Origin of the sequence: Xanthomonas fragariae (genome assembly GCF_017603965.1) — a bacterium.
GTDB classification, from domain to species: Bacteria; Pseudomonadota; Gammaproteobacteria; order Xanthomonadales; family Xanthomonadaceae; genus Xanthomonas; species Xanthomonas fragariae_A.
In genome coordinates, this window is the sequence record NZ_CP071955.1 from 3,508,144 (window position 1) to 3,562,500 (window position 54,357).

Genomic DNA, 54,357 nt, shown 5'->3' on the forward strand with positions numbered 1-54,357 from the left:
TAGCCAAACTGACGCTTGATCACCCGAAACGGGTGTTCCACCTTCGCACGCAAGCTGGCCTTGGTGTGCTCCCAGCGTTCGGCCCACTTCAATTCGCGCTTGCTCTTGATTTGCTTCAGTTTCGAGGGCTTTTACGCGATCAGCTTGCGCTTGTTCTTCATCTCTTCGCGCTTCTCCAACCCGGTGTCGCCGCTGTCGCCGCACACCGTGTCCTCCTTACCGTGCAGCAGCTTGTGCGCCTGCGTGATGTCTGCCACGTTGGCCGCCGTGCATTCCACGTGGTGCACCAGGCCGGAGGCATCGTCCACGCCGATGTGCGCCTTCATCCCGAAGAAATACTGATTGCCCTTCCTGGTCTGGTGCATTCCAGGGTCGCGCTCACCTTCCTTGTTCTTGGTCGAACTGGGCGCGGCAATGATCGTGGCGTCCACGATCGTGCCGCCTCGCAGGCTCTGCCCCTTGCGCGACAAGTGCGCGTTGACCCGATTGAACAGCTTGCGCGCCAGATCGTGCTGTTCCAGCAGGTGACGGAAGTTGAGAATCGTGGTCTCGTCCGGCACATCGTCCAACCCGCCGATCTTGGCGAAACGGCGCATCGACACCGTGTCGTACAGGGCCTCTTCCGCAGACGGATCGCTTAGCGCGTACCACTGCTGCAAAAAATGGATGCGCAGCATCGTCTCCAGTGGATATGGCTGTCGCCCCGGCTGGCCTGACGTCGGATAATGCGGCGCGATCAGGGACAGCAGGTCCTTCCACGGCACCACCTGATCCATCTCGCACAAGAACACCTCGCGCCGTGTCCGCTTGCGTTTGCCGTTGTACTCCGCGTCGCCGAAAGACAGTTGCATCGTTATCGTTCCGTTGGCTCTATGCGATTGTCGCAGGATCAGGGGGAGTTGTTCAGAGCACCCCCCCCCCCCCCCCTTAATCCTACTGTGTTATTAAATCCGCAGATGCGGAGGCATCCCGTCAAGTAGTGCCGCTGCGATGTCCATGGCGATTGTCCAGCGCAGCGTCGCGATCGAGTCGCTCGCGTGGCGCTGGGCGCGCGATTGCCTTGCCGCGCGGTCGGTAATTCTCGGGTAAGGGAGATTCCGCGCATTCCGAGGGTTTTTTTTGATGCGCCCCGCGCAAGCGTTCAGCAACCAGGTACCCATAGGCAGCGATGCATAACCTCGCGTGATGATGGAAGCCCCGCCAGCCACGGCCTTCGTAGTGATCCAGGCCAAATTCCTGTTTCAGATCGTGATAATCGCGTTCAATCCGCCAGCGCGCCTTGACCGTCCTTACCAGATCCTTGCGCGGCGTGTTTACCGGCAGGTTGGACAGAAAGTATCGGGTCGGCCTGTCTTGGCCTTTGGGCCATTCGATCAACAGCCATTCCTCCTGACGCAAGCGATCACCTTGTGCTGCACGTACGCGTACGGCGGCGAAACGTCCCGACAACGGTGCGTTGCCGCCTTCCCGCCACGCGACTGTCCTGAAGGCGCGGGAGGGTAACGACAGCGCCAGCGCTTGCACCGACTGTGGCTGATGGTCGGCTGTACGACGATGGCGAACCGGAGGTCGGCCTTGGCCTTTCCACGCCGCCGGCGATTCGGGCCTTTGTCCGGGCGGCCAGACTTTCACGCTCGACACGATTCCCACCGCATAGTTCAGTTCCAGGCAAGCCAGCGCGTCACGCCAGGCCGTATTGCTGCCATAGGCTGCATCGGCCAACACCGTGCCGCGCGCCACTCCCGTGGCATGGGCTGCTTTCATCTGCGCCAGTGCGATCTGCGGTTTGGTCGCGAACTCAATCTCGTGGGGAATTCCCGCTTTTCCCCGGCGTGCTGCATCGCTGGCCCAGTCTTCGGCAGATACAGCCTGAAAGCGATCGGAATGCTCGCTGCCGGCGTCGCCAACGATACGCTCACGGCCACCTGGCAATTGTCCTGCTTGCCGATCTCGCCGCAGTACTATCAGGCCACACCGACCGAATGCCTGCCCTTCTTGCGAAAACCCGTGTCGTCCACGATCCAGTACACCTCGTCTTTCAAATCCAGCAGCGACGAAACGTACTGACGAACCCGCTCCAACATGGCCGCATCGGACCACTCTGATTTGGCCACGAAGTGGTGCAAGGCTTGATGGCGAGCCCTGGTTCGAAGCGGATCCAGATGAGCAGCCAGGGGCTCAACACTCTTGCGCTCCAAAGGCAGCATCAACGCACTGCAATAGCCTCGCAGGACCGCAGTGCGGTCAGCATGACCGAGCGCAGCGGAGAGTTCATCGAGATAAGCGGAGAAACGCGCTTTGTTGCTGACTGCGGCCATCACGATCCCGCCGTGGGAGAGACTGCTTGCAGGATAACCTATTTATGACACAGTAGGATTAGGGGACGCGCGCTGGCACCGTTTGTCGCGGGACTGCTTGGGCCTTGACGTCATCGGTATCACCACGATGCGTAATGCAGAGCATCAGAACCTCCAGAAGCGATCAAAAGCATCGCATCTTGACGTCTGTTTTGGTGGGGCAGATTCAAGCTGACCGATAAAATCCAAGGTCACATGCTCTTGCGATTCCCAAATCCCGATTTTCGAATCCCAGCTCCACAACTACTTCGCACCCAACTGATCCAACACAAACGCATATGACTCGGCCAGTTCGCGATAGCGACGGAAACGGCCGGATTTGCCGCCGTGGCCGGCTTCCATATTGGTGCGGAAGACGATCGGCTGCGTGCCGGTATTGTCGTCACGCAGTTTGGCGACCCACTTGGCCGGCTCCCAGTACTGCACCTGCGAATCCCACAAACCAGTGCCGACGAACAGGGCCGGATAGGCCTGCTTGCGTACGTTGTCGTACGGGGAATACGACAGCATGTAGTCGTAGTAATCGTTTTTTTCAGGGTTGCCCCACTCATCGTATTCGTTGGTGGTGAGGGGAATACTGGCGTCGAGCATGGTGGTGACCACATCGACGAACGGCACCTGCGCCAGCATCACACGGTAATCCTGCGGGGCCATATTGGCCACCGCACCCATCAACAGACCGCCAGCGCTGCCGCCGGATGCAGCGACACGATCCTTGGCGGCGTAGCCTTGCGCTACCAAGCCACGGGTGACATCGATAAAGTCGTTGAAGGTGTTCTTCTTGTGCAGCAGTTTGCCGTCGTCGTACCACTGACGGCCCATTTCCTGGCCGCCGCGGATATGTGCGATGGCGTACACCACGCCACGGTCCAGCAGGCTGATCGCCGGCAGATTGAAGGCCGGGTCCATCGATACACCATAACTGCCGTATGCGTACTGGAACAACGCTGCAGTGCCATCCTTTTCGAAGCCTTTCTTATAGACCAACGACACCGGCACCTCGACGCCATCGCGCGCAGTGATCCACACGCGCTCAGTCACGTAATTGCCGGCATCGTAACCAATCACCGGTTGCTGCTTGAGCAGCTTGCGCTCGCCGGTCTGCGTGTTGAGCTCGTACGTGGTGGCCGGCGTGGTCAACGAGGTGTAGCTATAACGCAGCCACGCGGTGTGAGGCTCGGAGTTGACCGACAGGCCCATCGAATACGCGGGTTCATCTGCCTTGACATATTCATGACTGCCATCGCGCTTGAGCAGGCGCACACGTTCCAGACCGCCGGAGCGCTCTTCGATTGCAGTAAACCCGTCGAATAGCTCGAAATTTTCGATATAGACGTTGTCCTCGTGCGCTACCCAGTCGATCCACTGCTTGCGCGTGGTCGCGTTGGTGGGCGCGGTCACCAGCTTGAAGTTCTTGGCGCCATCGGCATTGGTGCGGATCACCCAACGGCCGTCGAAGTGCTCTGGGTGATATTCGACATCGCGTTCACGCTTGGCCAGCACCGTGAAACGCTCGGGCTTGTCGGCCGGCGCGTAGCGCGATTCGGAAGAGACCGTGCTTTCCACACCGATGACGATGTACTTATCGTCGCGAGTGCGGCCGATACCCATGTAGAAGCTGTCGTCCTTTTCCTCGTACACGAGCACATCGTCTTTGGACGGGGTGCCGAGCACATGCTTTTTCACGCGCACGGTAAGCAACGTTTCCGCGTCGTTCTCGACGTAGAACAGCGTCTTGTTGTCGTCGGCCCAGACCACGTTCGGCGACACGCCTTCGACGGTGTCCGGGTAGATTTGGCCAGTCTCCAGATTCTTGAAACGAATCGTGTATTGCCGGCGCCCGACGGCGTCATCGGCCCAGGCGAGGATGCGATTGTCCTGACTGACTTCGGCATCGCCGACGCTGAAATAGCCCTTGCTCTGCGCCATCTGGTTGACGTCGAGCAGAATTTCTTCCGGCGCCTCCATGCTGCCCTTGCGCCGTGCCTGGATCGGATAGTCCTTGCCGGTTTCAAAACGCGTGTAGTACCAATAGCCACGTTTGCGATACGGCACACTGGCATCGTCCTGCTTGATGCGCCCGACGATCTCGGTATACAGCGTTTCTTCAAGCGGCTTGAGCGGCGCCATCAGCGCGTCTGTGTAGGCATTTTCGGCGTTGAGGTAGGCCAGCATTGCCTTGTCCTCGCGCTTGTCGTCGCGCAGCCAGTAGTAATCGTCGTTACGAGTTGCACCGAACGGGGCCTTGACCACATGCGGATGCTTGGCCACATCCGGCGGCGACGGGAGGGCTGCGAAGGCGGAAGGAACAGATGTGGTCATCAGGGTGGAGATCAGAAGTGTGAGAACATGCTTCATCAAATTGGGTTCCGTTGTATGAACGCAATGCCATCCCAGCGCCCGAGTGTGCAATAGCTTATCGCAGGGCGTCATGTGTCCTAGGTCGTGCTGGTCTATGATCGAATCGATGGACTTCCCATCTCCGCACGCCTCCGGCTACAGCCGCCGCAGCCAGGACATCGCCCCGTTCCATGTGATGTCGCTGCTGGCCCGCGCCAACGCGCTCGAACAGGCAGGCCACGACGTGATCCACCTGGAAATTGGCGAACCCGATTTCACTACCGCCGCGCCGATCGTCGCCGCCGGACAGGCAGCGTTGGCGGCCGGCCACACCCGCTACACCGCCTCACGCGGCCTTCCCACGTTGCGCGCTGCCATCGCCGGCTTCTATGCGCAGCGCTATGGCTGCGACATCGATCCGGAACGGATCCTGGTCACGCCAGGTGGATCCGGTGCGCTGTTGCTGGCCAGCAGTTTATTGGTCGACCCTGACAAGCATTGGTTGCTCGCCGACCCCGGCTATCCATGCAACCGACACTTCCTGCGTCTGGTCGAAGGCGCCGCGCAACTGGTGCCGGTCGACCCAGACACCGACTACCAGTTGACCCCGGCGCTGGTGGACGCGTGCTGGAATGCTGCTAGCGTCGGCGCGCTGGTCGCCTCGCCGGCAAACCCTACCGGCAGCGTGCTTTCGCGCGATCAATTGGCCGCGTTGTCGCAGGCATTGCAAGCGCGCGGTGGCCACTTTGTGGTGGACGAGATTTACCACGGCCTGACCTACGGCCTGGATGCGCATAGCGCACTGGAAGTAGACGACAGCGCCTTCGTGTTGAACAGTTTTTCCAAATACTTCGGCATGACCGGCTGGCGCCTGGGCTGGCTGATCGCCCCGCCCAACGCAGTGCCCGAGTTGGAAAAGTTGGCGCAAAATCTCTACATCAGCGCCTCCACGATCGCCCAGCACGCCGCATTAGCCTGTTTTACGCCAGAAAGCATCGCCATCTTCGAAGCGCGCCGCGCCGAGTTCCAGCAACGCCGTGATTACCTGTTGCCGGCCTTGCGCGCATTAGGCTTCAAAATCGCGGCCGAACCGCAAGGCGCGTTCTATCTCTACGCCGACATCAGCGCATTTTCCGATGATGCCCAGGCCTTCTGCGCGCACTTCCTGGAAACCGAACATGTCGCCTTCACCCCTGGCATCGACTTCGGCCACCACCGCGCAAACCAACATGTCCGCGTCGCGTATACGCAACGTCTGCCGCGTCTTGAACAAGCGGTGGAGCGCATTGCGCGTGGGTTGCGGCACATCGGAACAGAGGAACCAGCCGCGCGCACGCCATCCATCTGACAGTGCGGCCTGCGTGCCTACTTTACTGACATGCTTTGGCCCACGTCACTGTGTGCCGTAGCCGCCGACTCGATGCGCCCATCGGACCGTTTGCCAAGCAGCGCCTGCAACCGCAGCCAATTTCCCTCGCGCGGCCAGCCGGAGAAATTGGAAACCATCTTTCCGTCGTGCATCAGATAAAAGGTCGGTGTACCCCAATTGTCGATCATTGACCAATCCGCAGTGTGGCGTGCCAGTACGATGGATTGATCCGTATGCGTCTTATTCCAAGTTTCAAGTAACTCATAATCAAGACGCAGCCCAACAGGAGCCAGCCATACAAGGGCGACGCCACGCAAGAGCGGATGATGCCTCAGATCGTCCATGGCTCTCACTGAAAACCTGCAGTGCGGATGGACGAGCACGACCAGTGTGTCTCCGCGCAACGGCATCTGGATTTCGCGCAGCCGCCTCTTGCCTTGATCAATGGCATAGGCATTGGGCCTAACCGTGGGCCTCGCCCCGACCACATCGGGTACCGGTTCAAATTCAATGCCGGGATGGCCACGTGCCAGTTGGTCTGCGTCCGCAAAGCGACGAAACTGGACAAGCGTCTGATGATAGCGCTTCAGCACATCAGGCCCGGCAGCGTCGCCAAATGCTTCCATGACCTCGATCATTTGCTGCAAATAGCGCTCGTCGTCAGTGTAATAGGCAAGGCGCTGGCTTGCCCGCGATAATGTTTCCAAGCCCGCCGCGGGGACGTCGGCAAGGCGTGGAGATTCGACCACCGGCGCAAACGCAGCGTTATAGGCGTCCACTAAGCGTTGCAGGCGATCCTCGCGTGGCAGGCTCAGGGTCGCCTCGTCCAGCGCCACTAGGTGATCGTAAGCGTCATTCAACACCTCAACCGAGGGTTGTGCCCACGCCACAGAGCTAATGAACAGTACTATCGAGACAAAAAACCAGCGGAACCGACAATAGCCAATCGACATGGCATTGCTCCCCTGTGTGTTGGACATTGGCGAAGCGCCAGACCCCACTTCGATGGGATCTGGCGGAAGCCGGGACTGAACACCTAGCAATTGGCACCGATACAAATCTTCCCCATTGACTGACCACAGGTAGCCTTAGCTACGCATGCATAATCAGGATAATCTGGATCTTTGCTAGCATCCGGCCTGTATTCACCACTGATTGCATTTACCGGCTCCCGAGAATCGACGGACGACATGATCGCCTTGCTAAACCCATCTGACTGCCTCAACCCAGGAATAAGCGTGACTGTTGACTGCTGGCCGAACAGCGATAGGACCTTATATGCCTCAAGCGCAGTCAGCTCCATTTCCAAATCTTGATAGGAATAACTTGCCAAGCCGCTCTCTGAAAAAACAAGGCTATTCAGAAATCGCTCTCTATTTGAAGGAGACAAATACTTCAGGGGCGATTGAGCCGGCATAACTTTTAGATATTCCTGCAGTTCCGCTCGAGAGCGTATTGGAGCGACTTCCTGTTCCAATAGCCGCCGATCCATGGATGTACCTAAAGCGTTATTGGACAAACTTACATTTTGAGCAATGACACCTGAAGCGATGAAAAAAAAAGCATGCACCCACTGCTATATTCAGGACTTTCATAATAGCTCCTATTAAGGAATTTTTATTTTGCAACACTCCCCTCTTTTGCAGCATTCTTCTCTGGAGATAGAGGGAGGGCGGACTCGCGACGCCACACAGCGACGCGTCCCCTTATTTTTTACACCCAAAATACAAAGGACGCAATCAATCTTGAGTTCGCATATTTTTGAATATTTTGATAGCGGGGAAAGCCAGCCTTATCCCCGCATAGTGGGCATGGAGGCATCAATCCGCCAGCCGCTCCCACAGGAAGCTGTAGGCCAGCGCTGCCATGTGCGCCGCCTGCGCATTGTTGGCTGCGCCGCCGTGGCCGCCTTCGATGTTCTCGTAGTAGGTCACGTCCTTGCCGGCTTCGATCATCTTGGCCGCCATCTTGCGCGCGTGGCCGGGATGCACGCGGTCGTCGCGCGTGGAGGTCAGGAAGATCACCGGTGGGTAGGCCTTCTTCGGATCGAATAGGTGGTATGGCGAGAAGGTCTGGATGAATTTCCAATCGTCAGTATCCGGATTGCCGTATTCGGCCATCCAGGAGGCGCCGGCCAACATATAGTTGTAGCGCTTCATGTCCAGCAGCGGCACCTGCACCACCACCGCGCCGAACAGCTCCGGATACTGGGTGAGCATGTTGCCGGTCATCAGACCGCCGTTGCTGCCACCCTGCACGCCCAGATGCTTGGTCGAGGTGATCTTGCGTGCAACCAGATCCTTGGCCACCGCAGCCATGTCTTCGTAGGCCTTGTGGCGGTTCTGCTTGAGTGCGGCCTGGTGCCAGCGCGGGCCGTATTCGCCACCGCCGCGGATGTTGGCCACCACATAGACGCCGCCCTTTTCCAGCCAGGCGCGGCCCAATCCGCCGGAGTAATTCGGGGTCAACGAGATTTCGAAACCGCCGTAGCCATACAGCAGGGTCGGCGCACTGCCATCGAGTTCCAGATTCTTGGGGCGCACCAGGAAATACGGCACGCGGGTGCCGTCCTTGCTGGTGGCAAAATGCTGCTCGATGATGTCCTTGCCGGCATCGAAAAACGCCGGCATGGTCTTGAGCGGTTGCGGCGCAGTCCCCACGTCCACCCACGACAAGGTGGTCGGGGTCAGATAGTCGGTGACGGTCAACCACAGCGCGTCGCTGTCGTTGCTGTCCACCGCGCTGACATCGACGGTGCCGAACGCCGGCGCACCGACGAAGGCGCTTTTTTTCCAGCCATCCTGCGATGGCGTGATCACGCTCAGGCGGTTCTTGACGTCTTCCAGCACATTCAACACCAGGTGCGAACGCGTCCACGCTACGCTCGCCAGCGAGGTGCTGTCGATGGGCTCGAACAGCACCTCGAAGCTGCGCTTGCCGGCTATGAAGTCGTCGAACCGCGTGGCCAGCAGCGAGCCGGCTTTATAGGTCTTGCCGCCCACCTTCCATGGCTCGCGCAGTTCCAGGGTCAGCCATTGCCGCTTGACCGACTTGCTGGCCGAATTGGGCACATCCACTTTGACCAACTTGCCGTCGGCGCCCTTCAGATACAGCTCGTCGTTGTAGAAGGCCAGCGTGCGGCTGACAAAATCGCGCTCGAATCCGGGCGTGTCGTCGTGCATCGCGACGACGTACGTGTCGGTCGGCTCGCCTTCGTAGACCACGCTGGCGGCACTCAGCGGCGTACCGCGCTTCCACTGCTTGGCGATGCGCGGATAGCCGGAGCTGGTCATCGTGCCGTCACCAAAATCGGTGAACACGTAGACGGTGTCCTGGTAGATCCAGCCAAGCCCGCCCTTGGACTCGGGACGGAAGAAGCCGTCTTTGACCCATTGTTTGCCGACCAGATCGAACTCACGCGTGACATCGGCATCGGCACCGCCGCGCGATAACGCAATCAGACAGCGCTGATAGTCGGGGCGCAGACAATCGGCACCGTGCCAGACCCAGTTTTCGCCTTCGGCCTTGTTAAGCGCATCCAGGTCCAGCAGCGTTTCCCACTTGGGCGAGGGCTTGCGGTATTCGTCCAGCGTGGTACGTCGCCACAGGCCGCGCTCGTGCTGTTTGTCCTTCCAGAAGTTGTAGTAGTACTCGCCGATCTTCTGCACGCTGGGAATCTTTGCGTCCGAATCCAGCACCTGGCGAATGCTGGTTTCCATCTGCTCGAACGCCGGCGTGGTGGCCAGCCGTGCTTCGGCCTTGGCGTTCTGGGCCTTGACCCAGTCCAGTGGCTTGGCGCCGGTGACATCTTCCAGCCAGGCGTAGGGATCGTTGGACACAGCGGTTTCCTCTGCAGAGACGGCGCCAGCGGTGATCAGGCCGGTAAGCAGGCAGATCGAGGCGAACTTGGGCATGAATGTTTCCGGGAAAACGAATGCGCGGAACGTAGCACAGCGCTTTGCCCGCTCAACCCTGCCGAAGGTCAGGCCACCTGCGCCTGTGCCGCCGTGTGCGAGATGTTGCGCCGGCGTTGCGCCTGCGGTCCGCGTCGGCGTGGCGCACTGCGGCGCACGCTTGGCCGCACCTGGGCCGGCAACGCAAAGCGGTGCAGGCTCCACCATGCCAGCATCGGCATGCCGACCAGCCACAGCGGCAGCCAGCCGATCCACTCGCTGTGGCCGCGCGCGCCCGGCCACACCAGCACCAGGGCCAGGCCGGTTAGGGCGATCTGTCGGACCGGGCGCAGCAGGCGCGGGTCGGGACGTTCGGAACGACGGGAAGGACGATGCGACATGGCGGCACTCCGTGACAGGTAGGATCGCAACAGGCCGGCACAATTGCCTGTGTCCATCTCACCGGCTGCGACCTGGGCATGGTCGATAGGCACCGACCCGTGCAAGCGGCGCCGCTGGTTGTGCATGACGCATTGCCGACGCCATACCCGACCGTTGACGCGAACTTGCCCCCTGCATGCGGTAGTGTGCTGTTCCAACTGCCTCTTTGTGATGTTGCGATGCGCCTGACCGTTACGATCGCCCTCGCTTTGCTGCTCGTGCTCGGCCTACCCGTGGCACACGCCAAAGACACGCCCACCAATGAGCCGGCGGTTGACCTGTCCAAGATCATGGGCACCTGGTACGTAATTGCGCGCATGCCCAACCCGGTCGAGCGCGGCCACGTCACCAGCCGCGACGAATACACCCTGGTCGAAGACGGCAAGGTCGCGGTGCGCTATCTGTATCGCGACGGTTTCGACGAACCGGAAAAGGAAGTCAACGCGCGCGCCTCTGTAGATGCCGACAGCGGCAATCGCGATTGGCGGGTGTGGTTCTACAAAGTGATCCCGGCCAAGCAACGCATCCTGGAAATCGCGCCAGATGGCTCCTGGATGCTGATCTCCTACCCGGGCCGCGACCTGGCCTGGATCTTTTCGCGCAAGCCGGACATGAGCCGCGACCAGTACCGCCTGCTGGTCAACAAGATGCGCGATGACTATTCCATCTACACCGATAAGCTCAAGCGCGTGCCGCAGCTGCGCGAGCAGGTGGGCCGCCTGGGGTTTGAAGTGCCGAACAAGCGTTAGGCGGCAATGGACAGGTCGTGGCGACGGGGAGAGTGAAACATGAGCGCGTTTGAGTGGATTGTCGTGGTCCTGCTTGTTCTCATCTTGTTCAAGCCTAGTGGCAAGCCTTTCCGACTTGAGGGTACTACCTTAAACTTGATGCAGCAGTTACGAGAGCCGGTTGATTGCCATCGAGACACACCTCGCGGAGATTGACGCATCAACCAAGTCGGCCAGCGACGACATAGGCGCCATGCGCATCGCTCAACTTCCGGACTATCCTCCCGATGGCCTTTGAGTTGCCGCCTAACAATTCATTCAAGCCGAAGTTGCTTCGCAACTTAGCTTAATTGAGGCATTAAGCGTGATTGACCGTATCCCCACGCACAACGACCCAACTGTCGGCCAGGCTCAGTCGTAATTGCTAAGTGCCAACGACAACAGCGCCTTGGCCTGCTCGCGCAACGAAACCGGTTCGACAATTTCCGCATCAGAGCCGTAATGCAGCACATCCATGAGCAATTCGCGTGAGTTGCTGTACGGCAATTTGAGCTCATAACGGCCATCGGGCAGAAAGCGCCCCTGTTGTTTGGAATGCCAGTGCTCGTCGGCGACCCAGCGCGCGGCCTTGGCGCTGAACACGATGGTTGCCCAGCCCTTCGGCGCACCCGAAAAAATGCCGTAGCTGGCGGCGAGTTGTTCGTCCAGTTCGCTATCTGGCACATCACGTGGCGCCGCATCGAGCAGGCGCGCGTGATTGATGCGATCCACCGCAAAGCTGCGCACGCCGTCGCGACCGTGATCCCACGCGTCCAGATACCAGTTGTCGCGGTAGTGGGTGATGCGCTGCGGAGACACGGTGCGCTTGGTCGATTCGTCGGTGGAGCGCGCGCGGTAGTCGAAGCGCAATTGCTTGCGCTCCAGCACCCCGGAAGCCACGGTGCGGAAGCTGGCTTCGTCCAGCTTGCGGCCCCGGTGCGGAATCACCCGTACCCGGTCCACCGGCCACTGCGATACGCCGGCCTGGGCGGCCAGCAACCCTTCGATACGTTGCTGCAGCGGCGCCAGCATCGAGGACAACACTCCGCCGCCGGTGCGCGCGAGCAGTTGCTGCGAAGCCAGCAGCGCGTGCAGTTCTTCCGAGCTCAGCCACAGGCCGGGCAGTTCGAAGCGGTCGCTTTCACCGGACAGATAACGGAAGCCCGATTCGCCATCGCCTTCTATCGGCGCCATCAGTGCATCGCGCAGAAATGCCAGATCGCGATAAACGGTTGCGCGAGAACATCTCAGATCATCCTGCAGCCGCGCCACCGTGACCGGGTAGCGAGCCGACTTGAGCAGGCGATGCAGGGAGTTGATGCGTTCGTAGCGGTCCATATGTCGATTATGTCCGAAGTCCTTGCGCGGCGGGGTGAGCGCGGCTGTGCGCCAGTCGCAGGAGCGTAGCCACCGGTGTCGGGGCTGCGCCTGCCTTGCAGCTCGCTCGCATTCACCACGCGTCCGTTGCCGCTCGCACGCACCTGAACACGTCATTCGGCTGCGATCTGCGCCCATCGCCCGAACCCTCAATGAAGCGCGACGTTCACTTGATCATGACGCGGCCGCACAGTCCGTTATCATGAAATCGCTTCCACGCTCTCTAACCGCCCTGCCCTCCAAAGCGAGCCGCCCATGTTCCGCCGTACCCTGTCGTCTGCCCTGCTGCCACTGTTGTTGATCACGCCCACCGTCTGGGCCCAGGCAGTGGCATCGGCGCCGGTGGATCCGGCCGCAGCGCTGATGCCCTCGCCCTGGGGCGGCAGCAGCGGGGAATTCGGCTACGCCGCGGCGCACGGCAATAGCACCACCGACAGCCTCAACGGCCGCATCCGTCTGCGCTATACCGACGGCGACTGGATCCACAGCCTGGACGCCACTGCACTGCGTTCGAGTTCGGAATACACCAACACCGACGACGACGGCAGTACCGAACGCAAGCGCCAGACCACCGCCGAGCGTTACACCGGCAGCGCTGGCAGCGCATTGCAGTTGGGCGAACACCGCCAGCTCACCGCCACCGGCCGCTACGAAATGGATGATTTCGCCACCTATGACCATCTGGCCACCTTCGGTATCGGTTACGGCACGCGCCTGATCGACGCCGATCGTTTTTATCTGGATGCACAGGTGGGCCCGGGTGTCCGCCGCGCACACAACCGCAAGGAAGACCGCAACGAAACCGGCCTGATCGGACGCGGCCTGTTCGACCTCAAGTACACCGTCACCGACAACACCGATCTGATCAACACGCTGCTGGTGGAGTCGGGCGGATACAACACCTATGCGCAGAACGATTTCGGCGTGCAAGTCAGCATGAACTCGCACTTCGCGCTGAAGGCTGCATGGCAGATGCGCCACAACAGTGAGGTGAGCGATGGCGACAACAAGACCGATACGCTGACCACGGTCAACCTGGTTTATAAGTTCAAGTAAAAATTAGCGGTTGTAGGAGCGACCTTGGCCGCGAGAGGTTTTACTGGTGAAGCCTCTCGCGGCCAGGGCCGCTTCTACGAGGATTAGGCACGACGCGTTTGCAACCTCGAGCCGGTGAGGCTAAGAGCGGCTTGCGCATCGGTTGAGGTGTCGGTGACGTTACAGCTCTGCCAGCAACTGTGCGGCGCCTTTGTCGAACAAGCCTTGCGCGACGCGGCGGCCCAGTTCTTCGGCGTCGTCGGGGCTGCCGCATGCGTCTGCATGAATCAACCGCCCGTCGCTGGCGTCGCCGACCATGCCCTGCAGGAACAGGCCCTTGCCTTCCCAGCGCGCGAACGCAGCTACCGGCACGTGACAGCTTCCATGCAGCGCGCGATTCATGGCCCGCTCGGCTTCCACGCAGACGCGGGTGCGGCCTGCGTCCAGCACCGCCAACAGACCATGGATACGCGCATCGTCACCGCGGCATTCCACCGCCACCGCGCCCTGTGCGGGTGCAGGCAACCACTCTGGCGCGTCCAGTCGCGCGGCAATGCGCGCATCCAGACCCAGCCGCTGCAAGCCGGCACAGGCCAGCACGATGGCGTCGTAACCCCCGTTGTCGAGTTTGGCCAGGCGGGTGTTGACGTTGCCGCGCAGGTCGACCAATTCCAGGTCCGGGCGCGCGGCGCGCAACTGCGCCTGGCGACGCAACGAGGAGGTGCCCACACGTGCGCCCAGCGGCAGTGCCTGCAAGGTGGCGTAGAGATTGGACACCAGCGCGTCGGCCGGGTCGCCGCGGCCCAGGATGGCCGGCAGCACGAACGGCTCCTCAATTTCCATTGGCACGTCCTTGAGCGAATGCACCGCGCAGTCGGCTTCGCCACGCAGCATCGCCAGCTCCAGTTCCTTCAGGAACAGGCCCTTGCCGCCGATGGCAGCCAGCGAACGGTCCAGCACGTCATCGCCACGGGTGCTCATCGGCACCAGCACGACCTCCAGGTCGGGATGATGCTGGCGCAAGGCGGCGGCGACGTGTTCGCTCTGCCAAAGGGCGAGCGGGCTCTTACGGGTGGCGATGCGGAGCGCGGTCATCCCGCCATTATCGCGGAGCAGACCCGTAACTCCTACCTAGGGCGTGTTGTGCGTTTTGGGATGAGTGCATGACACCCTTTAGCGTAATTGCTCGCGCAGGCTGGCAACACAGCGACGGCTCACTTCCAGGGTCTGCGGCACGTTGCGCAGCACCGCATGCACCTGGCCGTCGCCGCTGCGGCGCAGTTCCACCAGTTCGTCGCGGGCGACCAGGCAATTGCGGTGGATGCGCAGTAGGCGGTCGGCGAACTCGTCTTCCAAGGATTTGAGCGACTCTTCGATCAGGTCCTCGCCACGGGCGTGGTGGACGATGACGTATTTCTCTTCGGCCTGCAGGTAGCGGATGTCCTGGATGGCGATCAGCCTCAAGCTACCGCGCAGGCGTGCGCAAAGATGCGTGCGTAACGGCGCAGGCGCGGCGCTGGGCGCGCGTCCGGCCAGGAAGGTGGCTACCTTTTCCATTGCGGCAGCCAGACGTTCCGGGCGCACCGGTTTCATCAGGTAATCCAGCGCGGCGGCGTCGAACGCCGACAGCGCGTGCTGGTCGTAGGCGGTGCAGAACACCACTGCAGGCTGTGGCTGGCTTTGCCGCAACAAGCGCGCGGTTTCCAGGCCGTCGACGCCGGGCATGGCGATGTCCAGCAGCACCAGATCCGGGTGCAGGTGTTCGCACTGCTGCAGCACTTGTTGGCCGTTTTCGGCCTGGCCGATCACTTCGACGTGCGGATGCTCGGCCAGCAGCATGCGCAGGCGCTCGCGCGCCAGTGGCTCGTCATCGGCGATCAGCACCCGCACTTGCGTGGCCGTCATGGACATCCCCTCGCTGCAGCGACTCTCCCTCACGGCAGCGGCAACGTGATCTCACAGACATAGTAGCCTTCGGCCCAGCTGGCCGCCATCCGTGCCCCGGCACCGAACTGGAGTGCCAGCCAGTGCGAGATGCTGGCCTGGGCAAGTCCGGCTCCGGCCAGCAACGGGAACCGGGCTGCGGAGCCGAATTGACGATGCGGATCTGCAACTGATTACCGCGCTGGCGCAGCGAAAGGTGCAGCGCGACAGTGTGATGCTGCGCGCCGCGCCGCCGCCGGGCATCAGGGTCACCACCAGCACCACCACAGCACCAATTCAGCCGATCCAGCAGCGCGCCCAATCGCGGCAGCCGGCACAGGTCCGGCATCCAGACGATTTTTGTGGCGCGCGGTGGCCCATGGCCTCAGACGGCGGTGAAGCGCGCTTGCATCCAGTTGCGCAGGGCCTCGATTTCTTCCAGACAGATCTGATGCCCCATCGGGTAGGTATACCAGTCCAGTTCGAAACCGAGCGTACGCAAGGTCTGCATGCTCGCCTGACTGGCAGCGAACGGCACCACAGGGTCGGCGGTGCCGTGGGCCATGAACAACGGTTGGCGGGTGGCGGCCTGCTGCAACTGGCTGGAGGCAGCGGCCGGTTCGGGCAGATAGGTCGACAGGGCGATCAGCCCAGCCAGCGGCTCGCTGCGCAGCAGTCCCACCGCCAAGGTCACCGCGCCACCTTGCGAAAACCCGGCGAGCAGAATGCGCTCGGGCGCGATGCCGCGGGTTTGCTCGTGGACGATCAACGCTTCGACCTGCGCCACCGATTCGGCGATGCCGACCTTATCGGCGCGCTGGGCGAAATCCAGGCTGACGATGTCGTACCAGCCGCGCATGCGCACGCCGTTGTTGATGGTGATCGGGCGGATCGGCGCATGCGGAAACACGAAGCGCAGTGCCGGCCACTGCGGTCGCACCAGTTCCGGCACCATTGGGGCAAAGTCGCTGCCATCGGCGCCCAGACCGTGCAACCAAAGCACGGTCCATTGCGGGTTCGGTCCGGTCTGGCGTTCGATCACTTCCAACATCATCCAGCTCCACTTGAGGGGCTGGGCATTATGCCTTGCATGGTGAACCGGCCCGATCACGGCGCCGATGAGGGAAGCGCACATATTTTGCCGCTCGCCAAGCCGCTGACCGGACCTCGCAGATCAGGAGCGGTGAACGTGAGCCGCCGTACTCAGATCAGCGACGACTCCAGCGCGGCGGCGCGGCGCAGCTCGGCCGCCCGCACCAGCACCTTGGGCGGGTCGAGTTCTTCGGGAATGCAGAAGATGCCCGCGCGGCGCAGGCCCAGGCCGGTGCGACGCAGCGAGGTCAGTGCCACCACCGGGATCGACAAGGCCATGCCTACGATCACCGGCGCCATCCAAGCCGCCAGCGATGGCGACACCGTATAGGCCACCGCACCCATGAACAGGCCGAACACAGTCAGCCCGCCATAGCTGCGCAACAGAGCAGGCCACGAAAGCTTGCCGTCGTCGCGCACCTGCGCATCCCAGCCAGAATCCTTGCCGGCCAACACTTCGAACACGCCACGCGACTGCAGGTACATCACCACCGGCGCCATCAGGGCGGCCAGTACGGTTTCCAGCAGAATGCTCAGCAACGCGCGGATGGCGCCGCCACAGGCGCGCAGCTCACGCGGGTTGAGCAGCAGCGCGATATAGCCGAGCAACTTGGGCGCGAGCAGCACGAACATGGTGCAGATAAAGATCCAGATCGCATTGCCCTGGCTGCTGCCATGCCAGTAGCGCGCGGGCGAGAACGGCAGGTTGCCGGCTAGATCGATGCCCCCACCGGCCAGCGGTATACCGATGCCGATCAACATCAGCAAGCCCCACATCGGCGCGGTGAAGTAATGTCCGATGCCGATCAGCATATGCATGCGGCTGATCCAGTGCAGGCCCTTGGCGCCGACGACTTTTGCGTGCTGCAGGTTGCCCTGGCACCAGCGGCGGTCGCGGATCAGCATGTCGGTCAACGTGGGTGGGCCTTCTTCGTAGCTGCCCTGAAGATACGGCACCATGTGCATGGCCCAGCCGCCGCGCCGCATCAGCGCCGCCTCGACAAAATCGTGGCTGAGCACATGCCCGCCGAACGGCTTGCGCCCGCGCAGCGATGGCAGGCCGGCGTGATCGGCAAACGCCTGGGTGCGGATGATGGCGTTGTGGCCCCAGTAATTGCTCTCGGCGCCATGCCACCAAGCCACGCCAAAGGCGATGATCGGCCCGTACACACGGCCGCCGAACTGCTGCATGCGGGCAAACAAGGTCTGCCCGTTGACCACCGCCGGCAGGGTCTGGATCAGGCCCACATCCGGGTTGTTTTCCATGCCGGCGACCAGCCGCACGACGGTGTCGCCGGTCATCAGGCTGTCGGCGTCCAGGATCAGCATCTGCGCATAGCTGCCACCGAAGCGGCGCACCCAGTCGGCCACATTGCCGGACTTGCGCGCAGCATTGTCGGCGCGGCGGCGGTAGAAGATGCGCCCGTGTCCATCGACGCGATCGCACAACTGATTGTAGACCACTTCTTCGGCACGACCGATATGCTCGTGGGTGGTATCGCTGAGCACGAAGAAATCGAAGTGTTCCAGCTGGCCGGTTTCGGCCACCGATTCGTAGATCGCCTGCAGGCCGGCCAACAGCCGGCGCGGGTCTTCATTGTAGGTGGGCATCAGCAACGCGGTGCGCGTCTGCAGCGTCGGCAGCGGTTCTTCGGGGTCGATGCCGAGCTTGCGCCCGCCGCGCGCCACTACGGTGATGAAGCCGGCCACCGCGCTGGCGAAGGACATCGCGATCCAGGCGAACAGCAGCACGAACAAGCCGAGCAGGCAGCCTTCCAGCACGCTGATGCCGTCCGGCCACAGCACGCTGAGCATCACCCACACCGCCACCGCGGTGGTGGCGAAAGTGCCACCGATCAGATAGAAGCGCCGAATGCCAATGCCAGCCGGCGCGGTGCGCTGATGGCCGACCTGAAGGCTGCCTTCGTGCAAGCTTTGTTCGGGCATCGCCAACGGCGCTTCAGGCGGCAGCGTGGGCTGGCCGGCGTCGAGTGCGGAAATGGGCGGCAATGCGGTTGGTGCGGGGGGAAGGGTCACGGTACCATCCATCAAGACTGCCCATCGCACGATCGCGACAGTGCGGGCTGAAACGGGAAGTCCATCCCGGCTATGCATAGCGATGTTGCTTGGTGCGTCGCAGCGTGGGCGAGCCCAGCGGCGTGCGACCAAGACGCTCTAAAACTAATCCGATGCACAAGCTCTCCTTGCTGCAACCTCACGTCGCAGCGCATTCTAAAGAATCGACCGTTAAAGGAAACGAAGGCCACTGCGCAGTCTTCCAGCCCCTGTCCCGACGCTGGAAGCGCGGCAGACTACGCCGCAGCGACCGAACGCAGCCCCAATAGATTGCAGCTTGACACGCGCGCTGTCACTGGCGGCGAACCAGGTTGTCATGCGTACCAACTGCCTTAGAGCGGCTAACAAAACGTAGCGAGCAGTCGTCAGGTGGGTGCTCGCGGCGCGCAGGAACCGGAGTGTACGCGTGGTACATGCCGATTCCGAGCACCGACCGCGCCCGCCTGGCGGTGAGCGCAGTCGTTTTGTTAGCCGCTCTGAATCGGACAGACCAGCAGCGCGCGGCCGTCTTCCTGCAGTTGCAGCACATCGCACGCGGCCCGCGCACCTGGGCCAGTTGCGTACACATCTGCGCATCGTGGATCTCGGCTACCGTCAGCGACAGCCGGCCGTCATCACGCAGCCGGGTTTCGGCCATGGTGCGGCCACCCGGGGCGATGCGCAGCAGCGAGAGTTCTTGGGCCGCACAGACCGCGCACCCGCTTTACCGGCAACATCTCAGGGCAGCGCGGATTCCAGCGCGTCTTCACCCAACGCGTGCGCCTGCATCAGGCGACGACTGCCGGCGTTCAAACCCTTCACCTGCACGTCCAGATCGTGATGCCGCAGCCGCTGCACCACCTTGTCCAACGCCGCCACGGCGGTGATGTCCCAAAAATGCGCGCGGCTCACGTCGATCAGCACCGCACGACCGGGCACCTCACGTGCGTCGAAGGCATCGATAAACACGTCGGCCGAAGCGAAGAACACCTGCCCGCGCACGCTGTAGGTACGCACGCCGTCGTCGCCATCGCTATGTGCGATCTGTAGCAGCCCAGCCACCTTGAAAGTGAAGAACACTCCGCTCAGCACCACACCCACCGCTACGCCAGCAGCTAGATTATGCGTGACCAAGGTCACAGCCACGGTTGCCAGCATCACCACGCTGGAGGTGCGTGGATGGGTGACCAGGGTGCGCAACGAGCGCCAGTCGAAAGTCTCGGCTGAGACCATCACCATGATCGCCACCAACGCCACCAGAGGCACCTGCGACACCCACGGCTTGAGCAGTACCATCAGGATCAGCAGGAATACGCCAGCAAATAGCGTGGACAGCCGGCCACGACCGCCGTACTTCACGTTGCCCACGGTCTGACCAATCATGCCGCAGCCGGCAATGCCGCCGAACAGGCTGGCTGCCGCGTTGGCGATGCCCAGCCCGGCGCATTCGCGGTTCTTGTTGCTTGGGGTATCGGTGAGTTCATCGACTACACGCGCGGTCATCAGCGATTCGAGCAAGCCCACCATTGCGATAGCCAGCGCCGGCAAAGCGATGATGCGCAGAGTCTCCAACGTCAACGGCACCGAAGGCCATTGCAGGAATGGCAACGCATTGGGCAGCTTGCCCAGATCGGAAACGGTCTTCAGCGGCAACTGTAATGCCGTGCCGGCGATGGTCAGCAGCAGGATGCACAGCAGCGGCGAGGGAATCGCCGACAGGCCGGGTATGCGCAGACGCGGCAGGCCGTAGATGATCGCCAGGCCCACGCCCAACATGACCCAGGTAGTCGGGTTGGCGCCGAGCAGATGCGGCAACTGCGCGGCGAAGATCAGCACTGCCAGCGCGTTGACGAAGCCAGTGCGCACCGAGCTGCTGACAAACCGCATCAGCACGCCCAGGCGCAACAGTCCGAACAGGATCTGCACCGCACCGGCCAGCAGCCCGGCCGCCAGCAGATAGCGCAAGCCGTGCGCGGCCACCAGCGGTGCGGCGACCAAGGCCACCGAGCCGGCTGCAGCAGAAATCATCGCCGGGCGTCCGCCACAAAACGCAATCACGATGCCAATCACAAAGGATGCGAACAGGCCCACTTGCGGGTCCACACCTGCCACGAAAGCGAACGCAATCACTTCGGGAATCAGGGCAAACGTTGCGACCGCACCGGCCATCAGTTCGCGCGCAGGTGAAGCGCGCCATTGCGCCAGTTCGGCACGCAAAAAGGACATCGGGAGACACTCCGGGGGACAGAAACGACAGCCTGCGGAGATTGCGCAGCGCCAATAGTGTGCAGGAAAGCGACCCCGTCCGCAGCCTGTGTGTCATCGTTGCGGCAATACGCTTTTCTGTGACTTGCATCACGCCGAGGAACGCCACCGCATACCAAGATACCCCCCCACCGCGCCCGACTGTCGAGCTCGGTTCTCCAGGGAAACCACCATGTCCATTTTCAGGACTGCAAGTACGCTCGCGCTGACCACGGCGCTGGCGCTGACCGCCGCACCGGCTTTCAGCTATTCCATCAGCAACAAGAAGATCGTCGACGACAGAGGCAAGGTGGTTCAGCTCAAGGGCGTCAACGTGTTCGGTTTCGAGACCGGCAACCATGTCATGCATGGTCTGTGGGCGCGCAATTGGAAAGAGATGATCAATCAGATGCAGGGCCTGGGCTTCAACGCCGTGCGCCTGCCGTTCTGCCCGGCCACGCTGCGCGCATCCACCGCCCCGACCAGCATCGACTACGGCCGCAATCCCGATCTGCAAGGTCTGACCTCACTGCAGATTTTCGACAAGGTGATCAAGGAATTCAATGCGCGCGGCATGTACGTGATGCTGGATCACCACAGCCCCGATTGCGGCGGCATTTCCGAGCTCTGGTACACCGGCTCGTATTCCGAAGCGCAGTGGCTGGACGATCTGCGCTTTGTCGCCAACCGCTACAAAAGCGTGCCGAGCGTGATCGGCCTGGATCTGAAGAACGAACCGCACGGTGCGGCCACCTGGGGCAGCGGCAACGCATCAACGGACTGGAACAAGGCCGCCGAGCGTGGTTCGGCGGCAGTGCTGGCGGTGGCGCCGAAGTGGATCATCGCGGTGGAAGGCATCACCGACAACCCGGTGTGCTCGACCAATGGCGGCATCTTCTGGGGCGGCAATCTGCAGCCGCTGGCCTGCACCCCGCTCAACATTCCGGCCAACCATTTGCTGCTGGCACCGCATGTATACGGGCCGGATGTGTACGTGCAGTCGTATTTCAACAGTAGCAACTTCCCCAACAACATGCCCGTGATCTGGGACCGCTACTTCGGTCAATTTGCCGGCAAGCATGCGCTGCTGCTGGGCGAGTTCGGCGGCAAGTACGGCGAAGGCGATGCCCGCGACAAGAGGTGGCAGGACGCGTTGGTGAAATACCTGCGCAACAAGGACATCAACGCGGGCTTCTACTGGGCGTGGAACGCCAACAGCGGCGATACCGGCGGCATTCTGCGCGACGACTGGACCAGCGTGCGCGAAGACAAGATGGCGCTGTTGCGGACGCTTTGGGGCACGGTGAGAAGCACCGCGGCAGCTCCCACACCAACCCCGCCCCCCCCGCCCCCCCCGACCCCGACGTCCACCGGAAGCTTCGGCACCAAGGTGTTCGTGGACAGCAAGTCCAGTGGCGGCTACTGCAACCGGATGCAAGTCACCAACACCGGCACCGCAAGTGGCACCTGGTCGATCTCGCTGCCAGTCACCGGCACCGTCAACAACGGTTGGAACGCTACTTGGTCGCAAAGCGACACCACGCTCAAGGCCAGCGGCGTGGACTTCAATCGCACCCTCGCTGCCGGTGCGACTGCCGAGTTCGGCTTTTGCGCGGCAGTCTGAATGCCTGAAGCGGCCCGCGCTGGCGTGCCCGCAGTTAATATGTCGTCAGCAGGTGGTCCCACTGTATGACGTCGCGTAACGCAACGGGCTGATCAACGCCGGTTCGCATGCTGGCGTCCGGCATGTAGCAACGCTGCAGGAGTTCCCTTTGGCGCGATGAAGCGTGATCGGCAACGCCCATCGCCCAAAGGCGATCCTATATTGCATTGACGCATTGCACGACTCTGCCTTGATGACTCCAAACAAGCCGAAGCTGCCGCAAATAACGTTCAACCGGCCTGTGAATCAGCCGTTATGCGTGAGCTAGCGCCTCAACTCTTAGAGCGACTAACAAAACGACTGCGCTCACCGCCAGGCGGGCGCGACCGGTGCTCGGAATCGGCATGTAGCACTCTTACAGGGACCGAGGTCGCGCAGGGAAAAGATACAGTGCTTACCGCGCGACATCGCGTCCGGTGGTGGCTGTGTCGCTGCCGCAGCGCGCGCGTTTGGCGGCGTACATAGCTTCGTCTGCTGCGTGCATCAAACTGGCGGCGTCGACGTGCGTGCCGTGCTGCCAGGCGACACCGATGCTGGGCTGGATCGGCAGGTGCTGGTCGCCGAACACTGCGCCTTCCGCTGCAGCGATGCGGATGCGCTCTGCGACCGCGGCACATTCGGTCTGCGGGTCTTGCAAGTCGCCCAGCAGCACCACGAATTCGTCGCCGGCCAGACGTGCCACTAAATAGCGGTCGCCTGCCGCACGCTGCAGGCAGCGGCCGAAAGCGACCAATACGGCGTCGCCGGCGCGGTGGCTGTAGACGTCGTTGATGCGCTTGAAGCCGTCCAGATCCAGGAACATCACTGCCACGGCGCATTGTTGTTGCTGCGCCTGCGTCACGGCGATCTGCAACGCTTCCGACCAGGCGTGCCGATTCGGCAAGCCGGTCAAGGCGTCGCGGGTGGCGCGCTCGTGCATCAGGCGATGCAGCGTTTTATGCGCGGTGACGTCGTGCGCCATCAGGAAGAATCCCTGCGTCTGCGTCTGCGTCGATGCACTCTGCGTTTCCGGCACCAGGGTGATTTCCACATCGCGTGGGGATATGCCGCCGCGCAATACATGTTCGAAGCTGGCGCGTTGCCCGGCGACGACCTGCGCCAAGGCAGCGCGCGCGGCAGCACTGAGGTCGCCGCCCAACACTTGCGTGATATGGCAGCCGACCAGGCTGACCGGCTCGACACCGAGCCAGTCGCGATGGGCTTCATTGGCGAACAGGCAACGCTGCCCAGCATCGAATTGGCCTACCAATGTAGGCGTGGCATCGCTGATTGCACGCAGGCGCGCTTCGCTGGCGGCCAGCCGTTCGGCGGCCACGTGGCGCTCGGTGACGTCCTGAATCTGCGAGACAAAATGCACCGGCGCACCGCTGCTGTCACGTACTAGCGACACCGACAATTGCGCCCTGATCACCGTGCCCTGCTTGCTGATATAGCGCTTGCTCAAGCTGTAATTGTCGCGCCCGCCCTCGATCAGCTCCTGCACCAGCCGCAGGTCCACATCCAGATCGTCGGGATGGGTGATGGTCTGAAACGTCGTGCGCAACAACTGCTCGCGCGGATAGCCCAAGATGCTGCACAGCGAGGGGTTGACGTCGCGCCAGGCACCGTCCAGAGAGACGATCGCCATGCCTTGCGGCGCGGTTTCGAAAGCGCCGGTGAAATGCTCGGCGGCCAGCTGCGCGGCGGCTTGCGCCTGCAATTCGGCGGTGACGTCGATGGCCATCGCCAGATAACCTGCCAATCCTTGCTGCGCATCGTGGATGATGTTGAAGCACAGGCGCACGCGACGCAGTTCGCCGTCCTTGCGCACCAAGGTCCAGATTTCTTCGGCAAGCACATCGCCGGCTGCGGCCGCAGCCAACTTCACATAGGACGGCGGCGACAAGGCCAACGTGGACATGTGCCGCTCCAGCTCGGCGGGCAGATGGAACTGCACTGGGCAGCTTCCCAATACCTCGTCCGCGGCATAGCCAAGCAGCCGCTCGGCGCCAGGATTGAACAATTCGATCTGGCCGTGCGGATCGAAGGCGATGATCGCCACATCCCGCGAGGCGTCCACCAGGGCCTGCAGGCGCGCGCGTTCGGCGGCCAGCGCGGCCGAGGCGTCCTTGAGCTGGGTGATGTCGTGCATCACGCAGACCGCACCCAAGGGCGTGCCCTGATCGCTGACCACCGGGTCGGCATTGCACAGCACGCTGCGCGCCGGTTGGCCGGCGGTGGCACGGATCACCATTTCGGCGTTGCGGACGTGCTCGCCGCGCCAGGCGCGCACCAAGGGAATAGCATCGGTGGGCAGCAAGGTACTGCCGTCGGCGTTGTAAAGGTCGAAGTACTGCGCCCATTGCGAAGGCGGCAGCGCACGCGGATCGGTGCCGTGCCATTGCCGCGCGGCGCGGTTGAATTCATGCAGCAAGCCATCGTTGCCGCAGGCCACCACGCCGTCAGCCATAGCTTCCAGCAACAGGCTCAGCGTCTGTTGTTGCGCCTGCGCGGCCAGCCGGTCGCGGCGCACTTCCAGTTGACTGGCGGCTTGCCGTGCGAGGCGGATCAAGGCCTGTTTCTGGTGGTCATCGAGCAGGCGTGGTTCGGTACTGAGCGTGCACAAGGTGCCGTATGCGTAACCGCCGCTACCGATCAGCGGCACGCCCACATACGAGCGCACACCGGGCGCAGCAATCACCAACGGGTTGTTGACGAAACGCGGGTCGGCCTCTGCATCGGGCACTTCCATCAGCTCGGTGCCCATCACCGCGTAGGAACAGAACGACGCGCTGCGCGGGGTGCCTTCCAGATCGGTGCCGCAGCGCGCCTTGAACCACTGGCGGTCGGCATCCAGCAACGACACCAGCGCCATCGGCGCGTTGGTGATATGCGCGGCCAGCCAGGCGATGTCGTCGAATTCGGCCTCTGCCTCGGTGTCCAGCACTCCCAGCCGGCGCACTGCCTCCACGCGCAAGGCGTCGTCGGCTGGGATCGGCACGGGCGGCATCAGGGCAGTCATGGCGTGGTCGGCGGGCGTGTGGTCAAAGTGGGTCGCACGCATGTAACGGCGCAGCGAGGGTCAACTTGAGCAGATCTGGCTGGACTCGCTTGCCGGACATTCAGAGCGGCGCTCAGCGTACCAGTGGAGCCGGCCTTGACAAGGTGATTGATCCGGGCATGTCAAAAACCGAATCCAGTCCACCGCCTACCCGCAGCCGTCGACAGCACGAGCTAGCCGCTGCTTGCACCGCCGCCTCGCCCTTGCAGGTTGACCAATGCCAAGTCTAGTGCAAGGACGCAGCCGGCACCGTGCCAGCCGCCACGTGTCCGGCGCTACGCCTCTAGGACGCGGCGCGCGGTTCTTTCGCCTTTCCAGCAGCGCAACTGCCCCTGGACAGCGCCTGTGCCGAAAAGCATTTGCGGCGCCGCCAAGCAACCACTACCCTCGGTCGATTGCCCTGCTCTGGAGTATTAAATGCTGCGTCCGCTGTCCCTGTTGATCGCCGGTGTGCTTGGTGTCGCCGCCGGTACCGTTGCTCCCGCCGTCGCCCCGGCCAGCCTTTCCAAGAGCGCGGCCGGCAGCGCCGTCCCCGAGATCGCCTACACCCGCTTCACCCTGCCCAACGGCCTGACCGTGGTCGTGCACGAAGACCACAAGGCGCCGGTGGTGGCAGTCAGTATCTGGTACCACATCGGTTCTGGCGACGAGCCGGCCGGCAAGACCGGCTTTGCGCACTTGTTCGAGCATCTGATGTTCTCCGGCTCGGAGAACAACAAGGGCAGCTTCTTCGCGCCGCTGGAAAAGGTCGGCACCACCGACATGAACGGTACGACCTGGTTAGACCGCACCAACTATTTCGAAACCGTGCCGACTACCGCGCTGGATACTGCGCTGTGGCTGGAATCGGACCGCATGGGCCACCTGCTTGGCGCCATCGGCCAGGAAGAACTGGATACCCAGCGCGGTGTGGTGCAGAACGAAAAGCGCCAGGGCGAGAACCGCCCGTATGGCCGGGTGGACCAGAACATCCTGTCCAACCTGTTCCCGGCCAATCATCCGTATCAGCACGAAACTGTGGGCTCGATGGAAGACCTGGACGCGGCCTCGCTGACCGACGTCAAACAGTGGTTCAACGATAACTACGGCGCCGCCAACACCACTCTGGTGCTGGCTGGCGACATCACCGTGGCGCAGGCACGTGCCAAGGCCGAGCAGTATTTCGGCGACATCCCGGCCGGCAAGCCGGTGCCGCGCCAACAGCCGTGGGTGACCCCGCTGGCCGCACAGAAGCGGGGCGTGCAACACGACCATGTCTCGCAGCCGCGCATTTATCGCACATGGGCCGCGCCGCAATTGGGCAGCGATGCAGCGATCCAGCTGGATCTGGCTACCACCCTGCTCGGCGGCGGCAAGACGTCGCGGCTGTATCAGCGTCTGGTCTACCAGGACAACCTGGTCGATGACGTGTCGGCGGCGATCCAGCCGTTCGCGCTGGCCAGCCAGGTGCAGATCCAGGCCGACGTGAAAGACGGCGTGGACCCGGCCAAGGTCGAGGCGATCATCGACGAAGAACTCAAGAAGTTCATCGCCCAAGGCCCCACCGCCGACGAATTGCAGCGCGCGCAGGTGGCCTACCGCGCCGGCTTCGTGCGCGGCTTGGAAAAGGTTGGCGGCTTCGGTGGCAAGGCGGTGATCCTGGCCGAGGGTCAGGTCTATCGCGGCGACCCGGGCGCCTACAAAAAGGATCTGCAGCGCGGCCTGGCCGCCACCGTCGACAGCGTCAAGCAAACCGCCGCCACTTGGTTCGGCAAGGGCGACTATCTGCTCACCGTGCTGCCGGCCGGCAAGGACTTCGACCCCGTTGCCGAAGACAAGGCAGTAGTCGCACGCCCCGCCGAACCTGGCAAGCCGGTGCCCAAGATTCCGGCCGCAGGCAAATACAAGGATTTCAAGGTCACCGCCTCCACGCTGGACCGCAGCAAGGGCGTGCCGGAGACCAACCAGTTCCCGGATCTGAGCTTCCCGCAGTTGCAGCGCGGCAAATTGAAGAACGGCATCGAGGTGATCCTGGCCGAGCGCCACACCATCCCGGTCACCCAGGTGGAGCTGCTGTTCGACGCCGGCTATGCGGCCGACCAGGGCCACAAGCTCGGCACCGCCAGCGTCAGCGCCGCGCTGATGAACGAGAGCACCGCCTCGCTGGATTCGGTGGAAGTGGCCCAGCGTCGCCAGCGCTTGGGCGCAATCACTGCGGTCGGTTGTGATCTGGACAGCTGCAGCGCCTCGCTGGACGCGCTCAACGACCAGCTGCAGCCGTCGCTGCAGTTGTTCTCCGACATCGTGCGCAACCCCGCCTTCAAGGCAGCGGACATCGAGCGTATCCGTGGCCAGTGGCTGGCCGGCATCGCGCAGGAAAAGACCCAGCCCGACAGCCTGGCGCTGCGTGCGCTGCCGCCGTTGTTGTTCGGCCAAAACCACCCCTACGGCATCCCGCTCACCGGCAGTGGGATCGAGGCGGCCATCAAGAGCCTGGACGCAAAGGATCTGCAGAATTTCCATAGCCAGTGGCTACGTCCGGATAACCTGCGCATCCTGGTGGCCGGCGACACCACGCTGGCGCAGATCATTCCGCAGCTCGATGCCGTCTTCGGCGACTGGAAGGCACCCGCCACACCATTGCCGAAGAAGAACCTGTTCAACGTCGCCGCGCAGCCCAAGCCTCGCGTGTATTTGATCAATCGACCGGACGCGCCGCAGTCGGTGATCCTGGCCGGCCTGCTCGCACCGTCCACCAAGGCGCCGGACAACCTGGCGATCGGCGTGGCCAACGGCGCGTTCGGCGGTACCTTCACCTCGCGGTTGAACATGAACCTGCGCGAAAACAAGCGTTGGGCCTACGGCGCCGGCACCCGCATGCTGGATGCGCAGGGCCAGCGACCGTACCTGTTCTCGGCGCCGGTGCAGACCGACAAGACCGCAGAATCGGCCAACGAGATCCTCAAGGAAGCCACCGCGATCGTCGGCGACAAGCCGCTGACCACCGACGAGATCGAGAAGATCAAGAACCAGCGTATCCGCGCCCTGCCGGGCAGCTTCGAAACCACCGGCGCGGTGCTGGGTGCGATCGAAGGCATCGTGCAGTTCGACCGCCCCGACGACGACGTGCAGACGCTCAAGCCACGCCTGGAAGCGATCAATCAACCGGCCGCACAGAAAGCTATCAAGCAGATCATTGCGCCCAACGCGATAACCTGGGTGATCGTCGGCGACCTGAAGAAGATCCAAGCCCCGGTGCGTGCGCTTAAGCTGGGCGAGGTGCAGGTGCTCGATGTGGATGGCAAGCCGGTCAAGCGCTGAGTGCGATTGACCCATCGACTACGCTGCTACCAAGCGGCGCAGTCGATGCTGGTAGCGACATGATCAGCTGCACACTCACCCACTCATCCAACCGCGCACTGCTTCAACTGGCGATCGGCGTACCACAGCGCGCGGCGGGCGAGATCGTAGGCACTGTCGGCCTGGCGCGGCAGCATTTGCGCGGCCATGACCGGGTCGGCACCGTTGTTGAAGGCATGCTCGGCGCGCTCCAGATCGCTCAGATGCATGCGCACCGGCGACAATAGGGTTTTACGCGTGGAGGCATCGCAACGCGCGCTGCGTTGTTCCAGCGCCGCCAACGCCTCGCGGATGCGGCGGCTGGCTTCGCCCGTGAGATCGGGCAGTGTTTCATGCGCGATCGGTGCGGCCTTGTAGCCATCGCCGGTCGCTTCACTCCCCATCTCGGCATGATTGCCGGCCAACGCAGGATTGAAGCGCACGTCCGGCGGCGCTCGCGCCTTGGCTACCTGCGTCTGCGGCCCGTTGAGCATGTCGTTGAACTTCTTCATGCCGCGATTCATTTCCTGCACTGCCACATCGCCCAACGTGCCATCGCTCTTCCAGTCCTTGGCAAAGCGCGTTTCCTGATACTGCACCGGGTTAACCCGCTCCATCACATTGCCTGCCTTGGCCTGCGCGCGCGCGTCTGTCATGCCCGGCGGCACCGCGCTGCCGCTCTGCGCCATCGGATCCACCTGCGCATCGAGTGGCATGCGCAAACGTCCTTCGCGCGTGTACAGCTGGGCGGCCATGGATTCGTTTGCCGGCGCATTGGCGGCCGCTACCTGCCGTTGCGGCGGAGTGCGCGTTGGCGGCGCCGCGCTTCGGGCGGCCGATGCGAACGCAGATGCAGCGCGCGGCTGACGCTCGCGTTCTTGCGGTGGCTCAACCGGCGCCGGCTGGGTCAACTGCGGACGCGGCACGAAATACATCTGCAAACTGTCATCGTGTCGCAGGGTGTCGCGCGGTGCTGGCATATACAGCAACAGACAGGCAAGAAAGAACAGGATGACGCCCGTGCATGCGACAGCGGCGACATGCGGGACAAGCGCTTGGTTCCTGCGGGTAGTCACATGCGCGAGACCAATATGATGAGAATGCGACCGCCGCACCGTGAGCCCCGATGCGGGGCGTGCAAATCTAGCCGGCGCGGCGCTTGCGCGCGTTCGAAATTCGTTGTCTGGACGGAAAGGGCTAGCCGCCATTCACATTGAGCGCAAAGAGCGGCGACCAAAACGGCGGCGCTTGCCGCCAGATGCATGCGGCCCATGCTCGGCGCCTTTTGCGCTTGGTCGGCACTGCCGTTGCTGCGCCGTGCGCAGCGCTGATGCAGCTGACCACGTTTTGTTAGTCAGCCTCCTCCGGCCGGTACAGCCGCTGGCACACCTCGCAGAAAAAGGCGCGACGCCCGGCCTTGCCCAAATGCTTTCGGTACTGCAGCGGCGCACCGTCGCGCGGGCAACTGGTTTTGGTCTGCACCTGATAATGCTTCTTCAGCACGAAAGCCTTCTTCCAGGTGTAGAAATCGAAACTGTAATCGCGCGCCTGAGTGACCAGTTCACCGAGCTTGCGCGCCGGCAATGCGCCCACCTCACTCTCCGGATGCACGCGAATACGGTGCAGCACCTCGTTCTTGATGATGTTGCCTACGCCGGCAAAGATGGTCTGATCGAGCAAGGCGTCGGCGGCGAGCATGCCGGATGCAGCGCGCAGTTTGCGACGTGCCTGCGCTGCATCCCAAAGCGGATTCATTACGTCCGCCGTCCAGTCGTAGACCTCGTCCAGCGGGCGATCGATAAACTGCACCGAGCACGCGTAAAAATTCAATCGCTGGCCCTTGGAAAATTCCAGGCGCAAGCGCGGCACCGCATTGGGTTTGTCTTCGTTGATGCGATAACTGCCGAACAACAAAAAATGGATGCGCACGCTGCACTGCGCGCATTCGATCAAAAAATGTTTTCCCCAGCTGCGCAGCGCCAGCACCTTTTGTCGATGCAGGCGTGCGATTTCCTGCTTGCTGTTGCCGGAGACATGCAGAATCTTACGGCCGGCAAATGCGGCGGCTTGTTCGCGCAGGATGACAAGCGAGGGACCTTCTGGCATGCGCCTAGTATCGAAGCGGCACGTGAGTCGGTCGTGATCGCACTGCACACAAAACTCTGACGCGCACGCATGCATAGAAGTGCTGCCCGATCTCACTGCGCCCGCCATGCCAGCTCGTTCGTCCATCGCTGTTGCACGTGTGCGTTGTGGCTGCGCAGGCTGGTCGATTCCGGCCGCCGACCGCGCAACTTTTGGCGAGGGCGCCAGCGTGTTGCAGCGCTACGCCACGCGCTTGGATGCGGTGGAAATCAACTCCTCGTTTTATCGTCCCCATCGCGCCAGCACCTACGCGCGTTGGGCCGACAGCGTGCCGGAGGATTTTCGTTTCTCGGTGAAGTTGCCGCGCAGCATCAGCCACGATGCGCGGCTGCAAGGGACCGGGCCATTGCTGGATGCCTTCCTTGCCCAGGCCGGCGCGCTGGGCGCACGGTTGGGCTGCCTGCTGTTGCAACTGCCGCCCAGCGCGGCCTTCGATGTACGCGCCGCGGCCACGTTCTTCGCAATGCTGCGGCAGCGCTGGAATGGCGGTGTGGTGTGCGAACCACGCCACGCCAGCTGGTTCCTGCCGCAAGCGCAGGCAGTGTTGTCGCGCCACCACATCGCACGCTGCGCCGCCGACCCGGCCCCGGTGCCCGACGCCGCTGCGCCGAGCCCAACCGCCGGGCCACTGTACTGGCGCTGGCATGGCGCACCGCGCATCTACTACAGCAGTTACGACGACGGCGCACTTCAGGCACTGGCCGACGCGGTGAGCGGCGCCCCGGACGATACCGCTCAGCCACCGGCCGAACGTTGGGTGATCTTCGACAACACTGCTGCGGGGCTGGCAGTCCCCAACGCGCTGCAGTTACAGCGGCGGCTGGGAATCGACCGCGGGCGCTAGAGCGTGCGCGCACGTTGAGGTGAGTGCGAAATCGCGATCCCATGCACACGTAAGTTTCCAGGCCTGGCCAGCGGCCTCGAATACGCTGGCGACATTCCGTCGCATGCCCGGTGGCGCGACTCTTGCAGCCACGTCAACGACTCGACGCAGGCGCGCCATCATTCAAGCTGCATCGATCCATGCCGATAGGCCTGGATTGGCGAGCGATGTTGCATCGCGCCAGATCGCGTTACTGAATCTAATTGCCTGCGTGCGAAGCCTGTCGGCGTTCCGGCGCCTCACTCGCTCCCGCCCGCCACTTCGGTCATTTACCATGTCCTATGCTATTGCTCGTTCTGGAGATGCCATGAGTTCTGCCGCGCCCCCGTGCTGCACGTCGCTGCTTGGCCTGTCGCTGAGCATGTTCGTTGCGCCGTGCACGCTGACTGCAGCGCCGCTGGACACACCGGTCGTCAACACACCGGCCTCCACCCCGCCCACGCCCGACCTGGCCTACCCGGAACTGTTCCGGGCAGTGCAGAGCGGCGAGCTATTCGATGACCAAAAGCACTTCGTCGATTTCCTGCCGCTGCGGGACCCGGCACTGATCAACGCCGATTATCTGGCCCAACACGATCATCCCGGCTTCGACCTGCGCCGCTTCGTGGACGCTAATTTCGAAGCATCGCCGCTGGTGCAGACCCACGCGATCCGCCAGGACACCGCGCTGCGCGAACACATCGAGGATCTATGGCCCAAGCTGGTGCGCAGCCAGACCCATGTGCCGCCGTACAGCAGCCTGCTGGCGCTGCCGCATCCGTATGTGGTGCCAGGCGGGCGCTTCCGCGAGGTGTATTACTGGGACTCCTACTTCACCATGCTGGGCCTGGTGAAGAGCGGGGAGACCACGCTCAGCCGCCAGATGCTGGACAACTTCGCCTATCTGATCGACACCTATGGGCACATTCCTAACGGCAACCGCAGCTATTACCTGAGCCGCTCGCAGCCACCGCTCTTCTCGTACATGGTCGAGCTGCAGGCCGGCGTGGAAGGCGAAGCGGTCTACCAGCGCTACCTGCCGCAGCTGCAGAAGGAATACGCCTACTGGATGCAGGGTAGCGACAATCTGCAGCCCGGTCAGGCCGCGCGCCACGTGGTGCGCCTGGCCGATGGCAGCCTGCTCAACCGTTATTGGGACGAGCGCGACACCCCACGTCCGGAAGCCTGGCTGCACGACATACGTACCGCCGCCGAAGCCAGCGACCGCCCGGCCGCCGAGGTCTACCGCGACCTGCGCGCCGGTGCAGAAAGTGGCTGGGACTACACCAGCCGCTGGCTGGCCGATGGGCAGAACCTGCGCACCATCCGCACCACTGCCATCATCCCGATCGATCTGAACAGCCTGCTGTATCATCTGGAGCGCACGCTGGCCCAGGCTTGCGCGCAACCCGGAGCCGAATGCACACAGGACTACGCCGTGCTCGCGCAGCAGCGCAAGCAGGCCATCGAAGCGCATCTATGGAATGCGACCGGCTACTACGCAGACTACGATTGGCAGGCGCGCAAGCTGAGCGATCAAGTCACTGCCGCCGCGCTGTATCCGCTATTTGCCGGCCTGTCGTCGGACGAACATGCCAAGCGTACCGCCAGCAGCGTACGTGCACGCCTGCTCCGCCCGGGTGGGCTGGCCACCACCGCAGTCAAGACCGGCCAACAATGGGACGAGCCCAACGGCTGGGCGCCGCTGCAGTGGGTGGCAGTGGACGGCCTGCGCCGTTATGGCGAAGACGCACTGGCCCGTACCATCGGCGAACGGTTTCTGGCTCAGGTGCAATCGCTGTTCGCGCGCGAGCACAAGCTGGTTGAAAAATACGGCCTGGAAGCCGATGCGGCTGGCGGCGGCGGTGGCGAATACGCACTGCAGGACGGCTTCGGTTGGACCAATGGCGTCACCTTGATGCTGTTGAATCTGTATCCCTCGCCTGACGCAGCCAAAACGCCGACCAAGAAGGCACGCAAGACGGAACCGGCCGCGCCTTGAGCGCGGCGCCGGTTCATCGAGGGATGCAAGTCGTCGCAAGCGGTTGGCGGTAGATGTAGAAATCGCTGACGCCAAGCATCCCATGCGCTGACTGCGCCGCGCGTGGCGTGCGCGCAGTCGGTCGTGCGATGTGCCGCGGGCCACTCCACCAAAACGCGTAGATCGCGATGGCTCGTCGCCACATTTTTGCCGGGGGGGAATCGCACTCAAGGGTCTTTTCGCGTCTTGGTCTTTTCGCGTCTTGCTGCAACTGAAGCGGCCTGTGGTGCATCGAGGCATGGCGTGCACTGCGGCATCGACTTTCGGCCAGCTCAGGCAGCACGCGTCCGCTTGCATGGGCTGCTGGGGCGCAGGCCGCCACGTATCATGCGCACTCTTTCAAGACTCAGGACGGAACCATGGCCGTACGCACGCTCAACGAATTTCTCGCCCATTCCAAGGAAAAGGACGTCGGCTCCGATCGGTTCGAACTGGAAAACCCGCATCTGCTGGAAGTGCGCCTCAGCGGCATGGTGTGGTCCAAGGCAGGCGCCATGGTAGCGCGCACTGGCAACGTCAAGTTCACTCGTGAGGGACTGTTGGAACAGGGACTGGGCAATCTGCTGAAGAAAGCCATCAGCGGTGAAGGCATGCAGCTGATGAAGGCGGAAGGACAGGGCCGTGTATATCTGGCCGATCTCGGCAAGCTGGTCACGCTGCTACGCTTGAATGGCGAGGCGATCTTCGTCAACGGCAACGATGTGCTGGCATTCGAATCCGGTGTCGAGCACAAAATCACGATGATGCGCAAAGTGGCCGGCATGCTGTCGGGCGGCCTGTTCAACGTGCGCCTGAGCGGCCACGGCATCGTGGCGATCACCTCGCACTACGAACCACTGACGCTTCCGGTCGCCGCCGCCAGCGGCCCGGTATTCACCGACCCCAACGCCACCGTGGCCTGGTCGGGCACGCTGACCCCGGAGCTGGTCACCGACGTATCGATCGGCACGCTGTTCGGCCGCGGCTCGGGCGAAAGCCTACAAATGCGCTTCGTCGGCGAAGGCTGGGTGGTGGTGCAGCCTTACGAAGAAGCCAGCTTTCAAGCCAAGAGTTGATGTAAGTGTGGCCAGCTGCGCGGTTGTGTGGCTAGGCGACATACCGATCTCCAGAGCCTGTCAGGCACGATGAAGAAGACTGCCCGGTCAGTCCTGATACCAAGCCTGATTTGGTCTGTATGATCGTTACGGTTGCTGTACTGATGGAATCGCAAGACCCACAGTGGACTTGCAGTTGCGAAGAGTCGGACCACTGGCATTACGTAAGTTCAGATCGAATCGAAGAGAGCCAGTCGCATCTGCAGGCCACCAGCCACACCCCGTCTTGCAAAGCGAATAGATCGTATCGCGAAGATCATGGGGCACGTGTACGGCATTATCTTCCCGGATCAGAAATTCGAGTCAGTCAGTCCAGTCGAACCTTGTTGAGGATTTGCCTGACGTCTACGAAAAATCGCTTTAGATTGGCTAACAAAACCTAGCAAGCAGTCGCCAAATGGGTGCGCACGGCGCTGAGGAACCGCAGTGTGCAAGTGGTACATGCAGATTCCGAGCACCGTCCGCACCCACCTGGATCTGGCGACTGCGCAGTAGTTTTGTTAGCCACTCTTATACCCAACCGCGTCGGCGGAACCACGCCAACGGAATCACCACGCTCAGCGCAATCACGCCCAGTGCCCAGAAGTAGGCGTGGTGCCCCTTGAGCTCGGGCATGTAGGCAAAGTTCATACCCCAGATGCCGACCAGCACCGTGGGCGGAATGCCGACCACCGATGCCACCGCCATCACCTTCATCACGTTGTTCTGGTCCATGTTGATCATGCCCAGTACGCTGTCGAGCAAGAACTCGATGCGGTCGTCCATGTGCTGCTCGAATTCGCTCAAGATGGTCAGGTCCTTGTGCAGCGATCCGATGCGTTTGGCCGCATCGGTGCCGAACCACTCCGGCGTGGCGCCATCCAGATAGGTGACCAGACGCAGCATGCCTTGCCCGGCGTTGTGCAGCCCGCCCAGGCGGCGGCCCATGCCACCGACCTGATGCAGCATGCGCTCCAGATCTTTGGTCTTGTGCGGGTTGTCGAACACTTGCCGGGTGGTTTCGGTAACTTCGGCTTCGAGCGCTTCCAGCCGGTCTGCCAGACGCCCCACCAATTGATCGAACATGTGAAGCAGCAGGTCGTCGGAGCTGTGGCAGGGCGCGTGCTCCAGGCGCGCGGCCAATGCCTCCAGCGAGCCGATGCGCTGCTCGTGCTGGGTCACCAGCATGGTCGGCGACAGCGCAAAGCCCAGCGGCGCGGTCGGGCCGTCGTCGTCCTGGAACCGCGGCACGTTGAGAAACAGCACCTCGCCCTGCCGGCGCACCCGGCTGCTGAATTCGATCTCGCCAATGGCCGCACGATCGGGCAGCGCAAACCCGACCCGCTCGACCGCTTCGGCAAGCTCCTGCGTGCTCGGCTGGCACAGGTCGACCCAACAGCCCTGCGTTTGGTGAGTGCTGGCAATCGTGTGGATCGTGATCATGCGTAAGGATTTGATTACGAATAGATAGCGAGCATCCTCCGCGTCCAATCCGCCGTCAACGCCGGCGCAGGCGAGACAGCGCTTGGCGCTGCAGCCGGTGTTGCCCGTAAACCCAACGATCCCTAGTACCGATCGCCTTTCTTCCTGCGCCACTTTCGCCGACTGCCGCATCAGTTCGGCATTGTGCCAGCCCAGCTGCAGAGATCTGCTCGACAGTGCACTCTCGCACCCCTGGAGCAATCACATGAAACCCTCGGTTATCGTTTCTCCGGCAATACACGCAGCATCGGTCTCCCCGACGACACACGCAGCGACCAATGGCGTCGATTTATCGAACGATCTCCCAGTCCACCAACGTGGCGCAACGCGTCCCGACGGGCCGCTCGACAGCTTGCCACGCCTGCGCCGCACCAAGTCAGCCCAAGCCATAGCACTGGAGTTCTCGCCCGACAGCTTGCCACGCCTGCGCCGAACCAATTCAGCCCAAGCGATGGCACCGGAGTTCTCAATAGACACAAAACGCTTCGATACGCTATTTGGCAGCTCCCAGCCGGCACGCGGAAAGCTGCTCAAGACTGACGACGGTATCGTGCACAGAACGCCGATCCAACAGCAGGAAATAGAGAATCTCGGCAACGGCCAGGCACGGGTGAAGATCAATCCGACTCGCCTGTTCGTGTCAACCGCCCCGGCGCTGAAAGACGCGCATTCCAGCGATGCTGCTGCCCTGGCTGCGAAATACAATATCAGCAAGGAAGAGGTCGAGCGCATTATGAGCACGCCGATCTTCCATGCACAGACAGAGACAGACCCTGCAGCTTCGAAAGTGCCGCTCTCGCAGCGCCTGCGGCTAGACGATCTACGCAACAAGCGCGTCGAATACAAATGGAACATCACCAAGAATTTCAGTCTGGTCATCGGCGAGACGCATCCGGGCGTGCCATTGGATGAGCCGATGACAACCAAGTCAGCACGCAAAAAAAAACAGCCATTCGCACAAGGTCATGTCACTCTCGTCGGTGGTCAAACATGGAAAGAGCCCTGGCAAAGCAATCGCCAGATACCCGAATCCCGCATCTGCGGCACACTTTATTACAACAAAGACGGCAAGCTGTGCATCAATAACGATTCCGGCCGTTTTAGTGAGTACGAGGACCGCATCCTTGAACACCTTGAGATGGTCGCCTCCATCTTCGCAAAGTACGGCTTGGAAGTGAAAGTGGAATGGATAAAAAAAGAGCCTGTCGCGCTGCAAAATCGACCCGATCGATCGTAAAAGGCCGCACCGGCGACAAGCGCGACCAGGCACGGTGCCCAGGACATTGGATTCGGTCCATCCACGAACTGATCCAATGGCACCCACTTGCGCCTGAGCAGTGGCGATTGCGCAAAGAGCGCGGCCACCTCACGCGCTCGCACAGGATCGCTGCAGCGACGCGGAATGCTGCGACGCGGACGTGGGGTGTGCCACGCCTCATCGCATGCTTGATCGGCACGCAAAGAAATCAACGCACCGGGTCGGGCTGCGACTTGACCCGGTAGCCGATCGCCAGAATCAAAAACCATACCGGGCTGGCCAGCAACGCCTGGCGCGTGTCGGGCTGCAAGGTCAGCAGCACGATGACGAAGGCGAAGAACGCCAGGCACACGTAGCACATCAACACGCCGCCGGGCATCTTGAACGCCGAGGCCGCGTGCTGCTCCGGGCGCTTGCGGCGATATGCGATGTAGGCGCACAGGATCAGCGACCACACGAACATGAAAAGCACTGCCGACAAAGTGGTGACCAATGTAAATGCGGTAACCAGATTAGGGATCAGATACACCAGCATCGCGCCCAGTAGCAGGCACAGGCAGGAGAACAGCAGGCCGCGGGCAGGCACCGCCGCGCGCGAGAGCGTGGCCAAGCCCTTCGGCGCATGCTGTTGTTCGGCCAGACCGTAGAGCATGCGGCTGGTGGAAAAGATGCCGCTATTGGCCGACGAGGTAGCCGAGGTCAGCACCACAAAGTTAATCAGACTCGCCGCAGCGGGAACGCCAGCCAGCACGAACAACTCCACGAACGGGCTCTTGTCGGCCACGACTTGCCGCCACGGCGTCACCGCCATGATGGCGATCAGTGCCAGCACGTAGAAAACCAGGATGCGCACCGGGATCGAGTTGATTGCCTTGGGCAGATTGCGGCGCGGGTCTGCGGTTTCCGCAGCGGTAGTGCCGACCAGTTCGATGCCGACGAACGCAAACACCGCGATCTGGAACCCGGCGAAGAAACCGCCGATGCCCATCGGGAACATGCCGCCGTCGTTCCACAGATTCGACAGCGAGGCCACGTTGCCCGATGGCGACCGGAACCCCCACGCCACCAGCCCGACGCCGGTGAGGATCAGCGCAGCGATGGCGACGATCTTGATCAGCGCAAACCAGAATTCCATCTCGCCGAACACCTTTACCGTTACCAGGTTCAAGCTCAGCAGCAACAGCACGCACAGCATGGCCGGAATCCATGGTGCCAATCCCGGAAACCAGAACTGCGCATAGGCCGCGATCGCGATGACATCGGCAATGGCGGTGATGATCCAGCAGAACCAGTACGTCCACCCGCAGAAAAACCCGGCCCACGGTCCGAGCAGATCGGTGGAGAAGTCGATGAACGACTTGTATTCCAGGTTGGACAGCAGTAACTCGCCCATGGCGCGCATCACGAAGAACAGCATCGCGCCGATGATGAGGTAGACGAACAGGATCGACGGCCCGGCCAGACTGATCGTCTTGCCCGAACCCATGAAAAGGCCAGTGCCAATGGCGCCACCGATTGCGATCAACTGCAGGTGGCGATTGGAGAGACTGCGTTGCAGATGATCGGGCGCGGACGGGTCAGACATGGGCACGGCACCGGCAAGTAAATAAGCTATCAAAAATACGAGATCGCGGCAGCCTGTACCAGGGGTTTGCGCTGCCGCGCCGGGCAGGCCGGTGGATGCGCCTGCGCATGGTGGCCCGCTCGCGCCACCGTGGTGCGTCCGTGCCGGCGCGATTGGCATCTGCGTCGACGCGAGGTACCGGTGTCAAAGCATTGGGTTCCGTCGAGATCGAATCGCGCACACAGCGATCCCAATTCCAGAGCAGCCGCTTACGTGGCCAACATCTCAATGGTCCAGCTCGCTTCCATGACTGCGCGCACAGACCGCCCAGGGCGATTGCTGGTTTCCTGCGCTACCCCATTCCTTAAAGAAGGCTCTCATGTACTCACGTACTCAGTTACTGCTCGCCTTGGCGTTGCTGGCCCCGGCCACCGCGCTGGCCGTGCAGGTCGATGCACAGGGGCGACTCGTCGACGCGCGCGGCCAGACGCTCCAGATCCGTGGTGTGACTTGGCCCGGCTTCGATCGTGCGGCGATGGTGGCGACCGGCTTGCGCAGCAACACGTTGCAGCAGTTGCTGGATCAGATGCAGGTATCGCAGATCAATGCGCTGCGTGTCCCGGTCTGTGCGGCGACTCTGCAAGCCAGGCCTGTGGCTGCGGCCGATGTCGCAGGCGATCCGACGCTGCGCGGCTTGCGGTCTCTGCAAGTGCTCGATGCGGTCGTGCGCACAAGCACCCAACGCGGGATGCAGGTGATGTTCGCATTCGCCGATGCCGGCTGCGATGAGAACTCGCCGCAGCTAGGCACGCAGCAGCAGGCATGGACCAGCGGCTTGGTCACACTCGCACGCCGCTACGGCGACAACGCTGGCGTGATCGGCATCGACCTGGGCAGTAGCGGTTACCGCAATGCCAACTGGGCGGGAACCGCGGCAGATGTGGATTGGAATCGCGTTGCCTCGCGCGCGGCAACTGCCGTGCTGAAGCAGGCACCGCGCTGGGTGGTGGGCGTGGAGGGCGTGGGCAACAACCCGGTGTGCAGCGACTCGGCGCGCAAGGCTGCGGGTAGCAATCTGCAACCGCTTGCGTGCGTGCCGCTGCGTATTGCCGCCAAGCAACTGGTGTTGATGCCGAAGCTGGCCGGCCCAGATCGCGATGCTGCAGATGCGTTTGCAGCATCCGACTTCGCGCGCGCCTTACCTGCAACGTGGCAGCGCGACTTTGGCCAATTTGCAACCGATCACGCGGTGCTGCCGGTCAGCATCGGTGGCGGTCTGGGTGACGGTGATCCGCGCGATCTCGCGTGGCAAAATGCGTTGAGCAGTTACTTGGCCGCAAGCGGTCTGCGCAGTGCGTTTCTGGGCAGTTGGGAAGTGGGCAATGCCAATAACGGCGGCCTGCTCACAGGCGACGGCACCCCGCGTGCCAACAAGCTGCAGGTGTTGCATCAGGCTTGGGGGCTTTCGGGAACCACCTCCGCCCCCATATCTACAAAAAGCGCAATCGCGACGGATCTGAGCAAGGCGACAACCTGGGACAGAACCTTCAGCGGCACCGCGACCTACACAGGATCAGGTTACTCTGGTGGCGCGTTATTACTGGATCCGATTCCGAGCACGGCGTTCATCACTGCACTCAATCCGACCCAGCTGAACTTCGGTGGCGTCAAAGCCGCACTCGCCGGCGCGTATCTGGAAGTGACCGGTCCCAAAGGCAAGACCACCGTGTATGTCACCGACCTTTATCCGGAAGGTGCCTCCGGTGGCCTTGACCTGTCGCATAACGCCTTTGCCGCAATCGGCGACATGGCGAAAGGACGCATCCCGATCAGCTGGAAAGTGGTACGCGCGCCGATCACCGGCAACGTGCAATTTAGCATCAAGAAAGGCAGCTCACGCTGGTGGGCAGCGATCCAGGTACGCAATCACGCCTACCCGGTCATCAAGTTTGAAGTGAAGCAAGGCAGCACCTGGAAGAACTTGCAGAAAATGGATTACAACCACTTTCTCGGCGAGCAGCTCGGCAACCAACCCTTGTCCATTCGTATCACCGATATCCGTGGCAAAACCATCTTCGACACGATTCCTGCGCTGCCGGATGATGGCAACAAGGCGGCATATTTCGAACCCGGCCATGTGCAGTTTCCGTGACATGACTACGCGCCATCTAACCTTCTTAAAGAATCTTTCAGACTCTCAAATCACGGGACGTTGGTCTTGGAGAAAAATGGAGGGTACGGCAATCGAGCGTCGGCAAGCCCCCGACGCAGCACGACGCGTGCCACCCGCATCTATTTCAACCGCCAGCAAGCCCACCACCAACACGACCGGGCAATGCCTGATCATCGTCCTGTTCAAAATTACCAACTTCCTCGCTGAGGCCACCTTGCTGCGGCTCCTGCTCTTCCAACGGAATCTCTTCTTCGTTGGTGTCAGGATCGGGCGTTCCGTGTGCCGACACACCTGCACTAGAGGAGGTTGTCATTGGGCGAGCAGTGCGTGGATTGCGATGCATGAATGACTCCGATGCGTTCAACTGGTGCGCTAACGCTAGGTCGCGCAGCGCTATCGCACCGTGAGCCTGCATGCGTTTGCCCTGACATTTTGTTGACGGGCATGTACCGAAGCGCATCAAAACCGACTGGCTATACAACGCGCAGATAAATCGACCTGAAGTCCGTGCGATCGAGCCACCCGGCGGCACCAACGAAGCGTTCGCAAAGCGCCAATTGCCGCACGCGACTCTGCGCCTGTTTGCCGACAACACGACGATTTTCCGGACGCTGCTGGAAAAGCGCGCAGACGTCATGATCACCGATACCTGCGAGGCGCTATACCAGCAGGCCCGGCTGCCCGGCCTATGCGCGATAGCACCCGAGCAGCCGCTGCAATACAGCAAATAGGTCTTTTCCGCGGTGCATCGCGCCGCAATTCAAACGATCTTGGTCCGCCGCCACCAACGCGACACTTGCTCTTCGCGCACCAGCGTGAACAATCCTGCGCCCAAGATCAGCGCAATACCCACTGCCATCGGCCAATCCAGATTATCGTGAAACAGCAAATAGCCGAACGCGATCGCCCACAACATCTGGCTGTATTGCGTCGGTGCGACCACGCTGACCGGCGCCATGCGCGTGGCATGCATCAGGCAGATCGCGGCCAGGCCAGCGAGCAAACCGTAGCCTGCCAACAAGCCCCACTGGTACAGCGTGGGCCAGACAAAGGTGGGCAACATCATGATCCCCCCCATCACCAGCGGGCCGACCACGCCGGCGCCATATAGTGTCAAGCGCTTTTCGCTGTGGCCAGCCATGCGCAGGGTGATGACCGAGATCGCACCGACCAGGCCGCACACGATCGCCGCCACATGGCCCTGGGTGAGATGGCGAAAGCCGGGCCGCAACACGATCAGCACGCCGATAAAGCCGACGATCACCGCCGACCAACGCCGCCATTGCACTTTTTCCTTGAGAAACACCACCGACAGCACAGTGACGAAAATCGGCATCAAAAAGATCAACGCGAATGCCTCGGCCATCGGCAAGGTGGTGAAGGCAACCACCGAGGTCAGATTGCCGATGGCGCCGGTGAGCGCACGCAACAGCCACAGACTGGGTTGCCTGGCCATCACCAGTTCGCGCAGCTGGTCGTCCGGCTTCTTCAAAAATGGCAACGCCACCAGCATCAACAACGCGCCGAGAAACAGTACTTCGTAGACCGGTAGCGTGCCTTCAAGCAGCTTCACGAACGCATCGCTGATCGAATAGGCCGCATAACAGGCGAACCCCAATAACACCCCCTTCAGCATTGCCGACACTCCGCGGTTGACGCCGATCGGACGAGGTGTCGATACGGACAGCGCCGAGTATGCGGTGCGGCGTGTGTCAGCGGAACGCCGCGGCGTGGATCCAGATCTGGCTGCCGAGCGCGCTGACGGCCCGAACGCAACACCCGATGACCACCAGATGCCCAGACGCAATGGGTCGGTTACGATGCCGGTCCCATCCTTGCATCGGCGTTGCGCCATCCCCGCGCCCGCACACAGATCTGCCAGCCGTGCCTCACTACTCCGGTCCCCTGCTCATACTCTCCGATGCCCAAGCGCTGCTTGCCGCGCGCGGCAGTGGCCTTGCCCAATGGACCGGTTCGCTGGACCTGGGCCGCAGCACCGGCACCGCGCAACTCGACGTGCAGACCTGGCAATGGCGCGGCAGGGGTTACCCGTATCCGGGCAAGCTCAAGGACCGCACGCTGTACTTCTGGGACGGTGATGATTTCGCGCCGATCTCGCGCTTCAGCGGTGCGCTGATCAAGCTGGTGCCCACCAAATGGGGCGCGCCGACCTTCGAGATCGATGGCATCAAGATGCTGCCGTCGGCGCGACTGTCGCCCTTCGAAGATGCGCGCCGCAAGGTGGCGCTAGTGGATCCGCGCGGCAAGAGCGTGCTGGATACCTGCAGCGGCCTGGGCTACTTCGCGGCCTGCTGCCTGGAGGCAGGCGTCGCGCAAGTACACGCGTTCGAAAAGAACGCAGATGTGCTGTGGCTGCGCACGCTCAACCCATGGTCGCCGGATCCGGAGGACGCCGCTGCTGGCGGGCGCCTGCAGCTGAACCATGCCGATATCTCGCAGCACATCGCCACACTTGCCGACGATTCGGTCGATGCCATCCTGCATGATCCACCGCGCTTCGGCATTGCTGGCGAACTGTATTCGCAGGTCTTCTACAATCAACTGGCGCGGGTGCTGCGCCGTGGCGGGCGACTGTTCCACTACACCGGCGCGCCCAACAAACTCACCAGCGGACGCGATGTGCCCAACGAGGTGAGCAAGCGTCTAGGCAAAGCAGGTTTCGCCACGCAACTGGCGCTGGATGGCGTGCTTGCGACGCTGCCTGTGCGGCGGTGATCGCCTGATAGACCGAACTTAGCCGCAGCAGACGGAGCTGCGATACTGCCCCGCTTTCGACATGGACGTTACTTGAGCATCCGTCTTACCGCTTCACTGCTGGACTCGCTGTTAATGCTGCCCGGCGCGCCAGTCCACGCAAGGCACTCCAGGCAAGCCACGTAAACTGCCGCACGGTCGCTGCCGCCCCTGGATCGTTGGAGACGCTATGACCTCATCCCTGCCCCGCCTGCTCACACTGTTCGCCGTCGCCCTGCTGTCGGCCTGCGCCACCCAGGCACCGCGTCCGCCGCAGCGCTCTCCGGACGCGGTCAAGGCCGACATCGCGCGGCGCCTGCCGGCCACGCTCACCGACCGCGCCGGCTGGGCCAACGATGTGTACGTGGCGTTATCCTCGCAGTCGCTCGATGCCAGCCCCGAACACATCTGCGCGGTGCTCGCGGTGACCGAGCAGGAGTCGACCTACCAAGCCAACCCCGTGGTACCCAACCTGGGCAAGATTTCGCGCGCAGAGATCGAGCGCCGCGCCAACGCACACCACATTCCCGGTTTCATGGTCGATGCCGCCTTGCGTATCGACTCGCCGGATGGCCGCAGCTATGCCACGCGAATCGCCGCCGCACGCACCGAGCAGGAGCTAAGCCGCATTTTCGAAGACGTCACCGGCAGCGTGCCGCTGGGCGCGCGCCTGTTGGACGGGCTCAATCCCGTGCACACCGCAGGGCCGATGCAGGTGAGCATCGCGTTTGCCGAGCAGCACGCCGAGGGTTATCCGTATCCGCCCGGCGACTCGATTCGCCATGCGGTATTCAGTCGCCGTGGCGGGATGTGGTTCGGCACCAAGCATCTGCTTGGCTACCCGGCCAACTACGACGCACTGCTGTATCGCTTTGCCGATTTCAATGCCGGTTGGTATGCCAGCCGCAACGCCGCCTTCCAGGCCGCGCTGAGCAAGGCCAGCGGCATCGCGCTTCCCCTGGACGGCGACCTGCTCACGCCGGGCGCCAACCTGGATGCACCCGGCGGCACCGAACGTGCCGCGCGCGCATTGGGCGGCCAGCTGACGATGGACGAACGCCAGATTCGCCGTGCGCTGGAGGCCGGCAATACGACCGAATTCGAACAGACCGATCTGTATCGCCAAGTGTTCGCGCTGGCCGAGCGCAACGCCGGCAAACCGCTGCCGCGCGCGGTGCTGCCCGGCATCACGCTGGAAAGCCCCAAGATCACCCGCACGCTCACCACTGCCTGGTTTGCGCAGCGGGTGAACGAGCGTTGGAAACGCTGCATGGGGAAGTGAGTGACGGTACGCATGCGTGTGCCCGTCCGTGGACGTTCGACACGCCTGCCATGAACACGCACCGATGACACATGCCCTACTTCGGCCGGGCGCCCCGGCGCGATTGAGCTGCCACGTTCTCGGCCACAGGCCTCACGCACGGGCCGACGCGTCTGCAAGCACGGCGTAGAAGACTGCAAATAACACGACTTCCGGCAGAGGCACGCCCCCAACTCACCGGATAGCATCAGGCGGTCGCGCAGACCGCAGTTGCGCGCGCCTTTCGCCACGGAGAGTTCTACATGCCCACCCTGTCGCCGATGCGGCACCTGTTCGCCACCATCGTCCTGGCCACTCTGCCGGCCATCGCCAGCGCGCAAGCCCCCCGCGTCACCGAAGCCGACTACGCGCGTGCCGAACGCCTGACCAGCTACGCCGCGCAACCGCTGGTCGATCATGCCGCTACGCACATCGCCTGGCTGGACGCCATGCACGTGATCTACGTCGATCACGATGCCAAGAGCGACCGTCTGCTGCAGTTGGACACAACCACCGGCAACACCGCGCCGCTGTTCAAGCAGTCCGCACTTTTGGCCTCGCTCAACACGTTGCTGAAGACCGGCGACAAACCGCTCAAGGCCGACACGTTCGTTCCCGCCATCGCACTCACCGCCGATGGCCGCTACCGCCTCACTCTCCGCGACACCGCGGTGGTCTGCGATGCGCGTGCGCGCTGCAGCAAACTCTATGCGAAGGACAAGCCAGAACCGGGCGTGGTGTCGCCGGACAAGCGCAGCGAAGCCTTTATCCGCAACTGGAACCTATGGGTGCGCGACCTGGCCAGCGGCCAGGAAACCCAGCTCACCCGCGATGGCGTGGAGAACTTCGGCTACGCCACCGACAACGCCGGCTGGCAGCACAGCGACAACGCCATCGTGGCGTGGTCGCCGGATTCGCGCAAAATCGCCACCTTCCAGCAGGACCAACGCAAGACTGGCGACATGTATCTGGTCGGCACCAAGCTCGGGCATCCGGAACTGCAGTCCTGGAAATACCCACTGGCCGGCGACAAGGACGTGACCACGATCGAGCGCGTCGTCATCGACGTGCCCACGCGCAGCGTGCTGCGCCTGAAATTGCCGCCCGACCAGCACCGCTCCACGTTGTGCGACGACGTGAGTTGCTCGCCGGGCCTGTGGGACGATGTGAAGTGGGCGCCGGACGGCAGGACACTGGCGTTCGTGTCTACCTCGCGCTTCCACAAACAGGTCTGGTTGCGCATCGCCGATGTCGCTACCGGCGAGGTACGCACCGCCTTCGACGAAACCGCCAAAACCTATTACGAAAGCGGTCAGGTCGCCGCCAACTGGGCGTATCTACCCGGCAGCAACGAGGCGGTGTGGTTTTCCGAACGCAGCGACTGGGGCCAGTTGTATCTTTACGATTTAGCGACCGGCAAACCCAAGCGCGCGATCACCACCGGCGGGGGCAACGTCACCGAGTTGTTGCGCGTAGACCCGGTGACACGCACTGCATGGTTCGTCGGCGTCGGCCGCAGCCCGGGCGTGGACCAGTACTACCAGCAGCTGTGGAAAGTGAGCCTGGACGGCGGTGCGCCGGTCTTACTCACCCCCGAACCGGCCAATCACACCATCGCGCTGTCGCCCGACGGCGCACGCTTTGTCGATACCTACTCCACCACGGTCAACCCGCCGATCACGCTGCTACGCGATGCCGCCGACGGACGCAGCGTCAGCACCATTGCCACTGCCGATATCACCCGCCTCAAGGCCGCCGGCTGGGTGCCGCCTGAGCCGATCACGGTCAAGGCACGCGATGGCAAAACCACGCTGTACGGGTTGATGTTCAAGCCAACGCAATTCGACCCGACGCATCAATACCCGGTCATCGATTACATCTACCCCGGCCCGCAGACCGGCTCGGTGCGTGGTCGCAGTTTCCTCGCCGGCCATGGCGACAATCAATCGCTGGCCGAACTGGGCTTCATCGTGATCGCCATCGACGGCATGGGCACGCCATGGCGTAGCAAGAGCTTCCACGACACCTGGTACGGCGACATGGGCGACAACACCCTGCCCGACCAGGTCGCCGGGTTGAAGGAGCTTGGTCAGCGTTATCCATGGATCGACCTGAGCCGAGCCGGCATCTGGGGCCATTCCGGCGGCGGCAATGCCTCCACCGCCGCCATGCTGCGTTACCCGGACTTCTTCAATGTCGCCTGGTCGGAGAGCGGCAACCACGACAACCGTGGCTACGAAGACGATTGGGCAGAGAAGTATCACGGCGCACATATCGTCAATAAAGACGGTACCTCCAACTACGATGACCAGGCCAATGCCGCGCATGCCGGCAAACTCAAAGGCAAGCTGATGCTGGTGCACGGCACCCTGGACGACAACGTGCCGCCGTATCTGACCTTGCTGGTAGCCGATGCATTGATCAAGGCCAACAAGAACTTCGACATGCTGATGCTGCCCAACGCCAAGCACGGCTACGGCGACCTCACCCCGTATGTCACACGCCGCCGCTGGGATTACTTCGTGCAATACCTGCTTGGAGCCACGCCGCCGGCGGAATATCAGATGAAGCCGATGCCGAAGAACTGAGCCGGTCTTCGCAGCGAATTCAACTCTGAGCTGTTGATGAGCGCCTCGGAGAAGACGTCGAGGTGGGCTTTGAATCCGAGTATCTTGCGCGGGCGGTTGCAGAGCCGTTGCTCGATCCATCGTCAATGCGGGTCGCAGATCGTGCTGAAGTCGGTGTAGCGTGGCAAGTGCTTCCGGGTCAATCCGTTGGCATTTTCGTTGCTGCCGTGCTGAGGACGAATCGGCGAAGTAGAAGTCACCCTGCAAGACAACACGCTTGCCGCCTTGCAGTTGGCCGTAACTGCACGCTACTCGGCAATTACCGATGTGCCGGACCGCCTCCATGTAGCATGCCTGCGCTTTCTTGCAGGCATCAGCATTGAGTTCGGCGATCTGACTGCTCACGAATCGGGCCCATGCGGTTGCGGTATGCGTTGTCGGCATCCGTCTTGGCCACCTGTCCCTGCTCGCGCTGCCGCTCTGCAGTCGTCGCCTCCACCAAGGTCTTGACCCGCTGTTGCTGCGCAGCGGTGAGATTCATCTGCTGCAACAATCCTTGGGGCGCTCGCATCCAGGCTGCGCGCAATCCAGGCGCATCCCGCTGGTAGCACGTTCAGAGGCATGGAACACTCGCTCAGAAGCCTTCGCGCCGCGCGCAGAAAGTTGGCCCTGGCGCGCCCACACGTCCCGGGCAGACGCACCTGCTGCATCGGAGTGGTCATGGCTGCGACCTGCCTTGACATGCCATTGGCGTCAATCCCCAAGGATCGGCGAAAATGACCGCACTGCCGTGCTCCGGCATACGGCCGCAGGGTCCAGAGCATTGAGGTCATTGGTTTCACTTTCCATCGCGGCCTACCATCCGCCGCACGCTGCGTTCGCCTCGCTTTCTATCGCTCTTTTCGGATTTATCTTGAACACCAATGTCCCGCCCCCGACCGCCGACGACCTGCCCCTGACTGACCGCCTGCGCACCGCGCTGGACCTGCTGGAGGCGATCAACGCCGACCACAGCCTGCTCGAAGCGCTGCCCGAGGCCGACCGCGTGCGCCTGCACCAGGTTGTCGCCAAGATCTATCACCCCGAGCCGAAGGCGCGGCGGCAGCTGCTTAAGCAGCGCGAGCGGGAGCGGCATCAGGAAAAAGTACGTAAGGCCGAAGCGTTGCTTGAACAGACCGGCATTCGCACACTGCGGCGCAAACCGGTATTCAGCACGCCGAACTTCTTCCCGCCGCATGCCGCTGGCCTGCACGACGCGCGTAACGGCGAGGACCCTGCTGCCGCACCTGAGCCGACGCATTCACCGGAGCTGCGCCACTGCTATGTATGCAAGCAGAAGTTCACCCAACTGCATCACTTCTACGACCAACTGTGCCCGGTCTGCGCGGAGCTGAACTACTTCAAGCGCACCGAAACCGCAGACCTGCGTGGACGTGCGGCACTGCTGACCGGGGGCCGGGTCAAGATCGGTTATCAGGCGGGGCTGAAATTGCTGCGTGCCGGCGCTGAATTGATCGTCACCACCCGTTTCCCACGTGATTCGGCCGCGCGTTACGCGCAGGAGCCGGATTTCGCCGATTGGGGCCATCGTCTGCAGGTGTTCGGCCTGGACCTTCGCCACACGCCGAGCGTGGAAGCGTTCTGCAAGCAGCTGCTGGCCACGCGCGAGCGCCTGGACTTCATCATCAATAACGCTTGCCAGACCGTGCGCCGCCCGCCGCAGTTCTACGCGCACATGATGGCCGGCGAGAGCGCCGCACTGCATGAATTGCCGGAGACGGTGCGCAACTTGGTGGGCCACTACGAAGGCCTGCGCATTCCCGAACTGCTGCGTGATGCCTCGGCGACTGCGTTGCTGGCCGCACATGGTCGCCGCTTCGACGGCGCCGACGGCCTTACCCGCGCTGCCGAGCTATCGCAGCTGGCACTGCTCGACGACGAACTGGTGGGTCAACAGCACCTTTTCCCGGAAGGTCGGCTGGATCAGGACCTGCAACAAGTCGATCTGCGCGGCCGCAATTCATGGCGCCTGCTGCTGGATGAAGTGCCTTCGGTGGAACTCCTGGAGACCCAACTGGTCAACGCCATCGCGCCGTTCATCATCAACGCGCGCCTCAAGCCGCTGATGCTGCGCACGCCCGAGCGCGACAAACACATCGTCAACGTCTCGGCGATGGAAGGGCAGTTTTACCGCAACTTCAAGACAACCCGCCACCCGCACACCAACATGGCCAAGGCCGCGTTGAACATGATGACGCGCACCTCGGCAGCAGATTATCAAAACGACGGCATCCACATGAACAGCGTCGACACCGGCTGGGTCACCGACGAAGACCCGGCGGACATTGCGGCGCTCAAGGTCCAGCAGGAACGCTTTCACCCGCCGCTGGACATCGTCGACGGCGCCGCACGCATCGTCGACCCGATCATCCACGGCGCCAGCACCGGCGAGCATGTGTGGGGTCAGTTTTTAAAAGACTATGCACCGACGGATTGGTGAGCGGTATCGGTAGCCAAACGTTTCGGCAGAAGCGCACCAATGGTGCGAAGCGCGCGCTGCTGAAATCGCGCAACAGTCGGTTCCTTTGTAGGTGCGACGCCCCCCCGTCCTGAGTAGCGGCCGGGTTTAGAGTCCGGGGGTAATGCTATCGGTGTTAGCCAGATGTTGGGCATACGCAGCCGGTGTCATGCCGCCGATTGCGTTCTTGGGTCGGTCCTCGTTGTATTCGCGTCGCCAGCGTTCGATCTCGGTGCGTGCATGCAGCAGCGTCGGGAACCAGTGCTCGTTGAGGCATTCGTCGCGTAGTCGGCCGTTGAACGATTCGACGTAGGCGTTCTGGTTCGGCTTGCCGGGTTGGATCAGTCGCAACTGCACGCCACGGGCATGCGCCCAAGCGACCATGGCTTTGCCGCAAAACTCCTTGCCGTTGTGCCCCGAGGGCAGGCTTCGCGCTCGGTACGGATGACTTGCGGCAAATCCGCGACTGTCCGCCAGCCGATCCAGCACGCGCGTCACCCCGTGTCCGGAGATCACGCGTTCCACCTCGATGGCGACCGCTTCGTGTATCGCGTCGTCCACGATCACCAGACACGTGATCACCCGACCTTCGGCGGTGCGGTCGAACACGACGTCCATCGACCACACCCGTTTGGCCTGCGATGGCCGCAGCAGCGGCTGACGCTCTCCTATTGGCACCTTTTTGCGTTTGCGACGCCGGAGCTGTAGCTGCTGCTCGCGGTACAGCCGCTCCACACGCTTGTAGTTCACGATGCGTCCTTCCTGGCGAAGTTTGAGATAGATCATCCCAAGCGATGGCGATGCGCGAGCGCAAGAATGCGCTCGCGTCGCTCAACGTTGCGGTCTTCGCGCGGGCGATAGCGCAGCGCACTGGCGCTCATGCCGATCGCCGCCAAGGCGCGACGCTCGCTGGCGCCACGCCCCATCCACTCGCGCACCAGCGCACGACGCGCCGGTGCGCTCACCACTTTTTTCGCAGCGCATCCTTAGATCAGGTCGTTCTCGAACAGCTGCTCGGCCAGCAACTTCTTCAGCCGGACGTTTCAGCTGATCGCTGTTAGTGATGAGGCTTGTGTTGCAGGCCAGGCGCGCAGCGCATTGCAGAACCATGACAGCGTACGCAACCGCAGCAGAGTGCTGTCGCCGGCCTTCCACGACTTCAGGCAACGCAGCTTTGCGCAGCAGGCGCGGTGGCATGATCGACACCAGCGTGAACTCGCTGTTCGATAATGCGGGTTCGCGCAGATCGAAGCCTATGTGCAGGCCGCCGCACATGCGCTTGATGGTTTGGATTTGGTGATCAACAACGGCTCCGGACACGGCAACGCAAGCTGGCAGGCCCGGATGTCGATGTGATGGCCGCGATGCGCTCGCGCACGCCCGTATTTACCTGATCGAGCTTGCGTTGGATGTCGCGCACGCCCCGTGCCAGCCCTGTGCGTTGACGTCGCAGGATGCGCCGCATCCGCTTGAACTGGCGTGCATCCACAGATACAGCAGGCCAGCCATGAAGCACACTGGCAGTGCTGGCACGCCTGTGCGGCCTATAAAGCGTTGCGGTGATTGGATGTTGAGGGTTTTTCAGGGACGACGACTTATCGGGTTCTCGGCCTGGTCCATCGATGGCGACATGACCTTTCGGTCAAGAAGAAACCCTCCATCGTTACGGATGGAGGGTTTCGGGTAAAGCCCCTGGCGATGACCTACTCTCGCATGGCTTGAGCCACACTACCATCGGCGCAGCTGCGTTTCACTTCCGAGTTCGGGATGGGATCGGGTGGTTCCACAGCGCTAATTTCACCAGGGAGACGTTTGGAGAGTCGCCAGTTTTTGCTTCGCAACAAGCGTTTGCACATTAGGTGCAAGCGTTTGCGTTGAAGCGCATACGGCGCTCGTCTCGCATAGTTAACTCGTGACGTAGCTTGCATTTGATGATCTACCAACGTTCGTTGGGACCAAGGCAACTTGAGGTTATATGGTCAAGCCGCACGGATCATTAGTATCAGTTAGCTCAATACATTGCTGTACTTACACACCTGACCTATCAACCACGTAGTCTACATGGTTCCTTTAGGGGGCTTGTGCCCCGGGAAGTCTCATCTTGAGGCGCGCTTCCCGCTTAGATGCTTTCAGCGGTTATCGCTTCCGAACATAGCTACCCGGCAATGCCACTGGCGTGACAACCGGAACACCAGAGGTTCGTCCACTCCGGTCCTCTCGTACTAGGAGCAGCCCCTCTCAAACTTCCAACGCCCATGGCAGATAGGGACCGAACTGTCTCACGACGTTCTGAACCCAGCTCGCGTACCACTTTAAATGGCGAACAGCCATACCCTTGGGACCGACTACAGCCCCAGGATGTGATGAGCCGACATCGAGGTGCCAAACACCGCCGTCGATATGAACTCTTGGGCGGTATCAGCCTGTTATCCCCGGAGTACCTTTTATCCGTTGAGCGATGGCCCTTCCATACAGAACCACCGGATCACTAAGACCTACTTTCGTACCTGCTTGATCCGTCGATCTTGCAGTCAAGCACGCTTATGCCTTTGCACACAGTGCGCGATGTCCGACCGCGCTGAGCGTACCTTCGTGCTCCTCCGTTACTCTTTAGGAGGAGACCGCCCCAGTCAAACTACCCACCATACACGGTCCCTGATCCGGATAACGGATCTAGGTTAGAACGTCAAGCACGACAGGGTGGTATTTCAAGGATGGCTCCACTACAGCTAGCGCCACAGCTTCATAGCCTCCCACCTATCCTACACAGACGAACTCAACGTTCAGTGTAAAGCTATAGTAAAGGTTCACGGGGTCTTTCCGTCTTGCCACGGGAACGCTGCATCTTCACAGCGATTTCAATTTCACTGAGTCTCGGGTGGAGACAGCGCCGCTGTCGTTACGCCATTCGTGCAGGTCGGAACTTACCCGACAAGGAATTTCGCTACCTTAGGACCGTTATAGTTACGGCCGCCGTTTACTGGGGCTTCGATCAAGAGCTTCGCCTTGCGGCTGACCCCATCAATTAACCTTCCAGCACCGGGCAGGCGTCACACCCTATACGTCCACTTTCGTGTTTGCAGAGTGCTGTGTTTTTGATAAACAGTCGCAGCGGCCTGGTTTCTGCGACCCTCTTCAGCTATAGCTCGCATGAGCCACCAAAAAGGGTGCACCTTCTCCCGAAGTTACGGTGCCATGTTGCCTAGTTCCTTCACCCGAGTTCTCTCAAGCGCCTGAGAATTCTCATCCTACCCACCTGTGTCGGTTTACGGTACGGTCTTCGTGAGCTGAAGCTTAGAAGCTTTTCCTGGAAGCGTGGTATCAGTGACTTTGCCATAAAGGCTCGTCTCGGTGCTCGGTCTTGAAGAATCCCGGATTTGCCAAAGATTCAAACCTACTGCCTTTCCCCGGGACAACCAACGCCCGGTACACCTAACCTTCTCCGTCCCTCCATCGCACTCACGCGAGGTGCAGGAATATTAACCTGCTTCCCATCGACTACGGCTTTCGCCCTCGCCTTAGGGACCGACTAACCCTGCGTCGATTAACGTTGCGCAAGGAAACCTTGGGCTTTCGGCGTGCGGGCTTTTCACCCGCATTATCGTTACTCATGTCAGCATTCGCACTTCCGATACCTCCAGCAGACTTCTCAATCTACCTTCACAGGCTTACGGAACGCTCCTCTACCGCGCATAAAACAAGTTTT

Annotated in this window: 31 protein-coding genes, 2 rRNA genes, 2 other RNA genes and 11 pseudogenes (2 of these 46 cut by a window edge); 16 read left to right on the top strand and 30 right to left on the bottom strand. The window is 62.1% G+C overall.

Going from position 1 to position 54,357, the window contains the following annotated elements:
- The 3 genes and pseudogenes from J5I97_RS16690 to J5I97_RS16700 form a co-directional block, all read right to left on the bottom strand.
- Positions 1–851, bottom strand: a pseudogene (locus J5I97_RS16690) (IS5 family transposase) (it extends 124 nt beyond the left edge of the window).
- Between the two features lie 121 nt (positions 852–972).
- A pseudogene (locus tag J5I97_RS16695) lies at positions 973–2,318 on the bottom strand (IS701 family transposase).
- Between the two features lie 282 nt (positions 2,319–2,600).
- Positions 2,601–4,715, bottom strand: a complete 2,115-nt coding sequence (locus tag J5I97_RS16700; protein ID WP_208587715.1) for a S9 family peptidase — start codon at positions 4,713–4,715, stop codon at positions 2,601–2,603.
- Between the two features lie 109 nt (positions 4,716–4,824).
- Between J5I97_RS16700 and J5I97_RS16705 the strand changes: the two genes are divergently transcribed.
- Positions 4,825–6,045, top strand: a complete 1,221-nt coding sequence (locus J5I97_RS16705; protein ID WP_208587717.1) for a pyridoxal phosphate-dependent aminotransferase — start codon at positions 4,825–4,827, stop codon at positions 6,043–6,045.
- 17 nt (positions 6,046–6,062) lie between these two features.
- On the opposite strand, the gene J5I97_RS16710 is transcribed toward J5I97_RS16705, so the two are convergent.
- The 4 genes from J5I97_RS16710 to J5I97_RS16725 all read right to left on the bottom strand — a co-directional run bounded on the left by J5I97_RS16710 (position 6,063) and on the right by J5I97_RS16725 (position 10,360).
- Positions 6,063–7,019 (bottom strand): hypothetical protein, encoded by a 957-nt coding sequence (locus tag J5I97_RS16710; RefSeq protein ID WP_208587719.1) that lies wholly within the window; start codon positions 7,017–7,019, stop codon positions 6,063–6,065.
- Positions 7,020–7,102: 83 nt separating this feature from the next.
- The gene (locus J5I97_RS16715; protein ID WP_208587721.1) at positions 7,103–7,636 is read right to left on the bottom strand and encodes a hypothetical protein; all 534 of its coding nucleotides are present in this window, start codon (positions 7,634–7,636) and stop codon (positions 7,103–7,105) included.
- Positions 7,637–7,886: 250 nt separating this feature from the next.
- Positions 7,887–9,980 carry a prolyl oligopeptidase family serine peptidase gene (locus tag J5I97_RS16720; RefSeq protein ID WP_208587723.1) on the bottom strand — a complete coding sequence of 698 codons (2,094 nt, stop codon included), beginning with the start codon at positions 9,978–9,980 and terminating at the stop codon, positions 7,887–7,889.
- 68 nt (positions 9,981–10,048) lie between these two features.
- Complete coding sequence (locus J5I97_RS16725; protein WP_208587725.1) at positions 10,049–10,360, bottom strand: hypothetical protein; 312 nt, start codon at positions 10,358–10,360, stop codon at positions 10,049–10,051.
- Positions 10,361–10,579: 219 nt separating this feature from the next.
- On the opposite strand from J5I97_RS16725, the gene J5I97_RS16730 reads away from it, so the two are divergent.
- On the top strand, positions 10,580–11,149 hold the full coding sequence (locus tag J5I97_RS16730; protein WP_208587727.1) for a lipocalin family protein: 570 nt from the start codon (positions 10,580–10,582) through the stop codon (positions 11,147–11,149).
- 390 nt (positions 11,150–11,539) lie between these two features.
- On the opposite strand, the gene J5I97_RS16735 is transcribed toward J5I97_RS16730, so the two are convergent.
- Positions 11,540–12,505, bottom strand: coding sequence for a helix-turn-helix transcriptional regulator (locus J5I97_RS16735; protein WP_208587729.1), 966 nt, complete (start codon positions 12,503–12,505; stop codon positions 11,540–11,542).
- 294 nt (positions 12,506–12,799) lie between these two features.
- On the opposite strand from J5I97_RS16735, the gene J5I97_RS16740 reads away from it, so the two are divergent.
- Positions 12,800–13,600 (top strand): DUF481 domain-containing protein, encoded by an 801-nt coding sequence (locus tag J5I97_RS16740; protein ID WP_208587730.1) that lies wholly within the window; start codon positions 12,800–12,802, stop codon positions 13,598–13,600.
- Between the two features lie 159 nt (positions 13,601–13,759).
- Here J5I97_RS16740 and hemC read toward each other — a convergent pair whose 3' ends face one another.
- The 8 genes and pseudogenes from hemC to J5I97_RS16780 form a co-directional block, all read right to left on the bottom strand.
- Complete coding sequence (gene hemC, locus J5I97_RS16745) at positions 13,760–14,674, bottom strand: hydroxymethylbilane synthase (protein WP_208587732.1); 915 nt, start codon at positions 14,672–14,674, stop codon at positions 13,760–13,762.
- Positions 14,675–14,752: 78 nt separating this feature from the next.
- A complete protein-coding gene (locus J5I97_RS16750) occupies positions 14,753–15,484 on the bottom strand; it encodes a LytR/AlgR family response regulator transcription factor (RefSeq protein ID WP_208587734.1) in 732 nt (243 codons plus the stop codon).
- A gap of 29 nt (positions 15,485–15,513) precedes the next feature.
- Positions 15,514–15,725: pseudogene (locus J5I97_RS16755) on the bottom strand (sensor histidine kinase); the annotation flags it as partial.
- Positions 15,726–15,887: 162 nt separating this feature from the next.
- The gene (locus J5I97_RS16760) at positions 15,888–16,556 is read right to left on the bottom strand and encodes an alpha/beta hydrolase (RefSeq protein WP_208591794.1); all 669 of its coding nucleotides are present in this window, start codon (positions 16,554–16,556) and stop codon (positions 15,888–15,890) included.
- A 149-nt stretch (positions 16,557–16,705) separates the two neighbouring features.
- Positions 16,706–18,643 (bottom strand): glucans biosynthesis glucosyltransferase MdoH, encoded by a 1,938-nt coding sequence (mdoH, locus tag J5I97_RS16765; protein WP_208591796.1) that lies wholly within the window; start codon positions 18,641–18,643, stop codon positions 16,706–16,708.
- Positions 18,644–19,009: 366 nt separating this feature from the next.
- Positions 19,010–19,085, bottom strand: a non-coding RNA gene (locus tag J5I97_RS16770) — sX9 sRNA.
- A gap of 64 nt (positions 19,086–19,149) precedes the next feature.
- Positions 19,150–19,361, bottom strand: a pseudogene (locus J5I97_RS16775) (hypothetical protein); the annotation flags it as partial.
- 26 nt (positions 19,362–19,387) lie between these two features.
- Positions 19,388–20,875 (bottom strand): SulP family inorganic anion transporter, encoded by a 1,488-nt coding sequence (locus tag J5I97_RS16780; RefSeq protein WP_208587736.1) that lies wholly within the window; start codon positions 20,873–20,875, stop codon positions 19,388–19,390.
- A 211-nt stretch (positions 20,876–21,086) separates the two neighbouring features.
- On the opposite strand from J5I97_RS16780, the gene J5I97_RS16785 reads away from it, so the two are divergent.
- The gene (locus tag J5I97_RS16785; protein ID WP_208587738.1) at positions 21,087–22,517 is read left to right on the top strand and encodes a glycoside hydrolase family 5 protein; all 1,431 of its coding nucleotides are present in this window, start codon (positions 21,087–21,089) and stop codon (positions 22,515–22,517) included.
- Positions 22,518–22,950: 433 nt separating this feature from the next.
- Here J5I97_RS16785 and J5I97_RS16790 read toward each other — a convergent pair.
- Positions 22,951–25,657, bottom strand: a pseudogene (locus tag J5I97_RS16790) (PAS domain S-box protein).
- Between the two features lie 356 nt (positions 25,658–26,013).
- On the opposite strand from J5I97_RS16790, the gene J5I97_RS16795 reads away from it, so the two are divergent.
- The gene (locus J5I97_RS16795; protein ID WP_208587742.1) at positions 26,014–28,896 is read left to right on the top strand and encodes a M16 family metallopeptidase; all 2,883 of its coding nucleotides are present in this window, start codon (positions 26,014–26,016) and stop codon (positions 28,894–28,896) included.
- 83 nt (positions 28,897–28,979) lie between these two features.
- Here the strand turns inward: J5I97_RS16795 and J5I97_RS16800 are convergent, their stop codons facing one another.
- Together J5I97_RS16800 and J5I97_RS16805 are read right to left on the bottom strand one after the other, a co-directional pair.
- A complete protein-coding gene (locus tag J5I97_RS16800; protein WP_208587744.1) occupies positions 28,980–29,990 on the bottom strand; it encodes a hypothetical protein in 1,011 nt (336 codons plus the stop codon).
- A gap of 274 nt (positions 29,991–30,264) precedes the next feature.
- Positions 30,265–31,020, bottom strand: a complete 756-nt coding sequence (locus tag J5I97_RS16805; RefSeq protein ID WP_208587745.1) for a DNA-formamidopyrimidine glycosylase family protein — start codon at positions 31,018–31,020, stop codon at positions 30,265–30,267.
- Between the two features lie 106 nt (positions 31,021–31,126).
- Here J5I97_RS16805 and J5I97_RS16810 point away from each other — a divergent pair, with 106 nt between their 5' ends.
- From J5I97_RS16810 to J5I97_RS16820, 3 genes are all read left to right on the top strand, one after another.
- The gene (locus J5I97_RS16810; protein ID WP_208587746.1) at positions 31,127–31,903 is read left to right on the top strand and encodes a DUF72 domain-containing protein; all 777 of its coding nucleotides are present in this window, start codon (positions 31,127–31,129) and stop codon (positions 31,901–31,903) included.
- A gap of 346 nt (positions 31,904–32,249) precedes the next feature.
- On the top strand, positions 32,250–33,923 hold the full coding sequence (gene treA, locus J5I97_RS16815) for an alpha,alpha-trehalase TreA (protein ID WP_208587747.1): 1,674 nt from the start codon (positions 32,250–32,252) through the stop codon (positions 33,921–33,923).
- Positions 33,924–34,321: 398 nt separating this feature from the next.
- Positions 34,322–35,017, top strand: a complete 696-nt coding sequence (locus J5I97_RS16820; RefSeq protein ID WP_208587748.1) for an AIM24 family protein — start codon at positions 34,322–34,324, stop codon at positions 35,015–35,017.
- A gap of 406 nt (positions 35,018–35,423) precedes the next feature.
- On the opposite strand, the gene J5I97_RS16825 is transcribed toward J5I97_RS16820, so the two are convergent.
- Together J5I97_RS16825 and J5I97_RS16830 are read right to left on the bottom strand one after the other, a co-directional pair.
- Positions 35,424–35,499: non-coding RNA, sX9 sRNA (locus J5I97_RS16825), on the bottom strand.
- A gap of 67 nt (positions 35,500–35,566) precedes the next feature.
- Complete coding sequence (locus tag J5I97_RS16830; protein ID WP_208587749.1) at positions 35,567–36,478, bottom strand: CorA family divalent cation transporter; 912 nt, start codon at positions 36,476–36,478, stop codon at positions 35,567–35,569.
- Positions 36,479–36,722: 244 nt separating this feature from the next.
- On the opposite strand from J5I97_RS16830, the gene xopV reads away from it, so the two are divergent.
- Positions 36,723–37,754, top strand: a complete 1,032-nt coding sequence (xopV, locus tag J5I97_RS16835) for a XopV/AopV family type III secretion system effector (protein ID WP_238135566.1) — start codon at positions 36,723–36,725, stop codon at positions 37,752–37,754.
- 229 nt (positions 37,755–37,983) lie between these two features.
- On the opposite strand, the gene cycA is transcribed toward xopV, so the two are convergent.
- A complete protein-coding gene (gene cycA, locus J5I97_RS16840) occupies positions 37,984–39,360 on the bottom strand; it encodes a D-serine/D-alanine/glycine transporter (protein WP_208587750.1) in 1,377 nt (458 codons plus the stop codon).
- A 358-nt stretch (positions 39,361–39,718) separates the two neighbouring features.
- Here cycA and J5I97_RS16845 point away from each other — a divergent pair, with 358 nt between their 5' ends.
- Positions 39,719–41,491: an expansin EXLX1 family cellulose-binding protein gene (locus J5I97_RS16845; RefSeq protein WP_208587752.1), complete on the top strand. Its 1,773-nt coding sequence runs from the start codon at positions 39,719–39,721 to the stop codon at positions 41,489–41,491.
- 145 nt (positions 41,492–41,636) lie between these two features.
- Here J5I97_RS16845 and J5I97_RS16850 read toward each other — a convergent pair whose 3' ends face one another.
- The gene (locus tag J5I97_RS16850) at positions 41,637–41,855 is read right to left on the bottom strand and encodes a hypothetical protein (protein ID WP_208591800.1); all 219 of its coding nucleotides are present in this window, start codon (positions 41,853–41,855) and stop codon (positions 41,637–41,639) included.
- 142 nt (positions 41,856–41,997) lie between these two features.
- Between J5I97_RS16850 and J5I97_RS16855 the strand changes: the two are divergent.
- Positions 41,998–42,240: pseudogene (locus J5I97_RS16855) on the top strand (transporter substrate-binding domain-containing protein); the annotation flags it as partial.
- Between the two features lie 32 nt (positions 42,241–42,272).
- On the opposite strand, the gene J5I97_RS16860 reads toward J5I97_RS16855, so the two are convergent.
- Positions 42,273–43,148 (bottom strand): DMT family transporter, encoded by an 876-nt coding sequence (locus J5I97_RS16860; protein WP_208587754.1) that lies wholly within the window; start codon positions 43,146–43,148, stop codon positions 42,273–42,275.
- Between the two features lie 170 nt (positions 43,149–43,318).
- Between J5I97_RS16860 and J5I97_RS16865 the strand changes: the two genes are divergently transcribed.
- From J5I97_RS16865 to J5I97_RS16875, 3 genes are all read left to right on the top strand, one after another.
- The gene (locus J5I97_RS16865) at positions 43,319–44,248 is read left to right on the top strand and encodes a class I SAM-dependent methyltransferase (protein ID WP_208591801.1); all 930 of its coding nucleotides are present in this window, start codon (positions 43,319–43,321) and stop codon (positions 44,246–44,248) included.
- Between the two features lie 208 nt (positions 44,249–44,456).
- Positions 44,457–45,548, top strand: coding sequence for a DUF1615 domain-containing protein (locus tag J5I97_RS16870; protein WP_208587755.1), 1,092 nt, complete (start codon positions 44,457–44,459; stop codon positions 45,546–45,548).
- A gap of 281 nt (positions 45,549–45,829) precedes the next feature.
- A complete protein-coding gene (locus J5I97_RS16875; protein ID WP_208587756.1) occupies positions 45,830–48,154 on the top strand; it encodes a S9 family peptidase in 2,325 nt (774 codons plus the stop codon).
- On the opposite strand, the pseudogene J5I97_RS16880 reads toward J5I97_RS16875, so the two are convergent.
- Positions 48,127–48,400, bottom strand: a pseudogene (locus J5I97_RS16880) (hypothetical protein); the annotation flags it as partial. The gene J5I97_RS16875 and the pseudogene J5I97_RS16880 overlap by 28 nt on opposite strands.
- Positions 48,401–48,441: 41 nt before the next feature.
- Positions 48,442–48,686, bottom strand: a pseudogene (locus J5I97_RS16885) (SPFH domain-containing protein); the annotation flags it as partial.
- Between the two features lie 360 nt (positions 48,687–49,046).
- On the opposite strand from J5I97_RS16885, the gene J5I97_RS16890 reads away from it, so the two are divergent.
- Positions 49,047–50,633, top strand: coding sequence for an SDR family NAD(P)-dependent oxidoreductase (locus tag J5I97_RS16890; protein ID WP_208587757.1), 1,587 nt, complete (start codon positions 49,047–49,049; stop codon positions 50,631–50,633).
- Between the two features lie 126 nt (positions 50,634–50,759).
- On the opposite strand, the pseudogene J5I97_RS16895 reads toward J5I97_RS16890, so the two are convergent.
- Positions 50,760–51,694: pseudogene (locus J5I97_RS16895) on the bottom strand (IS3 family transposase); the annotation flags it as partial.
- Between the two features lie 199 nt (positions 51,695–51,893).
- Between J5I97_RS16895 and J5I97_RS16900 the strand changes: the two are divergent.
- Positions 51,894–52,004: pseudogene (locus J5I97_RS16900) on the top strand (3-oxoacyl-ACP reductase); the annotation flags it as partial.
- A gap of 10 nt (positions 52,005–52,014) precedes the next feature.
- On the opposite strand, the pseudogene J5I97_RS16905 reads toward J5I97_RS16900, so the two are convergent.
- The 3 genes and pseudogenes from J5I97_RS16905 to J5I97_RS16915 all read right to left on the bottom strand — a co-directional run.
- Positions 52,015–52,134, bottom strand: a pseudogene (locus J5I97_RS16905) (IS5/IS1182 family transposase); the annotation flags it as partial.
- Between the two features lie 207 nt (positions 52,135–52,341).
- Positions 52,342–52,456, bottom strand: a 5S ribosomal RNA gene (gene rrf / locus J5I97_RS16910).
- 170 nt (positions 52,457–52,626) lie between these two features.
- Positions 52,627–54,357 (bottom strand): 23S ribosomal RNA (locus tag J5I97_RS16915); it runs 1,150 nt beyond the window's last position.

What these genes read in the sequence shown, in the direction of transcription:
- J5I97_RS16710 (WP_208587719.1), bottom strand. Translation starts at nt 7,019, where the DNA reads ATGTCGATTGGCTATTGTCGGTTCCGCTGGTTTTTTGTCTCGATAGTA.
- J5I97_RS16780 (WP_208587736.1), bottom strand. Translation starts at nt 20,875, where the DNA reads ATGTCCTTTTTGCGTGCCGAACTGGCGCAATGGCGCGCTTCACCTGCG.
- J5I97_RS16870 (WP_208587755.1), top strand. Translation starts at nt 44,457, where the DNA reads ATGACCTCATCCCTGCCCCGCCTGCTCACACTGTTCGCCGTCGCCCTG.
- J5I97_RS16735 (WP_208587729.1), bottom strand. Translation starts at nt 12,505, where the DNA reads ATGGACCGCTACGAACGCATCAACTCCCTGCATCGCCTGCTCAAGTCG.
- J5I97_RS16850 (WP_208591800.1), bottom strand. Translation starts at nt 41,855, where the DNA reads ATGCATCGCAATCCACGCACTGCTCGCCCAATGACAACCTCCTCTAGT.
- J5I97_RS16720 (WP_208587723.1), bottom strand. Translation starts at nt 9,980, where the DNA reads ATGCCCAAGTTCGCCTCGATCTGCCTGCTTACCGGCCTGATCACCGCT.
- J5I97_RS16830 (WP_208587749.1), bottom strand. Translation starts at nt 36,478, where the DNA reads ATGATCACGATCCACACGATTGCCAGCACTCACCAAACGCAGGGCTGT.
- J5I97_RS16795 (WP_208587742.1), top strand. Translation starts at nt 26,014, where the DNA reads ATGCTGCGTCCGCTGTCCCTGTTGATCGCCGGTGTGCTTGGTGTCGCC.
- J5I97_RS16700 (WP_208587715.1), bottom strand. Translation starts at nt 4,715, where the DNA reads ATGAAGCATGTTCTCACACTTCTGATCTCCACCCTGATGACCACATCT.
- J5I97_RS16805 (WP_208587745.1), bottom strand. Translation starts at nt 31,020, where the DNA reads ATGCCAGAAGGTCCCTCGCTTGTCATCCTGCGCGAACAAGCCGCCGCA.
- J5I97_RS16760 (WP_208591794.1), bottom strand. Translation starts at nt 16,556, where the DNA reads ATGATGTTGGAAGTGATCGAACGCCAGACCGGACCGAACCCGCAATGG.
- J5I97_RS16860 (WP_208587754.1), bottom strand. Translation starts at nt 43,148, where the DNA reads ATGCTGAAGGGGGTGTTATTGGGGTTCGCCTGTTATGCGGCCTATTCG.
- J5I97_RS16875 (WP_208587756.1), top strand. Translation starts at nt 45,830, where the DNA reads ATGCCCACCCTGTCGCCGATGCGGCACCTGTTCGCCACCATCGTCCTG.
- treA (WP_208587747.1), top strand. Translation starts at nt 32,250, where the DNA reads ATGAGTTCTGCCGCGCCCCCGTGCTGCACGTCGCTGCTTGGCCTGTCG.
- J5I97_RS16820 (WP_208587748.1), top strand. Translation starts at nt 34,322, where the DNA reads ATGGCCGTACGCACGCTCAACGAATTTCTCGCCCATTCCAAGGAAAAG.
- J5I97_RS16705 (WP_208587717.1), top strand. Translation starts at nt 4,825, where the DNA reads ATGGACTTCCCATCTCCGCACGCCTCCGGCTACAGCCGCCGCAGCCAG.
- J5I97_RS16810 (WP_208587746.1), top strand. Translation starts at nt 31,127, where the DNA reads ATGCCAGCTCGTTCGTCCATCGCTGTTGCACGTGTGCGTTGTGGCTGC.
- J5I97_RS16845 (WP_208587752.1), top strand. Translation starts at nt 39,719, where the DNA reads ATGTACTCACGTACTCAGTTACTGCTCGCCTTGGCGTTGCTGGCCCCG.
- hemC (WP_208587732.1), bottom strand. Translation starts at nt 14,674, where the DNA reads ATGACCGCGCTCCGCATCGCCACCCGTAAGAGCCCGCTCGCCCTTTGG.
- mdoH (WP_208591796.1), bottom strand. Translation starts at nt 18,643, where the DNA reads ATGGATGGTACCGTGACCCTTCCCCCCGCACCAACCGCATTGCCGCCC.
- J5I97_RS16740 (WP_208587730.1), top strand. Translation starts at nt 12,800, where the DNA reads ATGTTCCGCCGTACCCTGTCGTCTGCCCTGCTGCCACTGTTGTTGATC.
- J5I97_RS16865 (WP_208591801.1), top strand. Translation starts at nt 43,319, where the DNA reads ATGGGTCGGTTACGATGCCGGTCCCATCCTTGCATCGGCGTTGCGCCA.
- J5I97_RS16725 (WP_208587725.1), bottom strand. Translation starts at nt 10,360, where the DNA reads ATGTCGCATCGTCCTTCCCGTCGTTCCGAACGTCCCGACCCGCGCCTG.
- J5I97_RS16730 (WP_208587727.1), top strand. Translation starts at nt 10,580, where the DNA reads ATGCGCCTGACCGTTACGATCGCCCTCGCTTTGCTGCTCGTGCTCGGC.
- J5I97_RS16785 (WP_208587738.1), top strand. Translation starts at nt 21,087, where the DNA reads ATGTCCATTTTCAGGACTGCAAGTACGCTCGCGCTGACCACGGCGCTG.
- J5I97_RS16750 (WP_208587734.1), bottom strand. Translation starts at nt 15,484, where the DNA reads ATGACGGCCACGCAAGTGCGGGTGCTGATCGCCGATGACGAGCCACTG.
- cycA (WP_208587750.1), bottom strand. Translation starts at nt 39,360, where the DNA reads ATGTCTGACCCGTCCGCGCCCGATCATCTGCAACGCAGTCTCTCCAAT.
- xopV (WP_238135566.1), top strand. Translation starts at nt 36,723, where the DNA reads ATGAAACCCTCGGTTATCGTTTCTCCGGCAATACACGCAGCATCGGTC.